This is a genomic window from Microcoleus sp. AT8-B5 (genome assembly GCF_036705565.1).
Taxonomy (GTDB): domain Bacteria; phylum Cyanobacteriota; class Cyanobacteriia; order Cyanobacteriales; family Microcoleaceae; genus Microcoleus.
In genome coordinates this window covers 1-43,667 of the sequence record NZ_JAUBUY010000052.1, presented here as the reverse complement: position 1 = coordinate 43,667, position 43,667 = coordinate 1, and the positions used below count along the sequence as shown (strand labels likewise).

At 46.0% G+C, this 43,667-nt stretch carries 38 protein-coding genes and 1 pseudogene; 25 read left to right on the top strand and 14 right to left on the bottom strand.

All coding sequences use genetic code 11. The features are described 5' to 3' along the window. Positions 1 to 226: 226 nt before the first annotated feature. From QUB39_RS25630 to QUB39_RS25615, 4 genes are all read left to right on the top strand, one after another. The gene (locus QUB39_RS25630) at positions 227 to 649 is read left to right on the top strand and encodes a thioesterase family protein (protein WP_333485187.1); all 423 of its coding nucleotides are present in this window, start codon (positions 227 to 229) and stop codon (positions 647 to 649) included. Between the two features lie 250 nt (positions 650 to 899). After that, positions 900 to 2,345, top strand: coding sequence for a slr1306 family protein (locus QUB39_RS25625; protein WP_333485186.1), 1,446 nt, complete (start codon positions 900 to 902; stop codon positions 2,343 to 2,345). A gap of 611 nt (positions 2,346 to 2,956) precedes the next feature. Further along, on the top strand, positions 2,957 to 3,985 hold the full coding sequence (locus tag QUB39_RS25620) for a hypothetical protein (RefSeq protein WP_333057648.1): 1,029 nt from the start codon (positions 2,957 to 2,959) through the stop codon (positions 3,983 to 3,985). Positions 3,986 to 4,513: 528 nt separating this feature from the next. Continuing rightward, positions 4,514 to 6,004 (top strand): DUF697 domain-containing protein, encoded by a 1,491-nt coding sequence (locus tag QUB39_RS25615; RefSeq protein WP_333485185.1) that lies wholly within the window; start codon positions 4,514 to 4,516, stop codon positions 6,002 to 6,004. Positions 6,005 to 6,302: 298 nt separating this feature from the next. Here QUB39_RS25615 and QUB39_RS25610 read toward each other — a convergent pair whose 3' ends face one another. Continuing rightward, the gene (locus tag QUB39_RS25610; protein WP_333057650.1) at positions 6,303 to 7,004 is read right to left on the bottom strand and encodes a hypothetical protein; all 702 of its coding nucleotides are present in this window, start codon (positions 7,002 to 7,004) and stop codon (positions 6,303 to 6,305) included. Between the two features lie 123 nt (positions 7,005 to 7,127). Beyond that, on the bottom strand, positions 7,128 to 8,120 hold the full coding sequence (locus tag QUB39_RS25605) for an SAM-dependent methyltransferase (protein WP_333057651.1): 993 nt from the start codon (positions 8,118 to 8,120) through the stop codon (positions 7,128 to 7,130). 221 nt (positions 8,121 to 8,341) lie between these two features. Here QUB39_RS25605 and QUB39_RS25600 point away from each other — a divergent pair, with 221 nt between their 5' ends. Beyond that, on the top strand, positions 8,342 to 8,581 hold the full coding sequence (locus tag QUB39_RS25600) for a hypothetical protein (protein ID WP_333057652.1): 240 nt from the start codon (positions 8,342 to 8,344) through the stop codon (positions 8,579 to 8,581). Between the two features lie 253 nt (positions 8,582 to 8,834). Here the strand turns inward: QUB39_RS25600 and apcB are convergent, their stop codons facing one another. Continuing rightward, positions 8,835 to 9,344, bottom strand: coding sequence for an allophycocyanin subunit beta (apcB, locus tag QUB39_RS25595; protein WP_293258696.1), 510 nt, complete (start codon positions 9,342 to 9,344; stop codon positions 8,835 to 8,837). 340 nt (positions 9,345 to 9,684) lie between these two features. On the opposite strand from apcB, the gene glnA reads away from it, so the two are divergent. Next, a complete protein-coding gene (gene glnA / locus QUB39_RS25590; protein WP_333057654.1) occupies positions 9,685 to 11,106 on the top strand; it encodes a type I glutamate--ammonia ligase in 1,422 nt (473 codons plus the stop codon). A gap of 109 nt (positions 11,107 to 11,215) precedes the next feature. Here glnA and QUB39_RS25585 read toward each other — a convergent pair whose 3' ends face one another. Then, positions 11,216 to 11,656 carry a hypothetical protein gene (locus QUB39_RS25585; RefSeq protein WP_333263133.1) on the bottom strand — a complete coding sequence of 147 codons (441 nt, stop codon included), beginning with the start codon at positions 11,654 to 11,656 and terminating at the stop codon, positions 11,216 to 11,218. Between the two features lie 73 nt (positions 11,657 to 11,729). Between QUB39_RS25585 and QUB39_RS25580 the strand changes: the two genes are divergently transcribed. The 4 genes from QUB39_RS25580 (at position 11,730) to QUB39_RS25565 (ending at position 14,529) form a co-directional block, all read left to right on the top strand. Next, positions 11,730 to 12,059: a hypothetical protein gene (locus QUB39_RS25580; RefSeq protein WP_333140756.1), complete on the top strand. Its 330-nt coding sequence runs from the start codon at positions 11,730 to 11,732 to the stop codon at positions 12,057 to 12,059. Then, a complete protein-coding gene (locus QUB39_RS25575) occupies positions 12,056 to 12,289 on the top strand; it encodes a hypothetical protein (RefSeq protein ID WP_333485184.1) in 234 nt (77 codons plus the stop codon). The genes QUB39_RS25580 and QUB39_RS25575 overlap by 4 nt, the downstream gene beginning before the upstream one ends. Before the next feature lie 310 nt (positions 12,290 to 12,599). Continuing rightward, entirely contained in the window at positions 12,600 to 13,505 is a 906-nt protein-coding gene (locus QUB39_RS25570; RefSeq protein WP_333233215.1) for a ferritin-like domain-containing protein, read from the top strand. 520 nt (positions 13,506 to 14,025) lie between these two features. Next, positions 14,026 to 14,529 (top strand): YbjN domain-containing protein, encoded by a 504-nt coding sequence (locus tag QUB39_RS25565; protein WP_333057661.1) that lies wholly within the window; start codon positions 14,026 to 14,028, stop codon positions 14,527 to 14,529. A gap of 74 nt (positions 14,530 to 14,603) precedes the next feature. On the opposite strand, the gene QUB39_RS25560 is transcribed toward QUB39_RS25565, so the two are convergent. The 3 genes from QUB39_RS25560 to QUB39_RS25550 form a co-directional block, all read right to left on the bottom strand. Continuing rightward, entirely contained in the window at positions 14,604 to 15,062 is a 459-nt protein-coding gene (locus QUB39_RS25560) for a divergent PAP2 family protein (protein ID WP_333057662.1), read from the bottom strand. 14 nt (positions 15,063 to 15,076) lie between these two features. Next, positions 15,077 to 16,003, bottom strand: coding sequence for a geranylgeranyl diphosphate synthase CrtE (crtE, locus tag QUB39_RS25555; protein WP_333211797.1), 927 nt, complete (start codon positions 16,001 to 16,003; stop codon positions 15,077 to 15,079). A gap of 190 nt (positions 16,004 to 16,193) precedes the next feature. Continuing rightward, positions 16,194 to 17,081 carry a LysR family transcriptional regulator gene (locus tag QUB39_RS25550; RefSeq protein ID WP_333211795.1) on the bottom strand — a complete coding sequence of 296 codons (888 nt, stop codon included), beginning with the start codon at positions 17,079 to 17,081 and terminating at the stop codon, positions 16,194 to 16,196. Between the two features lie 110 nt (positions 17,082 to 17,191). On the opposite strand from QUB39_RS25550, the gene QUB39_RS25545 reads away from it, so the two are divergent. Continuing rightward, positions 17,192 to 17,680: a GNAT family N-acetyltransferase gene (locus tag QUB39_RS25545; RefSeq protein WP_333211792.1), complete on the top strand. Its 489-nt coding sequence runs from the start codon at positions 17,192 to 17,194 to the stop codon at positions 17,678 to 17,680. A 78-nt stretch (positions 17,681 to 17,758) separates the two neighbouring features. Beyond that, positions 17,759 to 18,532, top strand: a pseudogene (locus QUB39_RS25540) (class I SAM-dependent methyltransferase); the annotation flags it as partial. Positions 18,533 to 18,745: 213 nt separating this feature from the next. Here the strand turns inward: QUB39_RS25540 and folD are convergent. Further along, entirely contained in the window at positions 18,746 to 19,615 is an 870-nt protein-coding gene (folD, locus tag QUB39_RS25535) for a bifunctional methylenetetrahydrofolate dehydrogenase/methenyltetrahydrofolate cyclohydrolase FolD (RefSeq protein ID WP_333211790.1), read from the bottom strand. 143 nt (positions 19,616 to 19,758) lie between these two features. Between folD and QUB39_RS25530 the strand changes: the two genes are divergently transcribed. Then, entirely contained in the window at positions 19,759 to 20,184 is a 426-nt protein-coding gene (locus QUB39_RS25530) for a DNA-binding protein (RefSeq protein WP_333057669.1), read from the top strand. A 323-nt stretch (positions 20,185 to 20,507) separates the two neighbouring features. Beyond that, positions 20,508 to 20,930, top strand: coding sequence for an NUDIX hydrolase (locus tag QUB39_RS25525; RefSeq protein ID WP_333057671.1), 423 nt, complete (start codon positions 20,508 to 20,510; stop codon positions 20,928 to 20,930). Between the two features lie 292 nt (positions 20,931 to 21,222). On the opposite strand, the gene QUB39_RS25520 is transcribed toward QUB39_RS25525, so the two are convergent. Then, the gene (locus QUB39_RS25520) at positions 21,223 to 21,771 is read right to left on the bottom strand and encodes a LeuD/DmdB family oxidoreductase small subunit (protein WP_333057673.1); all 549 of its coding nucleotides are present in this window, start codon (positions 21,769 to 21,771) and stop codon (positions 21,223 to 21,225) included. A gap of 177 nt (positions 21,772 to 21,948) precedes the next feature. On the opposite strand from QUB39_RS25520, the gene QUB39_RS25515 reads away from it, so the two are divergent. From QUB39_RS25515 to QUB39_RS25495, 5 genes are all read left to right on the top strand, one after another. Beyond that, positions 21,949 to 22,824: a hypothetical protein gene (locus tag QUB39_RS25515; protein WP_333057675.1), complete on the top strand. Its 876-nt coding sequence runs from the start codon at positions 21,949 to 21,951 to the stop codon at positions 22,822 to 22,824. A 774-nt stretch (positions 22,825 to 23,598) separates the two neighbouring features. Next, positions 23,599 to 25,701 carry an ATP-binding protein gene (locus tag QUB39_RS25510; RefSeq protein ID WP_333211786.1) on the top strand — a complete coding sequence of 701 codons (2,103 nt, stop codon included), beginning with the start codon at positions 23,599 to 23,601 and terminating at the stop codon, positions 25,699 to 25,701. A 565-nt stretch (positions 25,702 to 26,266) separates the two neighbouring features. Then, on the top strand, positions 26,267 to 27,946 hold the full coding sequence (locus QUB39_RS25505; protein WP_333211784.1) for an AarF/ABC1/UbiB kinase family protein: 1,680 nt from the start codon (positions 26,267 to 26,269) through the stop codon (positions 27,944 to 27,946). Positions 27,947 to 28,299: 353 nt separating this feature from the next. After that, positions 28,300 to 29,388, top strand: coding sequence for a galactose-1-phosphate uridylyltransferase (galT, locus tag QUB39_RS25500; RefSeq protein WP_333211782.1), 1,089 nt, complete (start codon positions 28,300 to 28,302; stop codon positions 29,386 to 29,388). 107 nt (positions 29,389 to 29,495) lie between these two features. Further along, positions 29,496 to 30,608: a M24 family metallopeptidase gene (locus QUB39_RS25495; RefSeq protein ID WP_333211780.1), complete on the top strand. Its 1,113-nt coding sequence runs from the start codon at positions 29,496 to 29,498 to the stop codon at positions 30,606 to 30,608. Positions 30,609 to 30,999: 391 nt separating this feature from the next. Here QUB39_RS25495 and QUB39_RS25490 read toward each other — a convergent pair whose 3' ends face one another. The 3 genes from QUB39_RS25490 to QUB39_RS25480 form a co-directional block, all read right to left on the bottom strand. After that, positions 31,000 to 31,251: a TIGR02450 family Trp-rich protein gene (locus QUB39_RS25490; RefSeq protein WP_242725377.1), complete on the bottom strand. Its 252-nt coding sequence runs from the start codon at positions 31,249 to 31,251 to the stop codon at positions 31,000 to 31,002. 769 nt (positions 31,252 to 32,020) lie between these two features. Next, on the bottom strand, positions 32,021 to 32,245 hold the full coding sequence (locus QUB39_RS25485; RefSeq protein WP_006635912.1) for a hypothetical protein: 225 nt from the start codon (positions 32,243 to 32,245) through the stop codon (positions 32,021 to 32,023). A gap of 1,487 nt (positions 32,246 to 33,732) precedes the next feature. Beyond that, positions 33,733 to 35,565: a peptidase C14 gene (locus tag QUB39_RS25480; RefSeq protein ID WP_333057680.1), complete on the bottom strand. Its 1,833-nt coding sequence runs from the start codon at positions 35,563 to 35,565 to the stop codon at positions 33,733 to 33,735. 282 nt (positions 35,566 to 35,847) lie between these two features. On the opposite strand from QUB39_RS25480, the gene QUB39_RS25475 reads away from it, so the two are divergent. The 5 genes from QUB39_RS25475 (at position 35,848) to QUB39_RS25455 (ending at position 39,673) form a co-directional block, all read left to right on the top strand. Then, positions 35,848 to 36,549, top strand: a complete 702-nt coding sequence (locus QUB39_RS25475) for a V4R domain-containing protein (protein ID WP_333057681.1) — start codon at positions 35,848 to 35,850, stop codon at positions 36,547 to 36,549. A gap of 94 nt (positions 36,550 to 36,643) precedes the next feature. Continuing rightward, a complete protein-coding gene (locus tag QUB39_RS25470; protein WP_333057683.1) occupies positions 36,644 to 36,910 on the top strand; it encodes a hypothetical protein in 267 nt (88 codons plus the stop codon). Positions 36,911 to 37,080: 170 nt separating this feature from the next. Then, entirely contained in the window at positions 37,081 to 37,551 is a 471-nt protein-coding gene (locus QUB39_RS25465; RefSeq protein WP_333057685.1) for a phycobilisome protein, read from the top strand. A 50-nt stretch (positions 37,552 to 37,601) separates the two neighbouring features. Next, positions 37,602 to 38,264 carry a V4R domain-containing protein gene (locus tag QUB39_RS25460; protein ID WP_333057688.1) on the top strand — a complete coding sequence of 221 codons (663 nt, stop codon included), beginning with the start codon at positions 37,602 to 37,604 and terminating at the stop codon, positions 38,262 to 38,264. Positions 38,265 to 38,506: 242 nt separating this feature from the next. Beyond that, positions 38,507 to 39,673, top strand: a complete 1,167-nt coding sequence (locus QUB39_RS25455) for a pentapeptide repeat-containing protein (protein ID WP_333057689.1) — start codon at positions 38,507 to 38,509, stop codon at positions 39,671 to 39,673. A 17-nt stretch (positions 39,674 to 39,690) separates the two neighbouring features. Here QUB39_RS25455 and QUB39_RS25450 read toward each other — a convergent pair whose 3' ends face one another. Then, complete coding sequence (locus QUB39_RS25450) at positions 39,691 to 40,161, bottom strand: phycobilisome protein (RefSeq protein ID WP_333057690.1); 471 nt, start codon at positions 40,159 to 40,161, stop codon at positions 39,691 to 39,693. 38 nt (positions 40,162 to 40,199) lie between these two features. Continuing rightward, complete coding sequence (locus tag QUB39_RS25445; protein WP_333057691.1) at positions 40,200 to 40,682, bottom strand: 2Fe-2S iron-sulfur cluster-binding protein; 483 nt, start codon at positions 40,680 to 40,682, stop codon at positions 40,200 to 40,202. A 502-nt stretch (positions 40,683 to 41,184) separates the two neighbouring features. Here QUB39_RS25445 and QUB39_RS25440 point away from each other — a divergent pair. Beyond that, positions 41,185 to 43,119 carry a serine/threonine-protein kinase gene (locus tag QUB39_RS25440; protein WP_333057693.1) on the top strand — a complete coding sequence of 645 codons (1,935 nt, stop codon included), beginning with the start codon at positions 41,185 to 41,187 and terminating at the stop codon, positions 43,117 to 43,119. Positions 43,120 to 43,667 lie beyond the last annotated feature (548 nt).

Sequence of the window (43,667 nt, the reverse complement as noted above, 5' to 3'; positions counted from 1 at the left end):
GAAAATCCTCAAGCCCCCGCATTTATCTCGCGCAAGTCAATCTAAAATCTAAAATCTAAAATCTAAAATCGATTGACCGTCTGTGCTTCCCGGACTAAGATTAACCTGGAAGCAGTGACGTTTCAACTATTGAGTGTAACTTGCAATCAGTTCTGAGCCAGTATCGACCCAGAGTGCGATCGCACTCGGAACTAAAAAATACCGCAACAACTGGAAAGGTGAGAATTTGACACCATTTACTACAGAAATTAGAGTGCGACATTATGAAATGGATGCTCTCGGTCACGTAAATAATGCTGTTTACCAGCATTATTTAGAACACGCTGCGATCGAACATTTAGAACATTTGGGATTTACTCTCGATCGCTACCGGGAATTGGGCGGCGTCTTTGTAATGCGACGGATAGAAATTGACTATTTGCGATCTGCCGCATCGGGCGATCGATTGGAGATATCCACTTGGATCGAACAAATGCGCGGCCCGCGCGCTGTCCGCCACTACGAAATTCGCTTAGCTGGAAATGAGGAAATCTTGTTAAAAGCAGAGGCGCTTTGGGTTTGGGTTGAAGTTACCACCATGCGCCCGCGAGCAATTCCCAAACAAATAATTGATATTTTTGAATCACAATCTCAAGTATTACCAACCTAGAGAAAAAATCCACTATTATATTTGCAAAATCATGTAAAAATCTATTGGTTTGTAGTGAGGACTTCAGTCCTTCATTCCCCGTTTGTAGAAGTGCAAAAGGTTGATTGTCGCCGGGGCCGCAAATCCCGATCGCAAAAAGTCGGATCGCCCGCCTGCCAGTTTGGATGCCGCAGAGGTACGATGGAAGAGAGGGAGGGAGGCCAAGCCCGGTAAGGTTAAGCTTGGCGACAATACCCACAGGAAGGGAAAAATGACACTTAACTTGCGGCGACCGATTTTAATTGGCGGAATAGGACTTTCAGCGGCGCTGTGGCTGCTGGAAACTCTACAGCATTCGGGTTCAGAAATGGGCGAAACGGCACTCATCGGCTTGGCTGCTGCCGGTGCGGGTTATTGGTGGTGGAAACAACAATCCCCCAAACTCGAACTCGCACTCCCGCAACCCCTGGCGAACCGGGAAGCAGCCGAAAAAGCGATCGCGGCTTCAGAAACCGCAATTAAATTGCTAGCCTCAGAAGCTCAAAACTCCGCCGATCCTGCTAATCTAACAGCAAAGCTCGATCGGCTCAGAACCGAATTAGACAGACAAGATTTGCGGATTACCGTAACTGGCGGCAAAGCTGTCGGCAAAACTGCCTTAATTCAAGTTTTAAATTCTAATTGGGCATCTCAACACCCGCAAAAGCTTAGTTTACAAGAAACTGCAGCGCTGTTTGCTAATACAAATGCCGATGCCAAAATCAACGGTGATTTAGTGCTGTTTGTGACAGCGGGCGACATCACAGATTCCGAATTTAAAACATTATCTCAGCTAGCTTCGGCAGGTCAGCGCGTGTTGCTAGTCTGGAACAAACAAGACCAATATTTGCCAGAACAGCAGTCGCAGGTTTTGAACTCTTTGCAGCAGAAAATGCAAGGAATATTGGGGACAGAAGAGATAATTGCGATCGCCGCTTCTCCCAATTCTATTAAAGTGCGCCAGCACCAAGCGGACGGCACATTTAAAGAACGGATCGAAAATCAAGTCTCTCAACTCGACGCGCTGACGGAAAGATTGACTAAAATCTTAACGGAAGAACGGCAACAGTTGGTCTGGGCGAGTGCAGTGCGGGAGGCTGCAAGTATCAAGTTAGAGGCAAAAACCTTCTTAAATGCAGTCAGGCGCGATCGGGCAATTCCCATTATCGAACAATATCAGTACATCGCCGCCGCCGCCGTCTTTACTAATCCGGTTCCAGCTTTAGACTTGCTAGCAACAACCGCCATCAGCACCCAACTCGTAATCGATCTCGGCGCCATCTACCAGCAAAAGTTTTCCTTAGACCAAGCTAAGACAGTAGCGGGGACTTTGGCTAATCAAATGTTTAAATTGGGATTAGTAGAACTGTCTACTCAAACTATTACTGGACTGCTGAAAAGCAATGCCGTCACCTATGTAGCAGGAGGCGCGGTGCAGGGAATTAGTGCAGCCTATTTTACCAGAATAGCTGGATTGAGTTTAATTGAATATTTCTCAACTCAAGAATTGGAAAATGCTAAAGGCATCTTCAATCTTACGGAACTGACGAAAACTTTGCAAGCAGTATTTCTGCAAAATCAGCAAGTTTCCTTCTTGCAAGGTTTCATCAATCAAATCGCAAGTCGTCTCGCGCCTCAGACATCAGGAACCCCGGCTGTTAACTCAGTCGCCAATTAAAACCCTGTAGGGTGTGCACCGGTTTTGGCGGCCGTGCAATACCAGCCCTGTCTGGCATGATAAATTTGAATCGGAGAAACAGCAGAACTCGCTATTTCTCCTTGTATTTTTCAGACATCAAGTGGGGCGGGGCGGATTTATTGAGGTTATTGGTTAGTGGTCAAAATTAGGGTGAATTCGCCCCTACAAAATACGGGTTTTTCGTAACTTTTTCTAGAATGAAACAGCCATTTCAATCAACTAATAACCTCCGGCCCTGCTCAAAGTCTACTATTGAAAAAGCCACCCATGCCATTGTTAATTTTTTTTATTTCTTTTTTCGCTCTTGTGGAAACTGTAAAAAAAATCTACAATAACCAGCCAGATTTTTAGCTACTCCATCGGGTTTCAAACTGTCCTAACTATTGAGGATTGGCTTGTCAAAAAGCTTGGGCAATATCTCCGATCATGTCCGATGAATTAACCGCAATAAATCAGGTTCGTAGTGCGGACTAAAGTCCGCGACCTATTGCGGACGGAAGTTCGCACGCGCGATCCGTATGACATGAGGCAGCCAAGCAAATGTTTGGTGTTCAAGGTTCAATTAGTTCGTGTCTGATTATATAATAATTATGAAAAATGTCAAAAAGATTTATGACGAATTGTACAGAAAAATTGTCCTGAGATTGTATGAAACTAAAGTGTGGGATATGGGTGTACTTTTTGCGATATGGGCTTGGGTAATCTATGAATACTTGTCTCGTAAAAGTCCATATAATTTGTCTAAATATTACAAAAAGAAACGTCCCGATGTCTTAACTTTTCAAGTGTTTTGTCCGACCAAACATCCGCAAAGATTCCATCGCATCAGCATCATGGAAGAACACTATTTCCAAAGTATATTTCTAGCTTCTGGTAACTTGATTCGCTTCCCCATTTTCTGTTTTAATGACAAAGTAGTTTCTCGATCTTTGGCTGGTCGAATTATTCCCGAATTATTAGATATGGGTCTGCCGATAAATCCCAGCGAGCGCGCCAAATTACAAATCAAAACTTTTTATGACGATGTATCCAGAAGCAACTGGACAATCTATGTAGATCCATCTGAGTTTAGTCGAGTAGAATATCAGCAAATGCTCTGTTGTTATGAAGCACATCGTGAGGAAATAGATTCTAAACTAGAAACTTCTAAAGTTACTCCGTGGTGGAGTCCGAAATCAAAATACCCCAAAAGCTTTGAATTTGATTATCGTGCCAAACGTATTGCTCGCATTGTCTATGGAGCCATGCCTCAACCTCAAGTATTCTCACCTCAAAAAATTTCTACTGGCTGCGTAGTAGATGGCAACTGGATTCATATTTCTAATGAAAGTTTGATCGTTTACCCGAATGGGCAATGGCAGATTCATATTCGACGCAAACATGGCAAAAACCCGTGGAATGATTGTACTTTGGGTGAAGGAAAGGTAACATTTGTCGATCCAGTTCCAGTATTTGATGTTGAGTGGCTGCATTTTTATGATTTAGACTCTATTAAAGATATCAGCGTTGGCGAATATTTTGCTTCTTTTGCTGATAATGAAGGTAAGAAATTAACGGATTTTTATCAATTTGGCAAGATTCCATCTAAATTCAATACATTACAAATATACGGTAGCTGAATTATTTAAACAAATACTAAAAATTTATTTTAAACTTGACAAATTGATAAAATTTGGGTAAATTTAATTCAAGTATTTTATCGAGACAGTCGGTTAAAACGATCTGTTTTTTGAGAGTGACCTAAATATTGTCTGGTTTTCTATTTTTTCTGGCTCAGAGTCCAGTTACTTTTTACAGAAGTGCGATCGCACTTTTATTCACACACTGTCCAGAGTATTGTTAACAAAACTTACGCCAGCCGGGTCAAAAACCCGGTTTCTGCATCAAGCATCTCTCGGATATATCGACGATTTTTCAGAGAAACCGGGTTTTTTGCGTAAGTTTTAGTTAAGAGGACTTTCGCTTTGAGGCAGGGACTTAAGTCACTGCCGGAATCCGAGTTTGAGGAGGTTGTTGACACGCCTTTGCCCTGTTTCTACCTAACTCCCCAATAAAAAACTAGAATTTTATCAAAACTTGTATTAAAATAAGAAATAGGATTTATAATTCGACGATCAATTCTACCTGCTTAAAAAAGCCGATCGCCAATGGCTGACAATTCCCTTCAAGAAAATCGCTTATCCCTTGCCCGCGCCAGTTTGCGCGAAGCCCTGGCGCGCTACTCCCACCTGCGCCAAGGGAAAAAGAACTCGAATAATACAGAATTAGAAGCGGCGCTGCAATATCAGCTAGATATCTTAACTTCCACCTCAGAAAAACTAGACCACAACATAATCCGCATTGCTACTTTCGGCTTAGTCAGCCGTGGCAAGTCAGCCGTATTAAACGCGCTTTTAGGTCACAAAATTCTGCAAACAGGCCCTCTCAACGGCGTGACTCAGTGGCCGCGTTCCGTGCGCTGGAGTGTGCCTTTATCCTTCCTTGACAGCGAGGAATCCCCCCAACCCCCCCTGGCCAAGGGGGGGAAAGGAGGCGTGCAAGTAGAATTAATCGATACTCCCGGACTTGATGAAGTTGGCGGCGAAGTGCGCGGCGAAATGGCGAAACAAGTAACTCGCCAAGCTGACTTAATTCTGTTTGTCGTTGCAGGTGATATCACCCGAACTGAATATCAAGCACTGTGCGAATTGCAAACAGCTCAAAAACCGGTAATTTTAGTTTTTAATAAAATTGACCTGTATCCAGAATTAGACAGAAAAGCTATTTTCCAAAGTTTGCAAGCGCTGGCAAATTCTGAAGAGTTAGCAGCCGCTGCGGTAAAAGAGGAAAAAGATAGCGAAAATTTGTCCGATCGCCCAAACAACCCATCTGATAAATCTACTGCAAAATCACCGCCTAAAACTTCCAAATCATTAGAAATAGTCATGGTAGCCGCCGAACCAGCACCGGTGCAAGTGCGGGTGGAATGGGCCGACGGAAGAGTAACTAACGAATGGGAGTCGCCCCCCGCGCAGATAGACGAACTCAAACATAAAATTCTGACAATTCTTAACAGAGAAGGTCGATCGCTCCTCGCTCTAAATGCTTTAGTTGAAGCTAGAGATGCCGAAGCAAACATTGCCCGTCACGTTCTCAAATTGCGACAAACAGAAGCCGAAGATTTAATCTGGCAATTTGCAAAATATAAAGCTTTGGCTGTCGGTTTAAATCCAGTGGCATTCTTGGATGTAATGGGAGCAACTGTCGCAGATTTAGCCTTAATTCGCTCTTTATCGAGACTTTACGGCTTACCCATGACTGGTTACGAAGCCGGCAAACTTTGGCAGACTATTTTCTCCAGCGCTGGCGGCGTACTTTTGGGAGAATTGGGCAGCAGTTTTCTGTTGGGATTTGGCAAAAGTGCAGCCGCAGCGGCCCCGCACATCGGCTTTTCTACTTTTGCCGGAGTTGCTGTCACTCAAGCTAGTTTAGCAGCTTACGGAACCTACGCTGTCGGTCGTGCCGCCCAAGTTTACTTAGAAAAAGGCTGCACCTGGGGCCCCCTGGGACAAGATACGGTAATTCAACAAATTCTCGCTACCATCGAGCGTAATACAATTATCGATCGCCTGCAGCAAGAGTTTAAAATTGGCACTTAAAAATTGCCCTAGTAGTTGAGTAGGGTGCGTCAGGAGAGGGTTATTTGTGATAATTGAAGAATTAGGATCTGACGCACCCTACTGCTTTTATTCTTCTACAACTGTCAAAAAAGAATGCAACTGTAGGTAAACTCCAAACCACCATGCTCATCAGTGATACCCCCTTCTTTAATCTAAAATCTAAAATCTAAGGAATGAGAATTAAATAACTTCCACAAGTTTGTGGGATGGGCGGGACGCCCATCCCACAATAACAATTAAAATTGTAAGTTATTTAATTCGCGATCCTAAAATCGTATTACCGTCTCGCGATTCTAACGCCTTCTCTAAAATGCGCGATCGTGGCAATTACTGCTATAGAAAAGTAAAATATTCTAATCAACCAAAAACAAACCCGCATTGACCAAGAAACAATAGTCGGAGCAATACCTGTGAACTGTACAAATCTGGAATTAACTTTTTTTTCAAAGCTGTCCAGGTCTTTCATCTCCGATTGTTTCGTGGGAATAACGGGAAACTGACCAGTATATACGTAATAACCGATAAAACCAGGCAATCCCACTTTTCTATTCAAAAATGAGTTAGTTAATGTTGCAGTTTGCGCTGGTAATAAATTATCCGATTCCTCTACTTTTTCCAGCCAAGAATTATATCTGATGGCTGGCGTAATCATGAAAACTAAAGGAACTATAACTATCAACAAAGCGGCACTAATTTTTCGACCATATTGAGGGTGTAGGAGCCTTGTCGCCACACCCACTCCCATACCGATAAATGCAAATATCAATATATTTAACAGTTCAATAATTTCGAGGCCTCTCAACAAATCGCCGATAATCAGAATGGTATATAATAATTTGTCTGCCAGTAGCAGAGCTGCCCACTTGATCAGAATTGAAACGCCTACAATAGTAGCTACAATCGCCACATACCCAATGCCACCTAGAACGTAGAGTAAAATCGAACCGACTTGTTTAAATGACTGCATGGAATTATTCACTCTTGTGAAAGTTTAGGAGTCTGATTGACAAAAATTTTAAAAATTTATAGCAATCTGGAGTTCCAAATTTGATTTTTAAAGTTGATTAGATCAACATCTGGAAATCAATCTAAAATCTAAAATCTACAATCGATCGACAAGTTCCCGCGCCGCCGCTTTGGTGACTTGTGCGATCCGTTCCTTCACAACATCCTCTTCGTTAGCGCAGCCCTCGAAGAGGATCGCCCTGTGGTCTGTTTCTTGTTCGCGATCGATCCCCAACCATAAAAGATACTCGATATTACCGGCCGGGCCAAGTAAAGGCGACCACGTTAAGCCGCGTTGCTGCCATCCTAAAGCTGTGGCTGCCTTCCACACTTGAAAAATCGCATCAGCTTGAGTTGCTGAGTCTCGCACTACGCCTTTTTTCCCAACTCTCTCGCGCCCTACCTCAAACTGCGGTTTTACCAGCAACACCGCTTCTCGCGGTGGTGCCAACAATTCCCACAGCGCCGGTAAAATCTTATCCAGGGAAATAAACGACACATCTACTACCGCCAAATCTGCATAAGCCCCTATTAGCAACGAATCTTGCTCCCCCCCTTGACAAGCGGGGAGTAAATCTTGCTCCCCCCCTTGACAAGGGGGGGCTGGGGGGGGTGAATCTTGCTCCCCCCCTTGACAAGGGGGGGCTGGGGGGGGTGAATTGCCGTAAAGCTCAGTAGCAGTCATGTACCGCAAATTGGTGCGTTCTTTCAAAATTACCCTCGGATCGTTACGCAAGCCCCAATCTGCTTGACCGTAGCCAACATCTACGCCATACACTAGGGCGGCGCCTGCTTGCAGCAGACAGTCGGTAAAACCGCCTGTGGAAATGCCACCGTCGAGACAAATTCTGCCTGCAACGGGAATCGCGAAAACTTCTAAAGCTTTGGCTAATTTGTCACCGCCTCTGGAAACATAGCGCGATCGCTCTTTAATCTGAATTTTTGCTGCAATGTCAACCTCAGTGCCCGGTTTGTCAACTACCTGTTGATTGATGGAGACTTTCCCAGTCCGAATCAATGCCTGAGCTTGCTGTCTGGAACTGCACAAATCTAGGCTGACCAATAAAGTGTCTAGTCGCTGTTTAGCCAAGGTTTTTAATCTGTACGGATAGGGTTAAGAACAGTACCAGATTAGCACTTACGCACAAGCCCGACTGCTAATTTTTGGCGATTATTTTGGTTTTTTGATCGTCGCGGGGCGATCGCCCCACCTCACCTTATGTGACTGAGATCGCTTTGATTGTGTAGTTTTATCACAGATATACCTTCATAAAATCACACAATAATTTTGGCTGCTAGCGGATGATTTAGATGCAGCTAAAAGCGCTACAAATACCATCAGGGCGATCGACCATGAAAACAATTAACTTTCCTATCAGAAATCCTGGCAATTGTCAAGAAAATCCCCTCGCCTTCGTCAGCGGTGACATCATCCACATTCTTTACCCCAACGGCGAAGTAGAAGCAACAACCACCGCACAAATCGATCTGCGCCAAACCAAAAATCCCCTAGACAAATGCCTCGTCTGGGGATGTGTTGACGATTTTTAGCACCCGTTTCAAACAAGAATGCAATTATAGGGAAGCTCCAAACCCTTAAATCATCAGTCATTCCCAATAATTCAAATTTTTAATCTATAATTTTTAACCTATAATTTTTAATCTGAAATCTTTAATCTAAAATTGTATAACCCATAAAAAAAGATCGCTTGGAGGCTGTGAGGCCAAAAAAAGCGATCGATCCAACTGCTGCTAACTGCCAGCCACAAGTGCAATTTGCTGCTAAAAGAACTAGCAAATTGACTTAAATATCTTGTTCGCTCAATTCGCGAATCATGTAATCAAAAGGCTGATCCAAAAAAGGCCCCACAGACAAGCCAGCAGCTTCCACCTGAGCCTTAACCATCTCCTTCATAATGCTAATCCCCATCACCGTCGGGCCAATGGGAACGCTTAGAGAATTGTAAGTTTCGCGCAAACCTTGCAGCACGCGCTCGTCGAGCACGTCGGTACTTCCAGCCACCAGGGCGTAAGTAGCATAGCGCAAGTAGTAGTCCATATCCCGCAGACAAGCCGCGTAGCGACGAGTCGTGTAGGCATTTCCACCGGGACGGATCAGTTCTGGCTGTTCAGCAAATAGCTGGATACCAGCTTGCTTGACAATTGCCGCAGCATTGCTGTTAATCGCAGCCGCCGCCTGTACCCGTGCCGTGCCCGTTGCAAAATAAGATTTCAACCGATCGATACCATCTCGGTCTAAATACCTACCAGCAACATCATAATTTTCAATCAGGCTCGTCACTGCATCGCGCATAAGTTTCTCTCCCAAAAATCTTTATCAATACTTTGCTATCTGAGACAGACCGCCTATTGTAGACTACTACAAATCGGCGTTTGATTAAGATTTGAGATAGGATTTTCACCAAGGGTAGTCTATCCGCGGCAAACTGTCGTAAAATTCAGCCGTTTGCCTTGTATCTTCATCCGACAAATAATCCACAGGGCAAGAATCTCAAACGGCCCGGCCCCACTGGGCCCCTATTTCAAACTTTTGTAGCCCTAGATACAAAATAGTGGATACTGAAGGCCTACGATCGCCCACACAGTCTGAAATCGGCCGATCGCCAAGACACAACCAATATCAGGAGTAAGTCATGTTCCAGACACCCCAAGAAGCCTTAAACTACATACAAGAAAATAAGATCCAGATCGTTGACCTCAAATTCATCGATATGCCGGGGATCTGGCAGCACCTTTCCCTGTACCACGACCAAATCGACGAAACCGCATTCACAGACGGCGTACCCTTCGACGGTTCCAGCATTAGGGGCTGGAAAGCCATCAACGAATCAGACATGACGATGGTCATCGATCCGACCACCGCTTGGATGGACCCGTTCATGGCAGAACCGACCATCAGCTTCATTTGCAGCATCAAAGAACCTCGCACCGGCGAACCGTACAGTCGCTGTCCCCGCACCATTGCCCAAAAAGCCATAGACTACTTGCTTTCCACCGGTCTCGGCGATACAGCATTCTTTGGCCCGGAAGCAGAATTCTTTATTTTTGACGACGTTCGCTTCGACCAAACCCAAAATTCCGGCTACTATTACGTAGATTCGATCGAAGGTCGTTGGAATTCCGGCAAAGAAGAAGCAGGCGGCAACCTCGGCTATAAACCGCGTTACAAAGAAGGTTATTTCCCAGTAGCACCAACCGACACCTCTCAAGACATGAGAACGGAAATGCTGCTGACAATGGCAAAATGTGGCGTACCCATCGAAAAACACCACCACGAAGTCGCCACCGGCGGTCAATGCGAACTCGGTTTCCGCTTTGCAACTTTAGTACAAGCAGCCGACTACTTGCTAACTTACAAATACGTCATCAAAAACGTCGGCAAAAAATACGGCAAAACCATCACCTTCATGCCCAAACCGCTGTTTAACGACAACGGTTCCGGGATGCACGTTCACCAGTCGATTTGGAAAGACGGTCAGCCTCTATTTGCAGGCGATCAATATGCTGGTTTCAGTCAAATGGGACTGCATTACATCGGCGGCATTCTCAAGCACGCACCGGCACTTTTGGCAATCACCAACCCCACGACCAATTCCTACAAGCGTTTAGTTCCGGGCTTTGAAGCGCCTGTAAACTTAGCTTACTCTCAAGGAAATCGATCGGCATCAGTGCGGATTCCGTTGTCGGGAACCAACCCCAAAGCCAAGCGGTTAGAATTCCGCTGTCCCGATGCTACATCCAACCCGTATTTAGCATTTGCAGCCATGCTGTGCGCCGGCATTGACGGCATCAAGAATCAAATCGATCCCGGCGAACCTTTGGACGTGGATATCTACGACCTTTCCCCTGAAGAATTGAGCAAGATTCCTTCAACTCCCGGTTCCTTGGAAGGCGCTTTAGAAGCTTTAGAAAAAGACCACAGTTTCTTAACTGAAACCGGCGTATTTACCGAAGACTTCATCCAAACCTGGATTTCCTACAAACTCGACAATGAAGTCAACCCGATGCGGCTGCGTCCTCACCCCTACGAGTTTGCTTTGTATTACGACTGTTAGAAAATTAATAATTGAAAATTAAAAGTTAAAAATGGTAATTATACCATTTTTAACCTGTGATTTTTAATTAATAAGAACGCCGCCCTTAAAAGCGGCGTTTTTTTTAAATTTAGAACTTCTGGATCAGCGCCCAGACTCTCCCGTTACCCGACACTATCTGGGCAACGCTGTTAGTAGTAGGGCCCATTGTAGCCTCAGAGACATCCTCTACAGCCCATTTATTTGCTTTCTCATCAACAATAAACAAATCCTCAGCGGTAGTGCCTTCCTGAACCCGATATATCTTATTCAGAATAAAACGCCGCCGCGCTTCAGCTTTTGGTATGCCAACCACATCATCTGGATCGACAGAGATAGCACTGCCTTCTTTTAATGTACCTTTCGAGTTGCTTAAATTGCGATCGTCCCTTTGAGCAACCCGCACGCCGTGAATCTGCAAACCAGGCTCATTCTCAGAGATATTCCAGACAGCAGCTAGGGCCCCACTTTTTCCCAAACCGAGAACCGCTGCACTAATAGTCAAAATTAGCAAAAACTTGAAATAATTCACTGTATTTATGCTCCTTTGTTTGTGAGATTATGCACTCATTCTAAATTAGCAATTAGCAATTACCAATGACCCAATGATGTCCGATATTTTTGTGATGATCCGCAATCAGAGTAACGTCGCCATGACTTCAGTTGACGGCATTGCGTTTGTCACTTTACTGACTCAAGAAGGACGAGTGGTGGCCGAGGAGACAGTTGACCTGTTTGAGGCAGATGTGAATTTTGATAACCTGAAGCAGGGAAAATATACTGTAGTTGTAAGGCACGAAGGCGTTGAACCTCGATCGGCAACCTGTAGTGTTACAATCACCGATGAAGATAAAGTAATCATGCTGACATTTGTTTACTTGGAACTAGAACGGGTGCTGCTGGGCATTCAAACTTCAACAGAAGAAAGACTATGACTGTGAAAGTTACTCCGCCAAATTCAATTAAAATGTTTCGCTATCGAGTACATTTCTTGGCAAAAGACCTCTGGAGGGAAAAAAACCCGGTTTGTCGGATGAATCTGGCTTTACAGTTAGCCGATGTGGCGACAACTCTGGCTAGATTAGAAGTAGAAGAGGCGCGAAAATTTCAACAAGAGTCTGCTAGTGTTGAGGCTTCAGACTCGACGGAACCTGACAATTTTTGAGTGTATGAGGTTGCTTTGTGTGATCCGCGCAACCCTTGCGTGATAGGAGTTTAAAAAAATAACGTAACTGTAGAAAAGCTCCAAACCCTGATAGTCATCAGTCATTTTTAATCTAAAATCTACAATCTAAAATCTAAAATGGTATGACTCGCAACTCAAAACTATTGTCATTGGTTGAGCTAGTAAAAAAATTGTCTGTATAAAATTGAATCTCCGTGCTAAACAATAACTTTCTGCCTTGGGAGTGAATTAGGAAGCCGAAAAACTGCGTTACACTTATATAGGTATCTTTACAAAACAACATAAAAGCATGACTGTTGCCTATCCCCGCAAGCTTCGCAACGCAATGGGAGCGCGCGAAATTTTAGCTAATGTAGTGCGCGATCGCGAAATTCACCTGATCACCCTCAACCGCTACCGCTACAGCGAACAGCGCAGTTGCAAAGACCTCACCGACGTGATCGAACGGCTAGACGGGGAACCGGCCGAACTCGTACGCGACCTCTCCCGGCACATTTCCGACGAAGCGCGACACGCTATGTGGCTCACCGACTTGCTGGTAGACCTCGGCCAAAATGTGGGAACGCCGCCGGGAGTCTCCTACATTGACGAATTTGAAAGGTTGTATGACAGCGAACAACAAGACCCCACCACAAACCGCGAAGACTTTGTAATTTCTTCCCTGGCCGCGATTAACGTCACCGAAAAGCGGGGCTGCGAATACTTCTCAGCGCACATCCACGCCCTCAAACAGGCTCCCCAAACCGCAGAAAACGTCAAAATCCGCGAAACAATCGAAAAGATTTTTCCCGAAGAAGCTGGTCACGTCCGCTGGGGCAACCGCTGGCTCGGCTCCATAGCTGCCAAAAGCCCGGAACACCGCCAGAAGGTGGAACAGGCCAAGCGCAAGTATGTGGCGATCGAACAAGCAGCTTTTGAATCGGGAATGGATATCATGCTGGGGGCAGAACTCCGCCGCGTCACCCGCCTCGTGGATATTGCCAACACCATGCCGATGTGGGAACGCCCGCAATACCTGATGGAACGCTTACCCAGAACCCTGCTGGCCCCGGATCTGCAAATGACTAGAGTCGATGTAGCTCAGCGCGCCTGGAACCGCGACCCGCAGGCATTTATGGAGAAATTGGTACCCATGTTCCTCAACGGCTTGAATACCATTGAGAAGAAGCCGGCGGCGACTAAGCCCAAGGCTTAAAAACGATCGCGAACCTGGTTGAAACCGCTTTGCAAGTCCAACTTGCGTCTGGCTCCGCAAACAAGCGAGATTAACTGGTTCCCAGGCCTAGCCTCGGAACCAGTTATTTAAAGTCATAATTTTAAGCTTTAGCAAGTAAACTGATTATTGGAATAGTTTTCCATCTAAATATAATCGTCAGGAACCTCAGCCTAAAGGCATGAGGCTTGAAGGAGAAATCTAACAAGCCGTTCTGACGGGCCTAAGTCTTAACTGACTACGTTTTTTGAGTCACGACACCGGGAGAATGCGTAGCTAGTTCCTTGCTCTGTCGCTGAAGGTTAAACAGTTCTCAGGTAACAGGGACAGTGCTTTCAGCCTAACAAGCTCTCAAAACATTGGCGAAGCTAACTTTACTCCGAAAGGAGATTGAGGCAACCATACCTCATCGGAGGGGCAACCATACCCCTCCACCCCGCTGCATGTTTTAACTCAATGTAAAGCCGTCCTAAAAGGACGGGGTTTCAAACCCATATTTCTGATGACTACCAGCGAGCCGAACATACAAACAGCTTCCGCAGAAAGCCTATCGAGGGAAAGCGCGATCGCCTCCGAGCAGGTCGAAAAAGCCACAGCCGTCACCTATGCAGAAGAAATTGAAACTGTCATCGCCAGCATGGCTGTAGACCAAAAAGTGATGGTCGGTCAAAGTGAAGCTGGCGGACATCTTTGGAAGTTTAAGTACGGCAGTGTTGAAGTGTTCGTGCAACTCACCGGCGAAACCGAAGATGATACTTTGACTGTTTGGGCTTTTGTACTGCAGTTGCCTGCGAAGAATGAAGCTCAATTAATGCGGAAACTTCTAGAAATGAATTGGCTGTCTACTTTGGAATCTCATTTTGCCATTGTTGACAATCAAGTTGCGGTAATATCGACTCGGACGATCGCCGAAATCTCGACCGGAGAAATTTCTCGTGCTATCACTATTGTCGCCACTATCGCCGATGACAACGACGATATTCTGCAAGCAGAATTCGGTCAGTAGTGATTAGTTAACAGTTAACAGTCAACAACTAATACTTAAAAGTTAAAAGTTAACAGTTAACAGTTAACAGTTAACTAATATGCAGGCCCTGCGATCCAAGCAATAGTGATTCCCAGCCCCAAACCGACAAGCACTTGAAAAGGAGTGTGTCCCAGCAACTCTTTCAGGCGAGCCTCATTAAGGTTGTGATCTTCCTCAAAAAACTCGTCAATAATTTGGTTGAGGATGCGAGCTTGCTTGCCTGCTGCTTGGCGGACGCCTGCTGCGTCGTACATGACAATAATTGCAAAGATCGCAGCGATCGCAAAGTCCGGACTTTCCCATCCCATCGTTTGTCCGACTTCAGCAGCCAAAGCGCCCACAAAAGACGAGTGAGCGCTGGGCATTCCCCCCGTTGTTACCAAATACTGAAGATTAAACTTGCGATTTTTGACCAACTCGATCGGCAACTTCATGATCTGAGCCGCCAGACAAGCGATCAAAGCAACCACGAGTACATGATTGTTTAAAATGCCGCTGCAAATTTCCTGCATAGTGTTTAGTATTTCTAGTTACTGCGGCTGGTAATATAATCGGCGATCGCCAGCAGCGGTAGAGCTTTGCTCCCAAACACTGCCAATTGAGCCTTAGCATCAGCAACAAGCTGCGAAGCTTGGCGCCGAGACTCCTCAATTCCCCACAAACTCGGATAAGTGACTTTCCCTGCTTGAACATCTTTGCCAGCAGTTTTGCCCAGTTCTTCTTGGGTAGCAGTAATATCCAGAATGTCGTCAATGATCTGGAAAGCCAACCCAATATTTTGAGCGAAACGAGACAGCCGCTGCAAATCCGCAGCCGAAGCCCCAGCCAGAATTGCCCCACAAACTACGCAGGCCTCTAACAGCGCGCCTGTTTTGTGAGCATGAATGTAATTCAAAGTTTCCAGAGAAACATCTGTCTTTCCTTCCGATTCCAAATCAACCACTTGACCACCTACGAGTCCAGCAGCACCCGATGCCCGCGCTAAATGGGCGATCGTCTGCAACACCTGCTGGGGGGGTACGTTCTGAGTTTTAGTGGCGATAAATTCAAAAGCATAGGTCAGCAAACCATCGCCAGCCAAAATGGCGATATCCTCGCCGTAGACTTTGTGGTTCGTCAGTTTGCCGCGCCGGTAGTCGTCATTGTCCATTGCCGGCAAATCGTCGTGAATCAGCGACATCGTGTGGATCATTTCCAAAGCGCAAGCTGTCGGAATTGCCATAGATGTAGTGCCGCCGGCCAGTTCGCAGCTAGCGAGACACAGGATCGGACGCAGGCGCTTGCCCCCCGCTAGCAGCGAGTAGCGCATTGCTTCGTAGATTTTCTCTGGGTAGATGACCGGCAGTGCACTGTCGAGAGCTACCTCGATCGCCTCTTTTCGCTTGACTAGATAAGTAGATAAATCGAAAGAGGATTCCGGTTGGGACGAACCCATTTCTGTTGCCAATACCATCCCTTGCTCTCTTGTACTTAATATTTATATGGGATATTGTGAGCCGTTCAGGTCGCATCGTGCCGACTTTTACGGCAGTAGTTGCTCGAACTCCGAGCATCAATTAATCATTCTACGGGTGTTGTTGCACAGAAAATCTTTGAGTTTTGATAAGTTTGTCAAATTGCCAGTCAATCTAAAATTTACAATCTCAAATCTCAAATCCGCTGATTTGTCTGGCGACTTCCAAAAACCGCTGCACCGCCGCCGTTGGATCGCTGCGCCAAATTAGAGCGATCGCCACAATGCAGGTTGATTCTGGTAACGCTTTGTAAACAACCCCGCTGCGCTGGAAATTTTGCATCGACGCCGGGACGATCGCCACTCCCATCTCGGCGGCTACCAGACTTACAATGGTTTGCATTTGAATTGCTTCTTGAGCTGCGATCGGGCTAAAACCTGCTTGTTGACAAAGACTGACGATCGCATCGTACAATCCCGGAGCCTGGGAACGCGGAAATAAAATGAACGGTTCCGTGGAAAGTTCGCGTAATTCAAGATGCGTGCGATCGGCCGCCGGATGCGTTTCTGGCAATGCCACAATCAGCGATTCTCGAAAAACGATTTCAGAATTTATCCCGTCTTCCTCAACCGGAGGACGCACGAAGCCGATATCAATTTGCCCGAACCGGAGGCGCTGCAATTGTTCATTTGTCGTCAGTTCGTGCAGTTCGAGCTTGACGGCGGGATACCGAGTGCGAAAGGCCTGCAAAATCGCTGGAACCACGTTGTGTGCTGCAGAACTCACAAAGCCGATCGTCAGTTGGCCGAGTTCGCCCCGACTGGTTTGTCGGCCCAGTTGAATTGCTCGATCGACTTGCTGCAAAATTTTCCCGGCTTCCTCGAAAAAAACCTGTCCCGCAGCCGTTAAATGCACCGTCCGCTTGGTGCGGCGAAACAGTTGAAACCCCAACTCTGCCTCTAAATGCTGGATTTGTTGACTCAGCGGAGGTTGGGCAATATGCAGTTTTTCGGCTGCGCGAGTGAAATTCAGTTCCTCTGCAACTGCAATGAAATAACGCAAATGCCGAAGTTCCATAAGTCCCCATCATTTATATTTTAAAAGTATAAGTGGTTAGTTAAACATATATTGGACATTGATGATGATATTTCATACAGTGATTAATAGGCGAATTTGAGAATTAAACAATGGCTAATTTGGATATCAAAATTAGAGAAGCAGAGCTGGCAGATTTGGAATTAATCGTGGATTTTATTTCGCAGAAAAGCGAGTTTGATGGAGCTAAAAATTTCTTAGCAGCAACAGCAGATAAATTGCAGCAAACGTTGTTTTGCCAACCTCCGCTAGTGCGGGTTTTGTTGGCGGAAGTTGGGGGAAAAGCGGTAGGATTTGCTCTTTTTTATTCCTCCTATTCAAGTTTATTGACCCAGCCGTGTCTTTGGCTTGATGATTTATTTGTGCAAGCTCCTATGCGCGGTATGGGAGTCGGTACAGCGCTGTTAAAGTATTTAGCACAAATTGCTGAGTCCACAAATTGCGGGCGGATTGAGTGGACTGTTAATACTGCAAATGCACCGGGAATTGCTTTTTATGAAAAGCAGGGAGCGCGGATTTTGGAAAATATTAGGGTTTGCCGCATCGAGGGACGTGCGATAGCCCAACTCGCTAACAAATAAGTTGGTTGGTTTTGTGAATAAGGATTTTTTTTTACCGCAGAGTACACAGAGAACACAGAGAGAGATGAAAGGTTTAGAGTAGTTATGATGACACAAGATTCTTGGAATACAAATCTCTACGAACAACAGCACGCTTTTGTTTGGCAATACGGCGAATCGCTTTTGAAATTACTGGCTCCGAAGGTTGGTGAACGTATTTTAGATTTAGGTTGCGGTACGGGACAGTTAACTGAAAAGATTGCTGAAAGTGGGGCTTTTGTGTATGGGATTGATTCATCTTTGTCGATGATTTCTACGGCAAATGTTAACTATCCTCACATTAACTTTTCTGTCGCAGATGCGAGGAGTTTTCAAGTAGAAGAGCCGTTAGATGCTGTGTTTTCTAATGCGGTTTTACACTGGATTAAACAGCCGGATGCTGCGATCGATTGTGTGGAAAAAGCGCTGAAGCGGGGAGGGCGTTTTGTGGCTGAGTTTGGCGGTAAGGGGAACGTGGGGGCGATCGTCCGGGCACTTTTGAGTGTTTTGTCAGAAATTGGCCCGCTTGAGCCTGAAGCGCTTAATCCTTGGTATTTTCCGAGTATTGGCGAGTATGCTGGGCTTTTGGAAAAGCAGGGATTTGATGTGGGTTATGCGGTTTTGTTCGATCGCCCGACTCCCCTAGAAGGTGGCAGCGCGGGTATGGTAAATTGGATTGAGATGTTTGCTGGCGGGTTTTTGTCGGGGTTGTCTGATGATGTGCGATCGCAGGTAATTAACGCAGTTGAAGAGCGTTTGCGATCGGCGTTGTACCGCGATGGTAATTGGATTGCAGATTATCGCCGAATTCGCGTTGTTGCTATCAAGCCGTAGGGTGCGTCGCGATCGCAAATATTCAAATTCGAGAACATCGTCAGGTGCGTCGCTTCTTCAAAACTCGATTTTTCACGCGATTTTTCTGCAAGCGACGCACCCTACGTTAATTGTTTTGTATGGTGCGTCGCTTCTTCAAAACTCGATTTTTTACGGAAATTTTCTGCAAGCGACGCACCCTACGTTAAGTGTATTTGTAATGATGACTAATGACTACTTGATGCTGTAACTCGAAACGGTATTTTCCAAAAGCATAGCAACAGTCATCGGCCCGATTCCTCCCGGCACCGGTGTGATAAATTCGGCTACTGTTTTAACCGCATTAAAATCAACATCTCCGGCTAAACGACTCGTACCGTCTGGATTGACGACGCGGTTGATACCGACATCAATTACTACTGATCCAGGTTTAACCATGTTAGCTGTAATCATTTCTGTGCGGCCGACTGCGGCTATTAAAATATCGGCTTGATTGGTAATCGATTCTAGGTTTTGCGATCGCGAATGAGCTACAGTAACAGTACAATCGGCTTCTAATAGCATCAGTGCCATCGGTTTACCCACCAAAATACTCCGTCCCAAAACAACGGCATTTTTTCCTTTCAAATCAATCTGGTATTCCTGCAATAACCGCATCACTCCGGCGGGAGTACAACTCCGCAAACCTTGCTCCCCGCGCACGAGACGGCCTAAATTTACAGGGTGAAGTCCGTCAGCATCTTTATCGGGGGCAATTTGATACAGCAGCGCAATTGCATCTAAGTGTTCTGGTAGCGGTAATTGAACTAAAATGCCGTCTACTCGATCGTCCTCGTTGAGTGCACGAATTGCAAGTTCTAGTTCGGCTTGAGTAGCGTTGGCTGGGTAATGCTGGCCGAAGGAAGCTATCCCAACTTTAGCGCAGGCTCGCTCTTTATTGCGAACATAGGCTGCGCTAGCTGGGTTGTCCCCTACCATCAGCACCGCAAGTCCCGGAGGACGACCCTTTTTGGGTTGTAGGGCGCGGACTCGATCGCTCAGCTCGCTTTGAATCTTTGTCGCTAAAGCTTTGCCATCTAGTATTTGAGCAGTTTTGGCATCCATTGTAGACTCTGGGTTAGGGGCTGATGATTTTAGATTTTAGCTTAATCCCCGCCAAGGACTACACTAGAGAAATTTCTTACTTGCGATCGATTCTGGGGATTCTGTTAAAGTAAGTCGTATCTCACATCTCAAATCAGTTGACAATGACTACTGCAATTAAGCAAGTTTGGGTTCAAAGATTCTGTACCAGCTCTTTGTCGCTAATCCTCGCCAGCGGTTTTTTCAGTTGCGGCAATTTACCCATGTCTCAACTTAATCTTGGTTTTAATGTTGCTAGCATTGGCGACATTCAACAAAAGCGACAAGTCGATGGTGAAGTTTATCTCCGGGGAAAGGTGGAAAATCGCGCTCCGTTTGTGGGGACTGCGGCTTATCAACTTGAGGATGGTACTGGCAGTATTTGGATTTTAACCAAGCAAGAGTTGCCCCAGCTTGGCGATGAAGTATTGCTGAAGGGAGAAGTCCGCTACAAGAGTATTACTCTGAAGGATTTGGCCGGAAAAGATTTAGGTGAAGTTTATGTTGAGGAAATGGAACAATTAAAGCGCACTCCAGCGGCAACTCAATAAAAATAGGAAGATGCTATAGCCTTTCTCAGTAACATGAGGTGGTCATAGGGAGCCGTGGGCCTAGGGTTCGCCCCCATATTTCACCACGCTTGAGAACCGCTATAATTTATTTCATTAAGTGATTCTATTTCATAAAAATCAAAGGTTTATAGTTGCGCTTGGGCGATTTGGATCTGTTTATTTATCCTCAAAGTTCATTAACCATAATATTATGGTCGGGGCGGGTTTACCTAGATTTTTGGTGGGTTTTACAGATGTTGGTGAACCCGCCCCTACAGCAATTTATTCCTTCTTCCTTCTTCCTTCTTTCTGCTTTTTAACAAATGAATAAAATTCACGTTGCGATCGCGATTTTGTACCAAGACGGCAAGTTTCTCTGTCAGTTGCGAGACGATATTCCTCATATCAGGTATCCCGGACATTGGGCTTTGTTTGGCGGACACTTGGAACCGGGGGAAACGCCGGAAGTTGCTGTAGTGCGGGAATTATCAGAGGAAATTGGCTATGCTCCTGCAAGTGTTTCTTTTTTCTGTTGTGATGTCGAAAAAGATGTTGTTCGCCACGTTTTTTATGCACAACTTAGTGCGGATGTCAAGGATTTAGTTTTGCTTGAGGGTTGGGATATGAAGTTGTTGACACCCCAGCAGATTCGGGCCGGCAAATGCTTTTCTGAGCAGTCAGGAGATGTGCGACCTTTTGGGATTGCTCACCAACGTATTTTATTGAATTTTATTGACTCGATTTGAGAAAATTGGCACTCACCCCACATTGCAGGGGTTTGAGGAGGGAGATATTCGTAAGGTGCGCCCAGGCGTCCACCTTACATTGCAGGCAGAGCTGTTTCATCCTCTTGTAGGGGCTGCCCCCCGTGGCTGCCCCAATCTCTGAAACACGAGCAAATCGTGGATGGGGAGGGTAGGCACGGGGAGTAGGGGTAGCACTACAAGAGTCAAAATCATCGTTTTCTGTAGGGGCAATCCGACCCCTACTCCCCGTGGCTGCCCCGAAACAGCCCTGACATTGCAGGGGGTTTAAAAGTTAAGAGCGAGCCGCAATCATTCCGGTTTGGCGCGCGTAGTCAAACAACCCTCCGGCATCTATTACTGGCCCTACTTCTCCTAACGGCTTGAGCGAGAAAGTTCGATCGAGAGTGTGGTTGACAATTACCTCTGCTGTAAAGTCGATCGTCACTTCTTGGCCCGTTACAAACAAGTCGCAAAGCCGCTCGACTGATTCGATCGGGTACAATTCGCCAGTAGCCGAGCAATTGCGAAAGAAAATGCGCGCGTAAGACAAAGCTACCACCGCTGTGACACCTGCAGCCCCCAGAGCGATCGGAGCGTGCTCCCGCGAAGAACCGCAGCCAAAATTTTCGCCCGCTATGATAATCGGATACTGGGTTTTCTGTTCGCCGGATTCGATAAACTTACCGTAGCGATCGGGCAACCCAATCATCGCGTAACTGCCTAGTTTCTCGTACTCATCCGGCTTCGAGGGAACCAGGGTCAGGTATTCGGCAGGGATAATTTGATCTGTATCGATGTTGTCGTCTACAACAAAAATTTGACCGCTAATTACTTTACCCATAGTTTATTTCCTGTTAGCCTCGCTCGATGCTGTGGTGATAATTTTAAGTGGATCGGTATGCAAGATTTGCATCTGTTCATTTTAACCTGGCAGTGTCAGTGATAACCTGTATGAATAAAAATTAGATCCGAGACTTTGGGTTAACAATTAACAGTTGCTAAGCGTCAACATAGTTTTATGGCAAATCCAATAGATGACATTGCTCGACAAGCTCGCGAGGGTTCGGTTGCATCGATTATTCAAATCCTTAATGACGAACTGGCACAGGTAGGGGTCAGGGCCCGAGCTGTGTTTGCAGACGGGGTGTTGCAACTGCTGTGCGAAGCTGCAACGCCCCAATTGCTCGAAGAGTCTAGTTTGGTCGATCGAGTCCGAGCAATTTTGGAACGCATTTCGCCCCACAATATTCGCCGAGTCAACATCAACAGCCGGCTTGTCCGAGAACACCAACTGCTGTGGCTGGAAGAAATTAGCCGCGATCCCGAAAATCAACTGTTGTGGTCTCAAGAAATTAAACTCCGAAAGCCGAATTTGTTCAAGCGTTTAGCCACAGCCCATCACGAACGACAAGCTGTGGGAGGCAAGCGGGCTTTGCCAAGAATGGCTATACCTCGATCGATGCAGCAACCGCAACAATTTCAGCGCGGTATCGTCGGCGGCATCAGCTTGAGCGTGCTGTTGCTCGCTGCAGCGGCCGCCATCTACAAAGGACTTAATTCCCAAGTGCCAAACACTAAACAAGCCAGCACCCAAGCAGTTGCCAGTGCTCCTCCCTCGGAGGCAAAACCTGCTGTGAAAATTTCTAAGGAGACTGTTAATTCTGCTGGTGACTCTTTTGCACAAGCAGTGCGAGTAGCCGAACAAGCAGCCACCGAGGGCAAAACCGCTCAATCTCGCGAGGATTGGTTAGTCGTAGCTGCTAAGTGGCAGCAAGCTTCCGATTTGATGGCAGCCGTGCCTTCCAAACATCCCCGCTACACCACAGCTCAGAACCGGACGGCACTTTATCGCCAAAATAGCGATAAAGCCCAACAGGAAGCACAAAATAAATAAATTTAACAAGAGAGTTCGCCGCGCTGCTCTAGGTGTTGTGAAAAATGAGTTTTTGAGTCAAAACTCGGAAACTCTCAGCCGGCGTTATGAGTGATAATTTGGGGATTTTGAATTTTTGCGATCGGCGTTACTAGATCGGCGGATTTGTATCACAATAAAAATTTGCTAGTATCACAAACTTAAATAGGAAACATCACACAGTGAGAAGATGGGTGTCACTAAGCGGTCTCTAGAAAAGATTCATACTACTAATAACCGTCAATCGATTTTAGATTTTAGATTTTAGATTTTAGAGGCGACCCCACAGATCAATTCGGGGGCAAGTTTCATCGGATACAGGTTTTTGATTTTTGGACGGATGAATCACGTGGCGGGTATCCTGGATGCGAGGGGGTCAAAATTAGGGGAATGGGATTGATAATCATCCGGTCAAGGATGGCAAAGTTCATCCCGTACAGATCCAAGCGTAGAAAACAGGAAAATAGAACTCGGTCATATCTGGGTATATTTTTACATATCGAGTCACCCGCCGATCGGCTCCACAAACACAGAAAGCAGACTCATAATGGTTAAGCCGACAGTTATGGAGAGGTTCTATATTTGTTGCAGCGGTAGTCGGCTTAAACATCTTAGAATAAAGGCTTGGTTGCCATGATCGATCGCCAGAGAAATCAAGACTTTACTTTGATCGACAGATCGCCGTCAGAGTCTTGCACATTGCATTTACCGCAAATCGCAGAATCAGTCTCAGTCCCAAAATTTCTGGATCGTCTTATGCAGTACCAGGTCGATCCTGCCCTTCTCGGGCGACAAATTTGCCAAATTCTCGCCACCAGCTTTGATCGAGAACTCCTGCTGCTGCAAATAGCCAATACTTTGGGGGCTGCATGGCGGGCAGATTTCTGTTTGGTTACTGCTGTGGTTGACCAGAAAGTAGTACATCCGAACGCTTACTGGCAAAATTGGAGCAATCTCCCTTATGTTGCGGATGTTGCCGATTCGACTCAAACACCGGAACACCCCCAAACTACAGGATTAAAACCGCCTAGCATATCACTCGAACATCCCGCTTGGGCAAACGTCCTAGCAAACGGAGAGATAGTGGTGATATCCGACTATCTTGATATTCCGGCAGCTTCATCGCCCAATTCCCCTGCGACTCCGCTGCCTTTTCGGGCAATTTTGGCAGGGCCTGCGCGATTTGGAGGGACTGTAAATGGCATGATAATTGTTGGTAAGTCGCAACCTTACGAGTGGTCGGTAGCCGATCAGCAGCGCCTGGAAGCAGCATCAGATGCGATCGGCAGCGCGATTTCTCACATTCAAAAAACTCAAGAAATTGCCAGCTTAAACGAACAGTTACAGCGACAAGCTAAATACAAAAATCTACTCAGGTTAGTTGCTGTCTCGCTCGGCACCAATTCAGAAGTCGATCGAATATTGCAGCAAGTTATTCAAAATACCGTCGATACCATGGAAGTAGATAGAGGCCAAATCCTCCTATTGAAATATACAGATCCTCTATTTACAACTCGCTCCCCCAATCAAACTCCCAAAGCGAAAGTCGAATTAGTTTGCGAATCGGTTGTAAAAAAAGATCCAAATAAACAGGCAATAACACAAAGCGCAGTCGAAAAAAAAAGCTCAACATCCAGAAGAAAAAACAAGGATAAAACTGCTAAGTCCCCATCCAAAATCCCCAACTCAAAACCAAATAACTATCCAGGTTTTTGGCTGTCAGAATCTAATTTGTGCCACCAAGCATTCCACAGTGCGCCCCGACCCCTAGCCCTCGCTGATGCAGGCGAATTAATCGCCAAAGAACAAGAAGTAGCCACAGAAATTTTGAAACTCCAAGGCATTCGCGGCTTGCTGCTGGTTCCCATCACGGGCGGTAGCTGCCACGAAACAGTTTTGGGTTTCTTGGTTTTGCAGCACTCGAAGCCGCGCACTTGGAACCCGGAAGAACTAGAAGTTCTCGAATCAGTCAGCGCTCAAGCGAGCAAGATGATGATCCAAACTCAAACGCTTAAGGAATTGCAAACCGTAGTCTTAGACAGAAACGCTCAGTTGCAGCAAAGTCTCGACGTGCAGGGGAAACTGTACGAACAATCTGCCAATCAGCTAGAGCAAATGCGGAAATTGAAGGTGGTTAAAGACGAGTTTCTCAGCACTCTGAGTCACGAGTTGCGTACCCCTTTAACAATCATGAAGCTGGCGATTCTGATGCTCAAACAAGCTGAACAGCCGTCAGCGAATCGGACTAAGTATCTCGACATTCTAGAACAGCAGTGTTCTAAGGAAACTGCTCTGGTTAACGATTTGCTGGCCCTCAAGCAGTTTGAGCCTCAGCAAGTCCCAATTTCTCTAATCAAAATCGATCTCAACCGTTTATTTCAAGATTTAGTTAGGGATTTTGAAAAACAGTGGGCGGATAAGCAATTGACTCTTAAGGTGGATTTGCCCAAATTGACCCCTTGCTGGGAAACTGACCCGGACATTCTCAATCGGGTACTGCTGGAACTGCTGACGAATGCTGGAAAATACTCTGCTTCTGGAACGGCGGTAGTTTTGGAAGTGTCTGAGGCAGTCGGTTATATTGTCCTGAGCCTTTCTAATTTCGGGCGTGGCATTTCTGCGGCTGATTTGCCCCACATCTTTGAGAAGTTCCGCCGTGGCACTGGCATTACTGACCAAGCTATCGCCGGTACGGGTTTGGGGCTGGCTCTGGTAAAGTGTTTAGTGCAGCACTTGAATGGTACTATTGATGTATCTAGCTGTCCGGCAGAAAGTTTAGAAGCTGACAATTTGTGGCGCACATCTTTTACTCTGACTCTGCCGCTATTTGCAGCGGAACTCTGTAATGTAGAAGAATAGTTCGGTTGAGAAGCTGCTCTTAATTGGCCGCGAACAGGCGAAACGACAAGACTTGCCAGAAGAGGGAGATTTGGAAATGTTGTAAACACTACCAAGTCCTCTGTTTTGAATTGTTTGTTTGGTTGCTGTCTAAATTGCCGGTTCTCGATTGCTGATTTTACCCAGGACTGATATTATGTCTGGTTATTGGGCAGTAATTAGCGCGTGTTTTTAGTGAGTACGACTGTCCTCTATTTATTAATTAATCAGGACTGGCATTACTTACTATGAACTTAATTATAATTGTATAGCCGGAGATGATACAGCACTTTCCAGGTAAGTAAAGTACAGAGAAACCGGGTTTCTTGAATAAAACCGGTTTCTGGCGAGAAATCCAGAAGAAACCCGGTTTCTGGGGTGTACTTTATAAACCTGGAATCCGCTGTATTACGCAGTATAGACCAAAGAAACTGAGTTTTTTAACTGTTTCAAAGGCCTGCAACCCGTCTTTTCGTACAAGCCGGTTTCTGCGTCCTGGATTGTCCCTAAAAATTGTCACGGTGCATGGAATTCGATCGCCAATATTATGCTCACAAAAGCTGCACCTAAAACCCTGCGTTGGCAACGTTCTAAATATTCGCCACTGGCACGGCAAATAGACATTTTTGCAGCGGCGGGAAAGTTTATGTTTTTTTTGTGGTGGGACGCACTGCTGCAAAATAATTCGCCTCAAACTAGAAGAATTCGCGCTCATTGGTTGGTCAATACTTTGCTGAATTTAGGCCCGACTTTTATTAAAATCGGGCAGTCTCTCTCGACTCGCGCAGATTTGCTGCCGCTTGAGTATGTCAAGGAACTCGAACAGTTGCAAGATCGGGTTCCTCAGTTTAGTTCCGAAGAGGCGATCGCTCTTGTAGAATCAGAGTTAGGCAAGGATATTTATGCTTTGTACCGCGATTTTGACCCGTCGCCACTGGCTGCTGCGAGTCTGGGACAGGTACACAAAGCAAGGCTGCACACCGGGGAAGATGTGATTGTAAAGGTGCAGCGTCCCGGTTTGGAAAGTTTATTTGATTTGGATGTCAAGGCGGTGCGCCAAGTGATGCGTTTTTGCGATCGCTATTTGCCTGGGACGCGCAAGTACGACCTAGAATCTATTTATCACGAGTTTTTTAAGATTTTATATCAAGAAATTGACTACCTGCAAGAAGGTAAAAATTCCGATCGCTTTAGCCAAAATTTTCGAGAATATCCTCAGATTATTGTCCCCAAAGTCTACTGGCAATACACTACTAAAAAAGTGCTAACTCTAGAATACGCACCAGGGATTAAGGTGGACGACCGCATTAGTTTAGAGGCGATTGGAGTCGATATTGTGAAGCTCAATCAACTTGGAATTTGCTGTTATTTGAAACAGTTGTTAATTGACGGTTTTTTTCAAGCTGACCCCCATCCGGGAAATTTGGCGGTGACAGAAGATGGTAGCTTGATTTTTTACGATTTTGGGATGATGGCGGAGGTGAAGTCTCTGGCTAAAGACCAAATGGTCAAAACGTTTTTTGCTGTGATGAGAAAGGATACTGACGAGGTACTCAATACTTTAATTACGATCGGCTTAGTTGAGCGGATGCCGGATATGATGCCGGTACGCAGGTTGATTGCTTTTCTGTTGGATAAGTTTATTGATAAGCCGATCGACTTTCAAGCTTTTAATGAAATTAAGAACGAACTTTACATCATGTTTGAGCAGCAACCGTTTCGCTTGCCTGCAGAAATGATGTTTATTGTCAAGTCCGTGACGACTCTCGACGGCATTGCTAGAACTCTCGACCCTGACTACAATTTCCTAGCATCCGCTCAGCCTTTTGTCAAGAGTATTGCGGTGAGCAAGGGGCGGGGAAATGCGATCGGAGAATTGGCAAGGCAAGCGCGAAGTTTTATTACATATAAGTTACGACAGCCGAGCAAATCGCAAGTTTATCTCAACCGTTTGGAGCAGCGAATTGAAGAGGGCGAACTGCAAATTAGAGTGCGAAATCTAGAGAGCGAAAGAGCCTTGAAACGCATTAATTTAGCCCTGAAAACTCTAATTTTCGCTTGTTTGACTGGTTTTGTCTTTTTGTCGGGTGCAGTGCTGCTAGTGGGCGGATATCAAACGGGGGCGATCTCCGCTTTTGCGGTTTCGGGATTCGGTGGTTTGTTTGTGTTGCGCTCGTTGTTAGACTTGTTGGTTAAGGAAAAGCTCGATCGAATAGTCGAGCGATAAATATACTGGGTAATTGGGAATTGCGATCGTAAGCTGCTACGCATTTAAATTGAATCCCGATCCGAGCTCTCCAGCCCGTTCTACAATAGCAGACGATCGGCTGAGGTTGGTACTGCCAACTAAGGATCGCGAATTAAATAATTTACACTCTTGAAAGTGGGATGGGCGTCCCGCCCGTCCAGAAAGGGCGGGCGGGACGCCCATCCCACAAGAACCATCACGCATTCTAAGTTATTTAATTCTCATTCTTAAACTTGTTAAAATAATTTGCGACTTTAGGTAGGGGCAGATTCTCAAAACACGAAGTTATACTCCTAACATATATTAAACGCGATCGCCCGCCCCTACAAAAAATGTACGCCCAAACATTGCTAAAACCAGACGGCCGCCCACTCACACTGTACAGCCGCTACCCAATCCCAAAAGGTATCGCGGCCGTAAGTCCCAGCAATGAACCCGTAGAGGCAAACCCGCACTTTCGGTGGCATCCTTTGCGGGGGGAATGGGTAGCATACGCCAGCCACCGTCAGGGAAGAACTTTCATGCCGCCGCCAGAATACAACCCGCTGGCTGCTACAATTAACCCTAAGTTTCCGACAGAATTGCCGCCGGGAGATTACGATGTAGCAGTGTTTGACAACCGCTTTCCCTCGCTGACTTTGCAAGCAAAAAACGCACCTGCAAATATTGTCGAAACTTTGCCAGCTAAAGGCATTTGCGAAGTCGTGGTTTTCACTCAAGATCCGCTGGCTTCCCTCGGTTCTTTGGAGTTATCTCATTTAGAATTATTGTTAGAAGTATGGGCCGATCGCACTTCAGTTATCGGCAGCAATCCCGAAATTGAATACGTCTTGCCCTTTGAAAATCGCGGCGTCGAAGTCGGAGTAACTTTGCACCATCCCCACGGTCAAATTTACGCTTATCCGTTCGTGCCACCGGTGCCGGCACGGATGTTAGAATGTCAATCGGTTTACTATCAAAAAAACAGTAGCGGTTTGCTGCAAGATTTGATTCAAAAAGAGATTTCCGACAACCAGCGAATTATTTATTTAGACGAAGAGGCGATCGCCTTTGTCCCCGCTTGTGCCCGCTACCCTTACGAAGTGTGGATTGCCCCGATCGCCCCCGCTGCTACATTTGTCGATTTGACCCAAAAACAGCGGCAATCACTCGCTAAAGCCTTAAAAACAGTCACCCTCAAATACGACGGTTTGTGGCATCGCCCGTTCCCTTATTTGATGGCTTGGTTTCAAGGGCCCACAGACGGGAAACCCCATCCAGAAGCGCATTTGCACGCCCAATTTTATCCGCCCTATCGATCGAGCGATCGGCTAAAATATTTAGCAGGAACCGAACTAGCCGCCGGAATGTTTGCAAACGACGCTTTACCCGAAGAAAAAGCTAAAGAATTGCAAGCAGTATCTATCGATTTTAGATTTTAGATTTTAGATTTTAGATTTTAGAGATTGTAGATTTTAGATTTAGCAAATGTTAACTAAAATCAGTGATTTTCTTCCTTCTTCCTTCTTCCTTCTTTCTTATTTCATATATGATAAACTCATTCAACAAAGAAGTCGATTTAAAACTCGAATTCATCCGCAAAGCCTTAACCGAAACAAAAGCGATCGCCCTTCGCTTGCGCGGTACAGACTGGTTTGCCTGGGCCACAGCCGGCGGTTCTCATACAGTATTGCTAACCGCAGAAACCGGAGTGGCAGAACTTTTAATTACCGCCGAAACAGCTTGGGTTCTCACCGATGAAATCGAAGCTCAACGCTTGCAGGACGAGGAATTGCCAGCCAACTTTCAAATGCACATCTATCCTTGGGCAGATGTTGCACAGCGCGAAGCTTTTGTCAAACAAATTACTGGTGGCGGTAACGTGATGAGCGATCGGCCAACTTCCCAAGAAATGCCAATAATCGCATCTTTACAGTCTCGCAAACAGACAATGATGTCAAGCGAATTAGAGCGATACCGGCGAGTCGGGCGTTTAGCCAGCGAAGCGATGACAGAGGTACTTTCCGCCGCCAAACCCACATGGACAGAATATCAGCTAGCGGGAGCCGGTGCAGAGGCATTGTGGGCGAGAGGTTTGCATCCAGCACTTACCTTAGTTGCTGGAGAAAGGCGTTTGCCGCTGTACCGCCACGCCACAGCAACCGCCGAACAAATTGGACGACAAGCAATGTTAGTATTTTGCGCCAGGGGAGGGGGTTTGTATGCAAATTTAACAAGATTTGTCTGTTTCGATTTTCTTGGGGAAAAGCATTCAGAGTTGCACCGACAAGTCAGAGAAATTGAAGCAGCGGCGCTAAATTTTTGCCGGCCGGGAGTAACGCTGAATGCGGTTTATGATACGCTTAAAACGGCTTACGAAGAGCACGGATATCCTCAAGCAATTGCGGAACACCATCAAGGTGGAACTACCGGATATTTGGCGCGGGAAATTGTTGCGAATCCGGCTACTTCAGATATTTTGGCAGAAAATATGGCTGTGGCTTGGAATCCGAGTTTGTCGGGAGCAAAAATTGAGGATACGTTTGTAATTCACAGCGATGGAACGTTGGAAAATTTGACTTTTGATCCGAATTGGCCGAGTGTTGAAGTAGCGGGAAGGTTGCGCCCTGTGCCGCTGGAAATATGGGACGATCGACCTTAGTCAATCTCAAGCAGTACCGAGCGATGACAAACGCGCTGCAAACTTTTAGATGGAATTTATCTGGCGGCTTCTGTCATTTGGCTTAATTTAGTTAATCGGTAGGGTGTGTCGTTCCTTCATATTTGATAAATATGGCAGATTGACGGGTGGCGACGCACCAAACAGCAGGCGATCGCTCTTCTTGTGTTTACCACATATACATGGAATATGCTGTATGATTTTTCCCACCTAATTACTGAAGCAAAAACGCAGCTACATAAGGGTTTCCCGAACTTGTAGTCATGTAAAAGATTTTTCAAAACCGGGAAAGTCTCACTCCGTATTGGTTTGAATCGGAACGATAGCAGCAGGCGAGGGAACTTCCCCTCTCTCTACCCCACAGCCCTGTCTTTTAGTCGGCAGTTTCTAATTCCTCTAATTCTTGCGTAGACTGCCATCCAGCTTGCCAGAGCGATCGGTCTTTGAGCTGTGCGGCGTTCAGCCAAAAACGCACATTTGGATCGCAAGCCGCCACCATTTCTGCAAATACCCATTTACCTTCGTTTTTTCGGTTGACCACTTGAAAGTGTCGCCACCCCCAAGTTTTTTGGTGTGAAGTCCATCGGGAACCAACTAAATAAGGAAATTTTTGTTTTTTGCTCACAGTATTTTTGTGGAAAAATATATTAGAAAGCAAGTGAATTGTAATATAGCCATCCTAAATCCTTTGTGTCATTCTTGTAGGGGCAAAACCCCCGTGGTTGCCCCATGAGGCCAGGGTAGGCAAAGAAAGGTACTATCCCCTACATCTTGGTACGACTCCTGCAAGGATTGCTATAACTCGTTCTGTTTGATGATATTAATTCCCTATCAAAAGTCGTCCAATCCTCTCCCCCTCTCCCCTTCTCTCCCTCCCATCTCGAACATACCAAATAATATAGAGCCACTGCTGCTTACACGAGAGTTCACATAAACTCTATCTACAAGTAGATGCGTTTATTGTAACTTGCAACAGTTTCGCATCGGGTTCAAAAGTAAGGGCAGTTCAATGACTGCCCCTGTAATTAGTTATACCTATTGAATAGGATAATTTTTCAGGCGATCCACAAATAGCCTATTTATCCAATACCAGCTACATCGTGAATCTCAAATCTAAAAGCAAATAACCCAGGTTATAGTTGTGCAGAATAATCCTTTCTGTGAAACTTACTCAAATCTACTTTTAGAGCAGGTTTGACGTTCACTTCCTGCTTCTACCAAGGCGGTCGGCCGCTTCTTGTCCACAGGCGTGTTTTCGAGCCCAACTTTCCCTACAAACATTTTTTCAATCTTCATCGTGTTTCATTGATCCTGTACAGCTCAATAAAAACGCACTTTTAGGTAAGATTGACTAATTTCTTTGATTCTGTCGCTACCTCTTGATTACTTCCCTGTTAAGGCTTTTGGCCTGATAAGTCCAGAGGAAGTTGGGGAAGTCGGAGGCGAACCGCATTTGTTTGCAGCCAGAGAGTAATAGCGTGCTTCCGTTGCGGAGTCACGTACTCTCCTGGTCGGATCACGCCAGCACAGACGCCGATGTTTTTAATAAGGGTTTCTCGCTCCGATGAACTTGCACCCTGTAGCAACCTGACTTGGGCTTTGATAAAATCCACGTTCATAGCTGAAAGTAAAAGTAAGTAAAGAACTCAGTTAAATAGCGATGCTTTGATTCCGATTGTAACTCTAAAACCACTTGGTATGAATCAAATTGATTCAACATCCCCAGGATGGGGATCGGCGCGTCTAGAGCTAGCCAACTTTATTTACTTTATCTGTTTTTGCTAGCAAAAGTGTCACTATGCTAGCAGTTTTGGCAGAATTCTTTATAGTTAAGAACTGTTACAAATTTGGCTCGATTTCCACAATACGGCAGAGTTTAGTGCTAACGCTACTTTCCTGACCTCAAAAAGTTCAGCCTTGTCTCCAACTCCTTGCCTTCCTAGGTTTTAGACTCCCCGATTGGGAAGCGATCGCTCCGGGAACATTCCTATTCGATCGCCCCTCTTAACACCCGGACACCGCCACATCACCCTATTGATTTAGCTCGTCCTGTAGACTTGGCTGTGGACTATAACTTTAGGCATACGTGTTGTTACCGGGGCTACAATAAGCGAGCAAGTTTTTATTCTTGTTTCTCAAGGAAATATTTTTTAGATTTTCTTGCCAAGCCCTTATTTGTGTTAATTAAGGCAGCTTTGTCATCTCCGGGCAAACGAAGACTCGCAGCTTGCGAATCCAGATATTTTTTGCTGTGTGGCGGTGAATCTGTTTCCTGAATTCCTTGGGGGCGATCGCACGTCCGCGAGAATTCTCAGTAACGGCTCATTTTGTATAATTCATAACAGATATGTCACTGTTCATAATTTAAAAACAGTACAATTTTAAACAGTCTTCCATCCGTCGATCGCTCCTAATAGTCTACCAAAATCGATAAAGAAATTAACTGTGCATAGCCGAGTTTTTATGACGAGTTTGCCCCATTGATTTGCATTAGGTAGCAATTATATGTAGCAAACCTTCTTACTAAATTAAGTTAAAAAAATATAACTTAATCTGATAATCACAAGTAATTAAATATACTGATTTTTTTCTAAATTTCAAATAAAAGCTATTTATTCATGATTTATTTATCATTTTTTAACTATATTTATACCCATCTTTTTTGTTAGAAAAATATTTTTTGACGGTAGAGGCTTCGGCTCAGAAAACTCTAGACGTGAATTTAAAATATTAATTAATCGGCGTTGCATAATTTGAAGATTATTTTGGGCATTAGGGTTGGGCGTCCCGCCTGCTGTGAAAATACACGCCTTCGGTCTCATGGCCCCATCACAAAAAACATTAAAATCATCCCCCTATTATGCAACCCTCATTAACCAGCTCATACGATATCTTTCACTATACAAAAACGCACCGACCAGCCAACAGATAAAAACCCCTCCCGCAGAAGCTGGGAGGGGAAATGGCGAATAAAATTATTGGTTTTAAATTATCGATATGTAGGTCTCTTTTTTCAGTATCAAGAGGTATCGATCTAGCCAACGACTAATGTTGGTCAGTCGCTAAAATAATTTCCCGGTGGGAAACCGAGAAATTATCAACTAAATCAACTTTTTTTCTGCTGGCGTTGGAGCTTAGTTTTCCAATTGGCGATATCCTTCTGAGCCGGCTGATAACTCTTAGTACCCGACGGCACCAGCGAAGCAGCTTCAACTGCCTCTTTCAGCTTTCCTTGAGAGCCACGCAACTGAGCAATTTTGAGAATACTTTCGCTCCACTCTCCAATTAACTGTTGAGCTTCTTCATACTTCGGCTGACCTGGCTCAATTTTATTAGCTTGCTGGATGCCTTTACTGTAAGAAGAGGCAACCCCCCGCTTAATTTGACCCTTAGCAGCCGATAGCAAAGCAGCATTTACATCCTGGTCTTTGGATAGCTCCTCCCACTGAGCGATCGCCTGTTTCGACTGATTGTAAACAGGCTTATTGACATCCGGCATTAATTTAGCCGCCCCGATCGCCCCCTGGAAATCGCCCCGAGCAGCCCGCCCGTTAGCTATATCCAAAATCGTTAAACTCCAGCGCTCAATATCCTGCTGAGCCTGCGGGTAGAGCGGATCGCTAGCCGGAATCGTTCGAGCCTTAACCACCGCTTTATTAAAACTAGAAGCCGAACCATCCTTAAGGAAAGTTTTCGCCTCAGCCCACACCTGCTGGCTCGACGGTGGCTGCTTGGTTCCAGCCCCTGCTTGCACCGCCCGCGGTTGGTTCTGAGACCCCCCAGTACCAGTAGATTGTTGAGATCCAGAGTTTTGGGCATTTTCAGCAGGCGATCGAGGATCTCCTTCCTGCTGACCAATAAAAATTGATCTGTTCGTCACAAAAACACCCAACAGCAACACCAAAGCCGTAGCGGAACTCCACAAAACTAGCTGCTGCAAAAATGACTTATCCGACCCCCCTTTATCTTCATCCTCCGGCTTTTGCAAGTTCGGTCGATCGCCTCCCCCATCAGCAGGAACCACGGCCTTCGGCTGCGACACAGGCGGCATCTCAACCGACGAATCCTGAGCGTTGCGAACTGCAGGAGGCAGATCCATTCGATCCCTAGCCGTCGCCATTTGCGGGCGATCTAACCCATCAGCCGTACCAACCGTCATATTGCCGTTGCGTCCGGCCAACGCAGCCGTTGGTACCCCTACATCGGGCAAAATCACCAAATTAGCCTTTCCTGGAGGATTCACCACCATCAAAGGTTCTTGTTTCGGACGCAAATGGTGGTCACACAGCTCCGGCAGTCGATCGCTCAAAAAACGGTCTAAACCCTTAATAGTCATGCACTGTCCCGAGCGTAGCCCCTCCAAAAGCGCCGTCGTAAAAAACCCCTGACGCAAAGCCGAAGTTTCCCGCGAAACTTGATTCGGGCGGCAAGAAAGCACCGTTGGGATTTCCAGTTCCCGCGCCAGCTCGACCGTTTGAGAGCCGATCGTTTCCCCCGCTTTCAAAATCTGGCTGCGGTTCATATCAACCAGCACCAACACCGTTTCCGTAGGAGCGTTTTTCAGAGTATTCAACAGCAACTCTACCGGAATCCCCGTACCCTTAATGTCAGCCGGATTGCCGTCAATCGGCATCAAATAATCCTTACCTTCATAGCTGACACCGTAGCCGCTAAAAAAACACCAGAGTAAATCTCCCTTTTGCACATGTTCCCCGCAGAGGCTTTGGGTCAATCTCAGAATATTTTCCCGATTTGGATATGTAGATTGACCCCACAGCGACGGCGAGCTATCGGTCATCAGCAGACATCCCTCCGGCGCAAAACCCGCATCCTCAGTCAAAAAACCGTACAATGCCTCTGCATCCTCTTGGGCATAACTCAAAGGCTGGAGTAACTGATATTGATTGATGCCTATTGCAATACAAGCGTGATTTTTCATCCCCATATGCCCTATATATATAGTGGACTGCTTGCACAAAACGATAACACATAGCCGCTGAAGGTTATACCCACTTTCGCCAGCACTCAGAGAGCAGTTGTCCGAAGGCAGAACTCCCAACAAGCGCCCAAATTTAGCATCCTAGAAATTTTAATTTTTATATTGCAGTAAAAAATTCTCCCCTGTGTCTACCTTTAGAAAAATAAAGTTAAATTGGATACACAGGCCAGTCTATTTGACTCTAATTTTCACCAAACTACACCAAAAAGGAATAACCCGCCAATGGTCTCTACCGCGAAAAAAGAAATCTCCCCCCACAGCGAATCGTTACTAAAGCAACATCATCCTAAAACTCATAGCCACTATAGATTTCAGGATTTTTTTGCCTTCGATCGCCAGATGGGCACAATTGACGACTGGAACGAGTCGCGCAACATTTTTACAAGCGAAGACTTCATTATTGGTTTGGTGGAGGGACTCGAAGAAGAAGTCGGCCCTGCGTCCTCTGTCATCATGTATACTATTGGTTGCCAATGGGGACTCCAAGATTCCGAATTTTTTCAAAAATGGTTTAGTGCCGAATACAGCCAGAACATTCGCCAGTCAAATCTCATGTTTCTGCTAGAAACTTGGTGGTGGCCTTTCACAGCTCAAGGTTGGGGTCGCTGGGAAGTGGACATGAGCGATCGCAAACACGGCTGTATCTTCATCAACCTTTTTGACTCAGCAGTTGCTCGAACTTTGGGCGACGTAGGCAAACCGGTTTGTCACCTATACGCCGGTTTGTTCGCCGGTTTCTTTGGCTCTTTAGTCAAAAAGCCTCTGAGCTGCATAGAACTCCAATGTTACTCAATGGGAGAAACCTATTGCAAGTTTCTGCTTGGCAACCCAGATAAAATTGATGCAGCAGCATTCTGGCTCAACGAAGGTGCCAACGCCCGCGATATTCAAAATCGACTGCAACACGGTGAAATATTGCGGTAAACAACCTGGAAAGGCACATTCCCTGCCCTGCCTTTCCTCCCACCAATTTCGCGATCGAAAGTGCAATGGTGGATTTCTCCAGGCAGGAAGAAAGATGAAAAGTCAAACTTCATGGTTGGGCCAATCCGTCCAAGAATTCTTTGGTCACTATAATTGGCTGGGAAAATCTTTAGAAACCCCAACTGGCTCGAACCCCGGTCAACTTCTGAGTTTAACCCAGCCAGTAGCAGACTTTTTTCAAGCTATTTCTTGGGAAGGAATTCCGGAAGTAGGTGCCCTACCCCTACCGCCACCCTTGCCAGTAATTTCTATTACTGAACAAGCAGAAGTCACCATTGATGACCTATTCGATATGTTTTAATCTGTCTAGGGAATAGAACATGAAAAATAGAGCAATCCCTCATCCATCTTCCCTCACCCCTCTTTTCTCATCCTTCAAAATCCCTCCGTTAAATCCGTTAAATCCCGTACACTGCTCGTTGCCGAACTTCCTTCCTTTTATCAATTACCGATTACCACTTAATTAAAATCATGCACCCTGAGATTGAGGCGCTGCTGGATCAGGCAGAAAACCGCTTTTTAAAAGGCGAAGAACTCCTAGCTTTTAAGCGTCAAGCTGTAACCCTTGTTCAGCGCTTAAAAATTTACGAATTTTTGCGAGAGAAGGAAGCAAGCATCTTCCAACCAGTAGCCAACCAACTACAAGAAACATTCCCCGACGAAAAACAAGAAACCTTAGAACGATCGCTCAAACACTGGGTGTTAGTCTTGCGGTACTGCGCTATGGCTATGCTGCTGAACGATCAAAATTTTCTCGAACAGCGCCTTGTAGACTGGCTTTCCGGCATAGTCGAAGCCCACCAAACTCAAAAAATCGAAGCAACTGTTTGCAATCTGCTGCAAACTCGTTTAAAAGAATTGCTTTCCGAGCAAGCCCGGGCTATATTGCAACCATTTTTCGACCAAGCACAGTCAATTATTATTGATCAAGGTAATAAATAATCAGCTTTCTTCCCAATTTCCAATTCCCGATTCCCAATTCCCAATTCCCGATGATTAATATTGCCGACTTACTCAAACAGCCCCGACTCCCTGGAAACTACTTTGCCAGCGATGCCTACGTCCGAGGCGACCTCGAACTCGGCCTCCTCGAAAACCGACGGGGCGATCGGCTCTTAGCACTTCCAGAAACACTGATTCAAGCCATTTATATCGGCTTAGAACAAGAAACAGGTCAAGCCTCCCGCCTCGTGCTTTTCAACTGCGGTCGCTGGTGGGGTAAAAACTTCTACGTGCGTTTTTGCGAAGAAGTCAGCGAATACTACGGTCAGCCAGTTTCTGAAATGGAAATGGTAGAATTTCTTCAGTCCTTACAGCAGTGTTGGAAAACTCATGGATGGGGAACATTTGATCTAGACCCCAGCTATTCCGAACATGGATTCTTAATAGTAAAAATTGCTAACTCTCTTTTTGCTAAAACAGCCCCCAAGTCTAAGCGACCAGCCTGTTTTTTAGAAGCAGGTATTTTAAGTTCGTTCTTTAGTCAGCTTACGGGTCGAGAACTTCACTGCCTGCAAACATCCTGCGAATCATTGGGTTCGGACTGCAACCGCTTTATTTTAGGGCTGCGCGATCGCCTCCAACCAGCAGATTCTATGGTCGAAGAAGGAAAAGACCATGAAGCTATTATCACTCAACTTTTCCAAAAAAACTGACTTATTTGACAGCTATTACTTTGTTTCTAATAGCTGTCAAAATTAAGTTTTGGTAGTCAGATTATCCACCGTATCATCAAAACTGTGAGTTAAATTATAAAAAATATCCTAAGTCAAGAAACTAGGTTTTAGCAATTTAAATAAAACCTGATTATAACTAGCAGCAAGAAAATTCATAACTTACTCTAGAAATTCCTAAAATTTAAAAGCAATCAAAACCTCAAATATTTTGCTAGAACTTAATGGACGCCAATGAACTTCTAACTCGATATGCAGCCGGCGAAAGAGATTTTAGACTGGCAAATCTGCGCGGCATTGTGTTGAGTCCGATCGATTTATACCGTTCCAGCGATGCCCCAACTCTAATTTTGGCAAACCTCAACCAACACCAGCAACGACCCTACTTAATCGGTGCTAACCTCAGCGGGGCAGACCTCACCAAAGCCCATCTGAGCCGAGCCAATCTCAGCAAAGCTGACCTCAGCGGAGCCAATCTCACCGGCGCCAACCTCATGGCTGCCAGTCTGAGTGGAGCCAATCTCATCGGAGCCAATCTCACCGGCGCCAACCTAGCCGGATCTCATCTGAATTGGGCAAACCTGACCGGAGCAATTCTTCCCAATGCTAATCTCATAGGTGCAGATATGAGCGCCGCTAACCTCACCAAAGCCGTTCTGACTCAGGCAAATCTCAGTAAAGCCTATCTGATTAAATCCAATCTCAACGGAGCCAACTTCAAAGATGCTTACTTAAGTCTAGCGAGTCTCAAAGAGGCAGACTTGACCGAAGCACAGCTCACCGGAGCCGAATTATCCAAAGCCAACCTAGCCGGAGCCAACTTAACCCGTGCTAACCTCAGCAAAGCCAACCTGTTGAAAGCTAATCTCAGGCGGGCTAACCTCACTCAAGCCTATTTAAACGGCGCGTGCTTGATCGGATCAGACCTTAGCGAAGCTTGCTTGGATAGAGCCAATATGTGCAAAGCAGACCTCAGCAAAACCTATCTGAGAAACATTACTTTGAATGGTAGCCACTTAAGCGGTATTAACCTCAGCGGAGCCGACCTCAGCGGTGTAGACTTGAGCCGCAAACTTTTAACTGGAATTAATATGGCAGAGGCATTGTTGAATGAAGCCAACTTAAGCGGTGCTTATCTGATGGAAGCTAACTTGAGCGGAGCCAACCTCAGCAAAGCCAACCTGAGTCTAGCCTACCTGATCAATGCCGACCTGTCTAATTCTTGCCTGCATGAAATTAACTTGACCAAAGCTAACCTGAGTAAAGCCAACTTGCAGAAAGCTGACTTGACAGGAGCCAACCTCCGGGGAGCGATTCTCACTGAGGCGGATTTGACGGGAGCGAAGTTGATTGGAGCCACTCTTCCTAACGGCACAGTTTATCGGCGTTAACTGGTCAACCCCCTTGATTATTTGCCGAGTAATGTGCGGTTAATGTCCAGAATCGGAAAAAATAGGTTCCTTTCTTCCACCGTGAGATATTGCTTGAGGACCTTTTTCATCACATCGTAGGTCACGGTCGCAGTATTTCTAACTTGAACAGCGCCTAAAATAGTTTGCAACCAAAGTAGTAGCCGATCGCGCAACCGTTCAGTATCATTAATCAACAGTGCTGCCGCCGAATGCCTCAACACCCGCACAATATCTCCACGGCACTTTTCAGTCATATCGTTAGCCCCCCGCCTAAATAAACTAGGGTCTAGAGACAGCATTTGTGCTTCCACTTGCCGCATAATTTCTGTTTCAGAGGCTTGAATTTTTTTATAAGCACTCATCCGGTGATTCAAAGACTGAAAGTAGTCTTTCAAAAATTGGAGTTCTTCGGCACTGGCGTAGCGTCCGTCTGTTTCCGTGCTCAAACGCGCAAGTTGGCTCAACATAGATTCTTCTCTACTACTAAAATACAAACATATCAGTTTTAAGCTTCTTTAGTGCGAACTAAATACTGTCCTACTTGAAAGCGGGTTTCATTAAGCTGTGTAACGATAGAACGAGTAATTAACTTTCCTGATTCTACAACTACTTGACCCGTAATTGGGTGTAATAAATCTTGCTGGGCTCGGCGGCCGATCAGAGCTTCGACATTTTCAATAGCATTAATATACATCCCCGCAGGCAACTCTACAACCACACCCTCGCCCATAATTTGAGCCTGACAAGCAAGTCGCGAATTGGCTTTAGCCGTAGTAATGACTTCCAACGTCCTTTTCTCGCGGCGGTTCATGTCCGACAAGCCTTCCATGCCTTCTTTAATGTAAACATGGCAGGTAGCGCACATTCCCCGCCCCCCGCATTCCTTGAGAACGTCTAAGTCTTTGGAAAGTAAGGCAGACAGGATATTCGATCGGGTTTCGACTGCTATTTCCTCCGCAATTGGATCTAGTTTAATAATTTTAACCATATTGATGTTTGCTCCTGTCAAGTTCAGTATTTAGCAAGTTACGATCAACTTATTCAAAGCGCAAATAAATTTAGCTAACACTCAAAAAGGTTAAGATGCCTTGACCACAGCATCGGCTTGTGGCTCTCTAACCCCTATGGCATAACCGCACTTCTGTTTTGCTCCTATCGCTGTTTCCTCGCCCCGATTCCCCAGCTTAGCCTTGAAAAGCTAAAACCTTAGAAACTTTCTGGAGGGCATTGAAAAAACTGTAATAGTCGCGATCGACTAAAATAGCAGCCACAGGTAGTTCCCGATCGGGTACAGGCATCCGGCAAGATTGATAGTGATTCCGAAGCTCAAGGATTTTAGTAGGTGCGACTGTGCGATCGCTCTCAAGGAGGCTGAGAATGAACCTGAGATAACATAGGCTGTACCTGGCGAGCGATTCAAAAATTTGAATTTTTGTCAGAATTATTTACATATTTTAATACTAGCTCAAGCTTTTTCTATAATTAGACCGATGCAACATTCTAAGTACCGCATTTTAGGGCTAGTCGGACAAGGACAATTTGGTCGAGTCTTTTGTGCCAGCGTTCGAGAAGCTCCCGCCCAGGACTCCCGCCTCACCAGCCAACTGGTTGCTCTCAAAGAACTTAGTCATCAAAAAGCCCCAACTAGCGAATTCTTGCGAGAGCTGTGGTTTCTGATCACCTTGCAGCACCCGAACATCGTTACCTGCCGTGCTCTAGAACACACAGCTACAGGCAGGTACTTGGTTATGGACTACTGCGAGGGAGGAACCCTCCGCAACCTGCTCAAACAAGAGCGCCCCTTGCGTCTGCTCGAAGGTTTGCAGCTAGTCATGGAAGTTTTAGCCGGCTTAGACTACGCCCACCGCCGAGGCGTAGTTCACTGCGACATCAAACCCGAAAATATCCTCCTAACTTTAGGGGCCAAAGGTTGGTCGCCCCGGCTGTCTGACTTTGGCATCGCGCGTCGGCTGCCAGAAATTGGTACCACTCGCCTCCACCAAGAACTTTCTCCCGACGCTACCGTCGGTTCCCCCGCTTACATGGCCCCTGAGCGGTTTTACGGTCTTTTTTCTCCGATGTCAGATATATATGCAGTAGGAATTCTGCTGTTTGAATTGCTAATGGGCTACCGCCCTTTCGGGGGAACCCCCGGAGACTTGAGGTGGGCCCACCTCAATCAACGCTTGCAATTTCCAGACGCCATCCCCGAACCTTTGCAAGCAATAGTCAAAAAATCTTTAGAAAAGCTGCCAGCCCGCCGTTTTGCCAGTGCTTCCCAAATGGCTCAAGCTCTGCGGCTGATCATGTACGACCCCGCTGTCAGGCAATTGGGCGACTGCATTATTCCCTGGGAAAATCCCACAAGTGGTGATAAAAGTCTGAAGTCGGAAACTGACTCTTTGCTGGAAGTTGAAGAGGAAAAAGTATCACAGTCGGCTATTAATTTACTTCGGACTGTGCGCTATTCGCTTTCGCAGCCCAAGCCACTGATACTTCCTGCACCGTTGACCGCTTTAATTGCCACTGAAACCTATCTCTATGCTGCTGTAGGTACAGAGGTCAAGGTTTGGTCTCAGCCGGGAAAACAGCTAGTTACAGGAGAAATGTCTACTTCGATTTCATTAATGGCGGAAATCGTGCGCGGCATTTTACCTGTTTCCAACGGCTGCTGCGTTCTCACTCCCCAAAAACTTTACTGGCTCAATGAGCGATCTTGGGAGCCTCAGTGTTTACTGGATATGGGTTTGAGGCAAGGGCCAGATTCTTTAAAAGCTGCTGTAGACTCTCGCGGCAACTGGTTGACAGTAGCGGTTCCCGGCGAACTGCGTTTTTATTCTTTAGCTGGAAACAGCACGGCGGGCGATCAGAAAAAAGCCCTGAAGCTGATCGCTACTGTGCCGTTACCAGAACACTATTTACCAGAATTAATGTTTCTGGATCGGCGACACGTCTTAGCAGTTTGGCCGGATAACGAACCAAAAAATCCCCAAACTATTTTTAGAGTTTACACTCGCCGCGGCACCCCTGTGGGTTCTGTGCGGTTGTCGGCCAGCGTCGGACAGATGCTGTTGACACCTGAGCCTTATACTTTGCTGGGAATTCCTCAAGGTGGTAAAGCGGCGGTGCTGTTGATGAAATTGTGGCCGCTCAAGGTAGCGCGAATTCCTCTTGAAACTTTGCCCGTGTCTGCTTGTGTGGCTAATTGGGGATGGGTATTGGCAGATGTTGGGGGCCAGATAGAAGTGTTAAACAGTCAAGGGATTCAAGTAGGGAATTTTAGCAGCCCTGCCTCACCGCGGGCGATAGCTCCTTGGGGGAATAGAGGTTTGGTGATTGCTGTCAATACTGAGGAAGAGAGTCACTTGCACTTTTTAGATGTAGATGTTGAGGAGACCAACTCGCGCTCGCTCATCAAAGGCTGATAACTGGCGTAACTAAAGGAGTTTGGGGGTGTAATTCAGGAGAGTGTATTTGCGGGCGATCGATTCCTGGGAGTTCGATCAGGGTTAGAGTACCGTGTCGTGTCAACTTCTGGATTTTGAGTCAGAGGAATTGTTAAGGGCGATCGGCTCAATCTGAGATCCAAACCTCCCTCAGTAAAGTCCCAGAAATGCACACACCACTTACATATATATGACTCATGCACCAGCCTGCTTCTGTCATCCTCACCCAGTGCTCCAGCCTCACCCCTTACACTCTAACTTTGCCTAACCTCTACTCCAAGTAAGCCCCATCATGTTGAACCACTGAGTCCTTATACCCATGCGGGGGAAATAGTCCGCCCCAAAGCCGTATTTGGGCCGAAAAAAAGACCCCATAGTTAAAAGAGGAGTCAGCCAGGGGATACCGGAGCAGGCGATAAATGTCGAAACCCTTGGTGTGTATAGCTTTCCAAAAAAGTCAAAAATATTTTCACAAAACGCTTGACAACTCTGGGGAGAGTTGATACATTAATAAAGCGCCAGAAGGG

What these genes read in the sequence shown, in the direction of transcription:
- QUB39_RS25550 (WP_333211795.1), bottom strand. Translation starts at nt 17,081, where the DNA reads ATGGAACTTCGGCATTTGCGTTATTTCATTGCAGTTGCAGAGGAACTG.
- QUB39_RS25450 (WP_333057690.1), bottom strand. Translation starts at nt 40,161, where the DNA reads ATGTTGAGCCAACTTGCGCGTTTGAGCACGGAAACAGACGGACGCTAC.
- QUB39_RS25580 (WP_333140756.1), top strand. Translation starts at nt 11,730, where the DNA reads ATGATGTCCGATATTTTTGTGATGATCCGCAATCAGAGTAACGTCGCC.
- QUB39_RS25485 (WP_006635912.1), bottom strand. Translation starts at nt 32,245, where the DNA reads ATGAACGTGGATTTTATCAAAGCCCAAGTCAGGTTGCTACAGGGTGCA.
- QUB39_RS25560 (WP_333057662.1), bottom strand. Translation starts at nt 15,062, where the DNA reads ATGCAGGAAATTTGCAGCGGCATTTTAAACAATCATGTACTCGTGGTT.
- glnA (WP_333057654.1), top strand. Translation starts at nt 9,685, where the DNA reads ATGTTCCAGACACCCCAAGAAGCCTTAAACTACATACAAGAAAATAAG.
- QUB39_RS25620 (WP_333057648.1), top strand. Translation starts at nt 2,957, where the DNA reads ATGAAAAATGTCAAAAAGATTTATGACGAATTGTACAGAAAAATTGTC.
- QUB39_RS25455 (WP_333057689.1), top strand. Translation starts at nt 38,507, where the DNA reads ATGGACGCCAATGAACTTCTAACTCGATATGCAGCCGGCGAAAGAGAT.
- QUB39_RS25565 (WP_333057661.1), top strand. Translation starts at nt 14,026, where the DNA reads ATGACTACCAGCGAGCCGAACATACAAACAGCTTCCGCAGAAAGCCTA.
- QUB39_RS25505 (WP_333211784.1), top strand. Translation starts at nt 26,267, where the DNA reads ATGCTCACAAAAGCTGCACCTAAAACCCTGCGTTGGCAACGTTCTAAA.
- QUB39_RS25600 (WP_333057652.1), top strand. Translation starts at nt 8,342, where the DNA reads ATGCAGCTAAAAGCGCTACAAATACCATCAGGGCGATCGACCATGAAA.
- QUB39_RS25510 (WP_333211786.1), top strand. Translation starts at nt 23,599, where the DNA reads ATGCAGTACCAGGTCGATCCTGCCCTTCTCGGGCGACAAATTTGCCAA.
- QUB39_RS25545 (WP_333211792.1), top strand. Translation starts at nt 17,192, where the DNA reads ATGGCTAATTTGGATATCAAAATTAGAGAAGCAGAGCTGGCAGATTTG.
- QUB39_RS25520 (WP_333057673.1), bottom strand. Translation starts at nt 21,771, where the DNA reads ATGGGTAAAGTAATTAGCGGTCAAATTTTTGTTGTAGACGACAACATC.
- QUB39_RS25465 (WP_333057685.1), top strand. Translation starts at nt 37,081, where the DNA reads ATGCACCCTGAGATTGAGGCGCTGCTGGATCAGGCAGAAAACCGCTTT.
- galT (WP_333211782.1), top strand. Translation starts at nt 28,300, where the DNA reads ATGTACGCCCAAACATTGCTAAAACCAGACGGCCGCCCACTCACACTG.
- QUB39_RS25440 (WP_333057693.1), top strand. Translation starts at nt 41,185, where the DNA reads ATGCAACATTCTAAGTACCGCATTTTAGGGCTAGTCGGACAAGGACAA.
- QUB39_RS25470 (WP_333057683.1), top strand. Translation starts at nt 36,644, where the DNA reads ATGAAAAGTCAAACTTCATGGTTGGGCCAATCCGTCCAAGAATTCTTT.
- QUB39_RS25525 (WP_333057671.1), top strand. Translation starts at nt 20,508, where the DNA reads ATGAATAAAATTCACGTTGCGATCGCGATTTTGTACCAAGACGGCAAG.
- QUB39_RS25445 (WP_333057691.1), bottom strand. Translation starts at nt 40,682, where the DNA reads ATGGTTAAAATTATTAAACTAGATCCAATTGCGGAGGAAATAGCAGTC.
- QUB39_RS25615 (WP_333485185.1), top strand. Translation starts at nt 4,514, where the DNA reads ATGGCTGACAATTCCCTTCAAGAAAATCGCTTATCCCTTGCCCGCGCC.
- apcB (WP_293258696.1), bottom strand. Translation starts at nt 9,344, where the DNA reads ATGCGCGATGCAGTGACGAGCCTGATTGAAAATTATGATGTTGCTGGT.
- QUB39_RS25575 (WP_333485184.1), top strand. Translation starts at nt 12,056, where the DNA reads ATGACTGTGAAAGTTACTCCGCCAAATTCAATTAAAATGTTTCGCTAT.
- QUB39_RS25480 (WP_333057680.1), bottom strand. Translation starts at nt 35,565, where the DNA reads ATGAAAAATCACGCTTGTATTGCAATAGGCATCAATCAATATCAGTTA.
- QUB39_RS25515 (WP_333057675.1), top strand. Translation starts at nt 21,949, where the DNA reads ATGGCAAATCCAATAGATGACATTGCTCGACAAGCTCGCGAGGGTTCG.
- QUB39_RS25475 (WP_333057681.1), top strand. Translation starts at nt 35,848, where the DNA reads ATGGTCTCTACCGCGAAAAAAGAAATCTCCCCCCACAGCGAATCGTTA.
- crtE (WP_333211797.1), bottom strand. Translation starts at nt 16,003, where the DNA reads ATGGTATTGGCAACAGAAATGGGTTCGTCCCAACCGGAATCCTCTTTC.
- QUB39_RS25530 (WP_333057669.1), top strand. Translation starts at nt 19,759, where the DNA reads ATGACTACTGCAATTAAGCAAGTTTGGGTTCAAAGATTCTGTACCAGC.
- QUB39_RS25570 (WP_333233215.1), top strand. Translation starts at nt 12,600, where the DNA reads ATGACTGTTGCCTATCCCCGCAAGCTTCGCAACGCAATGGGAGCGCGC.
- QUB39_RS25625 (WP_333485186.1), top strand. Translation starts at nt 900, where the DNA reads ATGACACTTAACTTGCGGCGACCGATTTTAATTGGCGGAATAGGACTT.
- QUB39_RS25495 (WP_333211780.1), top strand. Translation starts at nt 29,496, where the DNA reads ATGATAAACTCATTCAACAAAGAAGTCGATTTAAAACTCGAATTCATC.
- QUB39_RS25460 (WP_333057688.1), top strand. Translation starts at nt 37,602, where the DNA reads ATGATTAATATTGCCGACTTACTCAAACAGCCCCGACTCCCTGGAAAC.
- folD (WP_333211790.1), bottom strand. Translation starts at nt 19,615, where the DNA reads ATGGATGCCAAAACTGCTCAAATACTAGATGGCAAAGCTTTAGCGACA.